Origin of the sequence: Maribacter halichondriae (genome assembly GCF_027474825.1) — a bacterium.
GTDB classification, from domain to species: domain Bacteria; phylum Bacteroidota; class Bacteroidia; order Flavobacteriales; family Flavobacteriaceae; genus Meishania; species Meishania halichondriae.
The window spans coordinates 4,061,371-4,119,041 of record NZ_CP107030.1; the positions used below are offsets into that span (position 1 = coordinate 4,061,371).

60 protein-coding genes and 1 pseudogene (2 of these 61 only partly in view) are annotated in these 57,671 nt (G+C 41.4%); 45 read left to right on the plus strand and 16 right to left on the minus strand.

Annotated elements, in window-relative coordinates:
* The 5 genes from N8A86_RS19000 to N8A86_RS19020 all read left to right on the plus strand — a co-directional run.
* A protein-coding gene (locus N8A86_RS19000) for a M4 family metallopeptidase (protein WP_273566808.1) crosses the window boundary here: on the plus strand, positions 1-785 show its 3' portion. The gene continues 232 nt to the left of window position 1, outside the view; 785 of the gene's 1,017 nt are visible here — the last part of the coding sequence; the start codon falls outside the window, past its left edge; its stop codon occupies positions 783-785.
* Positions 782-1,030, plus strand: coding sequence for a hypothetical protein (locus N8A86_RS19005; RefSeq protein WP_273566809.1), 249 nt, complete (start codon positions 782-784; stop codon positions 1,028-1,030). The genes N8A86_RS19000 and N8A86_RS19005 overlap by 4 nt, the downstream gene beginning before the upstream one ends.
* 95 nt (positions 1,031-1,125) lie before the next feature.
* Positions 1,126-1,533 carry an RNA polymerase sigma factor gene (locus N8A86_RS19010; protein WP_273566810.1) on the plus strand — a complete coding sequence of 136 codons (408 nt, stop codon included), beginning with the start codon at positions 1,126-1,128 and terminating at the stop codon, positions 1,531-1,533.
* On the plus strand, positions 1,533-1,610 hold the full coding sequence (locus N8A86_RS19015; RefSeq protein WP_273569100.1) for a hypothetical protein: 78 nt from the start codon (positions 1,533-1,535) through the stop codon (positions 1,608-1,610). The genes N8A86_RS19010 and N8A86_RS19015 overlap by 1 nt, the downstream gene beginning before the upstream one ends.
* 4 nt (positions 1,611-1,614) lie before the next feature.
* Entirely contained in the window at positions 1,615-2,217 is a 603-nt protein-coding gene (locus N8A86_RS19020) for a hypothetical protein (RefSeq protein WP_273566811.1), read from the plus strand.
* Between the two features lie 3 nt (positions 2,218-2,220).
* Here N8A86_RS19020 and N8A86_RS19025 read toward each other — a convergent pair whose 3' ends face one another.
* Positions 2,221-2,856, minus strand: a complete 636-nt coding sequence (locus N8A86_RS19025; RefSeq protein ID WP_273566812.1) for a GntR family transcriptional regulator — start codon at positions 2,854-2,856, stop codon at positions 2,221-2,223.
* Between the two features lie 101 nt (positions 2,857-2,957).
* Here N8A86_RS19025 and N8A86_RS19030 point away from each other — a divergent pair, with 101 nt between their 5' ends.
* The 9 genes from N8A86_RS19030 to N8A86_RS19070 all read left to right on the plus strand — a co-directional run bounded on the left by N8A86_RS19030 (position 2,958) and on the right by N8A86_RS19070 (position 10,829).
* A complete protein-coding gene (locus N8A86_RS19030) occupies positions 2,958-3,377 on the plus strand; it encodes a DUF3052 domain-containing protein (protein WP_273566813.1) in 420 nt (139 codons plus the stop codon).
* A 237-nt stretch (positions 3,378-3,614) separates the two neighbouring features.
* Positions 3,615-4,064, plus strand: coding sequence for a cold-shock protein (locus N8A86_RS19035; RefSeq protein WP_273566814.1), 450 nt, complete (start codon positions 3,615-3,617; stop codon positions 4,062-4,064).
* Between the two features lie 359 nt (positions 4,065-4,423).
* The gene (locus N8A86_RS19040) at positions 4,424-5,650 is read left to right on the plus strand and encodes a T9SS type B sorting domain-containing protein (RefSeq protein WP_273566815.1); all 1,227 of its coding nucleotides are present in this window, start codon (positions 4,424-4,426) and stop codon (positions 5,648-5,650) included.
* A gap of 195 nt (positions 5,651-5,845) precedes the next feature.
* Positions 5,846-6,598: a VTC domain-containing protein gene (locus tag N8A86_RS19045; protein WP_273566816.1), complete on the plus strand. Its 753-nt coding sequence runs from the start codon at positions 5,846-5,848 to the stop codon at positions 6,596-6,598.
* Position 6,599: 1 nt separating this feature from the next.
* Positions 6,600-7,226, plus strand: a complete 627-nt coding sequence (locus N8A86_RS19050) for a DUF4956 domain-containing protein (protein WP_273566817.1) — start codon at positions 6,600-6,602, stop codon at positions 7,224-7,226.
* Entirely contained in the window at positions 7,223-7,909 is a 687-nt protein-coding gene (locus N8A86_RS19055; RefSeq protein WP_273566818.1) for a DUF2490 domain-containing protein, read from the plus strand. The genes N8A86_RS19050 and N8A86_RS19055 overlap by 4 nt, the downstream gene beginning before the upstream one ends.
* A gap of 154 nt (positions 7,910-8,063) precedes the next feature.
* Positions 8,064-8,843, plus strand: coding sequence for a hypothetical protein (locus N8A86_RS19060; protein ID WP_273566819.1), 780 nt, complete (start codon positions 8,064-8,066; stop codon positions 8,841-8,843).
* Between the two features lie 290 nt (positions 8,844-9,133).
* Positions 9,134-10,255 (plus strand): CocE/NonD family hydrolase, encoded by a 1,122-nt coding sequence (locus N8A86_RS19065; protein WP_273566820.1) that lies wholly within the window; start codon positions 9,134-9,136, stop codon positions 10,253-10,255.
* A complete protein-coding gene (locus N8A86_RS19070; RefSeq protein ID WP_273566821.1) occupies positions 10,233-10,829 on the plus strand; it encodes a CocE/NonD family hydrolase in 597 nt (198 codons plus the stop codon). The genes N8A86_RS19065 and N8A86_RS19070 overlap by 23 nt, the downstream gene beginning before the upstream one ends.
* Positions 10,830-10,899: 70 nt before the next feature.
* On the opposite strand, the gene N8A86_RS19075 is transcribed toward N8A86_RS19070, so the two are convergent.
* Entirely contained in the window at positions 10,900-11,502 is a 603-nt protein-coding gene (locus tag N8A86_RS19075; protein WP_273566822.1) for a hypothetical protein, read from the minus strand.
* A gap of 174 nt (positions 11,503-11,676) precedes the next feature.
* Here N8A86_RS19075 and N8A86_RS19080 point away from each other — a divergent pair.
* A pseudogene (locus N8A86_RS19080) lies at positions 11,677-12,611 on the plus strand (EamA family transporter).
* Between the two features lie 33 nt (positions 12,612-12,644).
* A complete protein-coding gene (locus N8A86_RS19085) occupies positions 12,645-13,343 on the plus strand; it encodes a 3-keto-disaccharide hydrolase (RefSeq protein WP_273566823.1) in 699 nt (232 codons plus the stop codon).
* An 11-nt stretch (positions 13,344-13,354) separates the two neighbouring features.
* Here the strand turns inward: N8A86_RS19085 and N8A86_RS19090 are convergent, their stop codons facing one another.
* Positions 13,355-14,359, minus strand: a complete 1,005-nt coding sequence (locus N8A86_RS19090) for an alpha/beta hydrolase (RefSeq protein WP_273566824.1) — start codon at positions 14,357-14,359, stop codon at positions 13,355-13,357.
* 210 nt (positions 14,360-14,569) lie between these two features.
* Here N8A86_RS19090 and N8A86_RS19095 point away from each other — a divergent pair, with 210 nt between their 5' ends.
* The 4 genes from N8A86_RS19095 (at position 14,570) to N8A86_RS19110 (ending at position 17,697) form a co-directional block, all read left to right on the plus strand.
* The gene (locus N8A86_RS19095; protein ID WP_273566825.1) at positions 14,570-15,193 is read left to right on the plus strand and encodes a sensor histidine kinase; all 624 of its coding nucleotides are present in this window, start codon (positions 14,570-14,572) and stop codon (positions 15,191-15,193) included.
* 65 nt (positions 15,194-15,258) lie between these two features.
* A complete protein-coding gene (locus N8A86_RS19100; RefSeq protein ID WP_430682171.1) occupies positions 15,259-15,459 on the plus strand; it encodes a hypothetical protein in 201 nt (66 codons plus the stop codon).
* Positions 15,460-15,511: 52 nt separating this feature from the next.
* Entirely contained in the window at positions 15,512-16,204 is a 693-nt protein-coding gene (locus N8A86_RS19105) for a LytR/AlgR family response regulator transcription factor (protein ID WP_273566827.1), read from the plus strand.
* 833 nt (positions 16,205-17,037) lie between these two features.
* Entirely contained in the window at positions 17,038-17,697 is a 660-nt protein-coding gene (locus tag N8A86_RS19110) for a class I SAM-dependent methyltransferase (RefSeq protein WP_273566828.1), read from the plus strand.
* Here the strand turns inward: N8A86_RS19110 and N8A86_RS19115 are convergent.
* From N8A86_RS19115 to N8A86_RS19125, 3 genes are read right to left on the minus strand one after another with little or no spacing between them, the layout of a single operon-like run.
* Positions 17,694-18,689 (minus strand): NADP-dependent oxidoreductase, encoded by a 996-nt coding sequence (locus N8A86_RS19115; protein ID WP_273566829.1) that lies wholly within the window; start codon positions 18,687-18,689, stop codon positions 17,694-17,696. The genes N8A86_RS19110 and N8A86_RS19115 overlap by 4 nt on opposite strands.
* A gap of 3 nt (positions 18,690-18,692) precedes the next feature.
* On the minus strand, positions 18,693-19,079 hold the full coding sequence (locus N8A86_RS19120; RefSeq protein WP_273566830.1) for a DoxX family protein: 387 nt from the start codon (positions 19,077-19,079) through the stop codon (positions 18,693-18,695).
* A 58-nt stretch (positions 19,080-19,137) separates the two neighbouring features.
* Positions 19,138-19,737 (minus strand): pseudouridine synthase, encoded by a 600-nt coding sequence (locus N8A86_RS19125; protein WP_273566831.1) that lies wholly within the window; start codon positions 19,735-19,737, stop codon positions 19,138-19,140.
* 134 nt (positions 19,738-19,871) lie between these two features.
* Here N8A86_RS19125 and N8A86_RS19130 point away from each other — a divergent pair, with 134 nt between their 5' ends.
* On the plus strand, positions 19,872-20,762 hold the full coding sequence (locus N8A86_RS19130) for a DMT family transporter (protein WP_273566832.1): 891 nt from the start codon (positions 19,872-19,874) through the stop codon (positions 20,760-20,762).
* Positions 20,763-20,779: 17 nt separating this feature from the next.
* On the opposite strand, the gene N8A86_RS19135 is transcribed toward N8A86_RS19130, so the two are convergent.
* From N8A86_RS19135 to N8A86_RS19155, 5 genes are read right to left on the minus strand one after another with little or no spacing between them, the layout of a single operon-like run.
* Positions 20,780-21,673, minus strand: coding sequence for a sugar phosphate isomerase/epimerase family protein (locus N8A86_RS19135; RefSeq protein WP_273566833.1), 894 nt, complete (start codon positions 21,671-21,673; stop codon positions 20,780-20,782).
* An 11-nt stretch (positions 21,674-21,684) separates the two neighbouring features.
* Positions 21,685-22,479, minus strand: coding sequence for an SDR family NAD(P)-dependent oxidoreductase (locus N8A86_RS19140; RefSeq protein WP_273566834.1), 795 nt, complete (start codon positions 22,477-22,479; stop codon positions 21,685-21,687).
* Between the two features lie 6 nt (positions 22,480-22,485).
* A complete protein-coding gene (locus N8A86_RS19145; protein ID WP_273566835.1) occupies positions 22,486-23,514 on the minus strand; it encodes a zinc-binding dehydrogenase in 1,029 nt (342 codons plus the stop codon).
* 12 nt (positions 23,515-23,526) lie between these two features.
* The gene (locus tag N8A86_RS19150; protein ID WP_273566836.1) at positions 23,527-24,237 is read right to left on the minus strand and encodes an orotidine 5'-phosphate decarboxylase / HUMPS family protein; all 711 of its coding nucleotides are present in this window, start codon (positions 24,235-24,237) and stop codon (positions 23,527-23,529) included.
* A gap of 11 nt (positions 24,238-24,248) precedes the next feature.
* Positions 24,249-25,121, minus strand: a complete 873-nt coding sequence (locus N8A86_RS19155) for a sugar phosphate isomerase/epimerase family protein (RefSeq protein ID WP_430682172.1) — start codon at positions 25,119-25,121, stop codon at positions 24,249-24,251.
* A 226-nt stretch (positions 25,122-25,347) separates the two neighbouring features.
* On the opposite strand from N8A86_RS19155, the gene N8A86_RS19160 reads away from it, so the two are divergent.
* From N8A86_RS19160 to N8A86_RS19215, 12 genes are all read left to right on the plus strand, one after another.
* On the plus strand, positions 25,348-26,661 hold the full coding sequence (locus N8A86_RS19160; RefSeq protein ID WP_273566837.1) for a Gfo/Idh/MocA family protein: 1,314 nt from the start codon (positions 25,348-25,350) through the stop codon (positions 26,659-26,661).
* 16 nt (positions 26,662-26,677) lie between these two features.
* Complete coding sequence (locus tag N8A86_RS19165; protein ID WP_273566838.1) at positions 26,678-27,427, plus strand: 3-keto-disaccharide hydrolase; 750 nt, start codon at positions 26,678-26,680, stop codon at positions 27,425-27,427.
* 45 nt (positions 27,428-27,472) lie between these two features.
* Positions 27,473-29,806: a WD40/YVTN/BNR-like repeat-containing protein gene (locus tag N8A86_RS19170; RefSeq protein ID WP_273566839.1), complete on the plus strand. Its 2,334-nt coding sequence runs from the start codon at positions 27,473-27,475 to the stop codon at positions 29,804-29,806.
* A 162-nt stretch (positions 29,807-29,968) separates the two neighbouring features.
* Positions 29,969-30,598: a hypothetical protein gene (locus N8A86_RS19175; RefSeq protein WP_273566840.1), complete on the plus strand. Its 630-nt coding sequence runs from the start codon at positions 29,969-29,971 to the stop codon at positions 30,596-30,598.
* A gap of 56 nt (positions 30,599-30,654) precedes the next feature.
* Positions 30,655-31,548, plus strand: coding sequence for a sugar phosphate isomerase/epimerase family protein (locus tag N8A86_RS19180; protein ID WP_273566841.1), 894 nt, complete (start codon positions 30,655-30,657; stop codon positions 31,546-31,548).
* The gene (locus tag N8A86_RS19185; RefSeq protein WP_273566842.1) at positions 31,549-32,418 is read left to right on the plus strand and encodes an aminotransferase class IV; all 870 of its coding nucleotides are present in this window, start codon (positions 31,549-31,551) and stop codon (positions 32,416-32,418) included. It begins immediately after the preceding gene.
* 74 nt (positions 32,419-32,492) lie between these two features.
* Complete coding sequence (locus N8A86_RS19190) at positions 32,493-32,858, plus strand: cupin domain-containing protein (RefSeq protein WP_273566843.1); 366 nt, start codon at positions 32,493-32,495, stop codon at positions 32,856-32,858.
* Positions 32,859-32,923: 65 nt separating this feature from the next.
* On the plus strand, positions 32,924-33,688 hold the full coding sequence (locus tag N8A86_RS19195) for an SDR family NAD(P)-dependent oxidoreductase (RefSeq protein ID WP_273566844.1): 765 nt from the start codon (positions 32,924-32,926) through the stop codon (positions 33,686-33,688).
* 178 nt (positions 33,689-33,866) lie between these two features.
* A complete protein-coding gene (locus N8A86_RS19200; protein WP_273566845.1) occupies positions 33,867-36,074 on the plus strand; it encodes a WD40/YVTN/BNR-like repeat-containing protein in 2,208 nt (735 codons plus the stop codon).
* Positions 35,993-36,811 (plus strand): polysaccharide deacetylase family protein, encoded by an 819-nt coding sequence (locus tag N8A86_RS19205; protein WP_273566846.1) that lies wholly within the window; start codon positions 35,993-35,995, stop codon positions 36,809-36,811. Before N8A86_RS19200 ends, N8A86_RS19205 begins: the two co-directional genes overlap by 82 nt.
* A gap of 99 nt (positions 36,812-36,910) precedes the next feature.
* Positions 36,911-38,500, plus strand: coding sequence for an L-serine ammonia-lyase, iron-sulfur-dependent, subunit alpha (locus N8A86_RS19210; protein ID WP_273566847.1), 1,590 nt, complete (start codon positions 36,911-36,913; stop codon positions 38,498-38,500).
* Between the two features lie 58 nt (positions 38,501-38,558).
* Positions 38,559-39,416: a sulfite exporter TauE/SafE family protein gene (locus N8A86_RS19215; protein WP_273566848.1), complete on the plus strand. Its 858-nt coding sequence runs from the start codon at positions 38,559-38,561 to the stop codon at positions 39,414-39,416.
* Between the two features lie 46 nt (positions 39,417-39,462).
* Here the strand turns inward: N8A86_RS19215 and N8A86_RS19220 are convergent, their stop codons facing one another.
* On the minus strand, positions 39,463-40,050 hold the full coding sequence (locus tag N8A86_RS19220; protein ID WP_273566849.1) for a Pycsar system effector family protein: 588 nt from the start codon (positions 40,048-40,050) through the stop codon (positions 39,463-39,465).
* 294 nt (positions 40,051-40,344) lie between these two features.
* On the opposite strand from N8A86_RS19220, the gene N8A86_RS19225 reads away from it, so the two are divergent.
* The 3 genes from N8A86_RS19225 (at position 40,345) to N8A86_RS19235 (ending at position 44,032) form a co-directional block, all read left to right on the plus strand.
* A complete protein-coding gene (locus N8A86_RS19225; protein ID WP_273566850.1) occupies positions 40,345-40,788 on the plus strand; it encodes a hypothetical protein in 444 nt (147 codons plus the stop codon).
* Positions 40,789-40,812: 24 nt separating this feature from the next.
* The gene (locus tag N8A86_RS19230; RefSeq protein WP_273566851.1) at positions 40,813-42,663 is read left to right on the plus strand and encodes an adenylate/guanylate cyclase domain-containing protein; all 1,851 of its coding nucleotides are present in this window, start codon (positions 40,813-40,815) and stop codon (positions 42,661-42,663) included.
* A 91-nt stretch (positions 42,664-42,754) separates the two neighbouring features.
* The gene (locus N8A86_RS19235; RefSeq protein ID WP_273566852.1) at positions 42,755-44,032 is read left to right on the plus strand and encodes an aminotransferase class V-fold PLP-dependent enzyme; all 1,278 of its coding nucleotides are present in this window, start codon (positions 42,755-42,757) and stop codon (positions 44,030-44,032) included.
* Between the two features lie 15 nt (positions 44,033-44,047).
* Here N8A86_RS19235 and N8A86_RS19240 read toward each other — a convergent pair whose 3' ends face one another.
* Together N8A86_RS19240 and N8A86_RS19245 are read right to left on the minus strand one after the other, a co-directional pair.
* A complete protein-coding gene (locus tag N8A86_RS19240; RefSeq protein WP_273566853.1) occupies positions 44,048-45,694 on the minus strand; it encodes a M1 family metallopeptidase in 1,647 nt (548 codons plus the stop codon).
* A 35-nt stretch (positions 45,695-45,729) separates the two neighbouring features.
* Positions 45,730-47,181, minus strand: coding sequence for an aminopeptidase P family protein (locus N8A86_RS19245; protein ID WP_273566854.1), 1,452 nt, complete (start codon positions 47,179-47,181; stop codon positions 45,730-45,732).
* A 187-nt stretch (positions 47,182-47,368) separates the two neighbouring features.
* On the opposite strand from N8A86_RS19245, the gene N8A86_RS19250 reads away from it, so the two are divergent.
* The 5 genes from N8A86_RS19250 (at position 47,369) to ggt (ending at position 53,610) form a co-directional block, all read left to right on the plus strand.
* Positions 47,369-48,721 (plus strand): M20 family metallopeptidase, encoded by a 1,353-nt coding sequence (locus N8A86_RS19250; RefSeq protein WP_273566855.1) that lies wholly within the window; start codon positions 47,369-47,371, stop codon positions 48,719-48,721.
* Between the two features lie 72 nt (positions 48,722-48,793).
* Positions 48,794-49,996, plus strand: coding sequence for a PQQ-dependent sugar dehydrogenase (locus tag N8A86_RS19255; protein ID WP_273566856.1), 1,203 nt, complete (start codon positions 48,794-48,796; stop codon positions 49,994-49,996).
* A gap of 263 nt (positions 49,997-50,259) precedes the next feature.
* Positions 50,260-50,505 (plus strand): hypothetical protein, encoded by a 246-nt coding sequence (locus N8A86_RS21800; protein WP_337251670.1) that lies wholly within the window; start codon positions 50,260-50,262, stop codon positions 50,503-50,505.
* 243 nt (positions 50,506-50,748) lie between these two features.
* On the plus strand, positions 50,749-51,375 hold the full coding sequence (locus N8A86_RS21805) for a DUF2914 domain-containing protein (RefSeq protein WP_337251671.1): 627 nt from the start codon (positions 50,749-50,751) through the stop codon (positions 51,373-51,375).
* A 537-nt stretch (positions 51,376-51,912) separates the two neighbouring features.
* Positions 51,913-53,610 (plus strand): gamma-glutamyltransferase, encoded by a 1,698-nt coding sequence (gene ggt, locus N8A86_RS19265; protein ID WP_273566857.1) that lies wholly within the window; start codon positions 51,913-51,915, stop codon positions 53,608-53,610.
* Positions 53,611-53,638: 28 nt separating this feature from the next.
* Here the strand turns inward: ggt and N8A86_RS19270 are convergent, their stop codons facing one another.
* Positions 53,639-53,809: a Lacal_2735 family protein gene (locus N8A86_RS19270; RefSeq protein WP_273566858.1), complete on the minus strand. Its 171-nt coding sequence runs from the start codon at positions 53,807-53,809 to the stop codon at positions 53,639-53,641.
* 288 nt (positions 53,810-54,097) lie between these two features.
* Between N8A86_RS19270 and N8A86_RS19275 the strand changes: the two genes are divergently transcribed.
* From N8A86_RS19275 to N8A86_RS19290, 4 genes are all read left to right on the plus strand, one after another.
* On the plus strand, positions 54,098-55,588 hold the full coding sequence (locus tag N8A86_RS19275) for a T9SS type A sorting domain-containing protein (RefSeq protein WP_273566859.1): 1,491 nt from the start codon (positions 54,098-54,100) through the stop codon (positions 55,586-55,588).
* A gap of 163 nt (positions 55,589-55,751) precedes the next feature.
* Positions 55,752-56,483: a class I SAM-dependent methyltransferase gene (locus N8A86_RS19280; protein WP_273566860.1), complete on the plus strand. Its 732-nt coding sequence runs from the start codon at positions 55,752-55,754 to the stop codon at positions 56,481-56,483.
* Positions 56,484-56,650: 167 nt separating this feature from the next.
* The gene (locus N8A86_RS19285) at positions 56,651-57,139 is read left to right on the plus strand and encodes a CIA30 family protein (RefSeq protein ID WP_273566861.1); all 489 of its coding nucleotides are present in this window, start codon (positions 56,651-56,653) and stop codon (positions 57,137-57,139) included.
* A 78-nt stretch (positions 57,140-57,217) separates the two neighbouring features.
* Positions 57,218-57,586, plus strand: coding sequence for a DoxX family protein (locus tag N8A86_RS19290; protein ID WP_273566862.1), 369 nt, complete (start codon positions 57,218-57,220; stop codon positions 57,584-57,586).
* Positions 57,587-57,594: 8 nt separating this feature from the next.
* Here the strand turns inward: N8A86_RS19290 and N8A86_RS19295 are convergent, their stop codons facing one another.
* Positions 57,595-57,671, minus strand: the end of a protein-coding gene (locus N8A86_RS19295; protein ID WP_273566863.1) for a DoxX family protein. The gene runs 283 nt beyond the window's last position; only the last 77 of its 360 coding nucleotides appear in the window; its start codon lies off the right edge, out of view; its stop codon occupies positions 57,595-57,597.

Sequence of the window (57,671 nt, forward strand, 5' to 3'; positions counted from 1 at the left end):
AAGAGGAAGAGGCTACTAATGATCAAGTTGTAAACAAAGCATACGATACCTCAGGTTTCGTACGGGAGTATTTCAAGAGCGCCTTCGACTTAAATTCTGTCGATAACAACGGGTTGGAACTTATTTCGAACGTTCATTACGGTAAGGACTATAACAACGCGTATTGGGACGGAGATGAAATGACCTACGGTGATGGCGATAATAAAGAGTTCAAAGATTTTGCTAGTGCCATCGATGTTGTCGCCCATGAATTGATGCACGGTGTCACCCAATTCTTGGCGAATCTAGAATATCGTAGTCAATCAGGCGCATTAAATGAACATTTTTCGGATGTTTTCGGCACCATTGTCAAGCAAAAATATTTAAATCAAAACATTAAAAATGCTGATTGGCTCATCGGCGATACCGTTGTCACCGAAGCTTTTCCGGGCGTGGCGATACGTTCGATGAAAGCTCCCGGTACGGCGAATGATTTTGATACCCAACCTGACCATATGGACAACTACTATTCCGGCACTGCAGATAATCAAGGGGTACATATTAATTCAGGAATACCGAATAAAGCCTTTTATTTGAGTGCAATTGAAATCGGTATCGACGATTGTGCCCTAATTTGGTTCGAAACCCTAAAAGTACTTTGGCGTACCGCTGATTTTAACGATATGTTGGAAAAGATTTTGGAGACCAGCGAGCGTTTGATGAACGAGGACAAGGTTTGCAATACGGCTTCCAAAGCGGTATCAGAAAGCTTTGCAACAGTCGGATTAGTTCAGGTATCAGTATGAAATACGAGATTCATGTCGAAGGAGGTTTTACAGGAATTCCCAAAAAATATGAGGGAAACATCGATATATCAGAGAAAGACACATCCCGATTGCTAGATTTGATGAATAATCCAAATCCTTTGGATAATGATATTAGGGATGGATTTCTTTATCACGTTACCCTCTTCGATACTGAAAAAACCATCGAAGCACAATTCGATGAGAAAACACTTCCGCCTATCATACGACAATTAATGACAGGGTAAGAGATACTTATTTGTCCTGCTTTCTAAAAAAAATAACCCTCAATTGTGATTTTTTTACATTAGGGTTACTAATACCCTGAAACCAATCCAAATTTATGGACAAGGAATCGGAATTCATCCGAATCATTAAAAAGCATCAAGGGGTTATTTTCAAAATAACCACCTTCTATACCGATAATAAGGTAGATCAGCAAGACCTTTACCAAGACATCGTGTATCAGCTCTGGAAATCTTTCGAATCTTTTCGAGGGGAGGCCAAAATAACTACATGGATGTATCGTATTGCCTTGAATACGGCATTGACCAGAATAAGGAAGCGCAAAAGGAAGGGATATTCGGTACCTATAGATAAAGTGGTCTTTGAACAAACCGAAAACTACGACCCAGAATTTGAAGAACGCCTAAGGAAACTATATCACCAAATCGGGCAACTCAATGTGCTTGAAAAAGGTATTATGCTGTTGTTGTTGGAGGGGAAAAGTATGAAGAAATCGCCGAAATAATGGGATTAACATCCAGCAATGTGGGCACGCGTATATCACGGATCAAGGAGAAGTTGAAATCACAGCTAAAAGAGTGAGGCTATGGAAATAGAAGAATTACAAGCTACTTGGTCAAAACTGAGCAGCGAACTGGAACAACAAAAGAAATTAACCAATAAAATCATTGTACAAATGACACAAGAACGGTATTCCAATAAATTTAGGACAATAAGTACAATTGAAACTATCGGGGCATTCATCTGTTTTGCCGCCGCCATTTATATTTTAGTCAATTTTTGGAAGTTGCACACCTGGTATCTAATGACCTGTGGGATATTTACTTTAGCGTTTCTTTTGGTTATGCCAATTTTGGTTTTGAGGTCTATTAAAAAAATACGCAGCCTCAATATTTCCAATAAAACCATTAAAGAAACACTTTTGAGCTACTCAAAGGAGAAGAGAAACCTATTAAGATTACAGCAATTTGGTGTATATGCAAGCTTAATCCTAATGTTCACCACAGCGGCGATATTCTCAAAAATATTCAATAACATAGACTTTTTTCTGATTAAAAGAGGCCCCATAGTCTATGGTGCCATGGTATTGGCGGTCACCTTTATATTCTTTTTTTCACGATGGGGATTACGTAGTTATCGAAATATTACAAACTCGGCGGAACGAATACTAAAGGAGCTTGATAATTAATAGCTAACGCTGCAAAACAAGTTGCTTGTCCACATAGTCTAAAATAAGCATCCAGTTCATCTTAAGAATCAACGCAGCAGTGGGAACGTTATCGTCCTCAATAGCCGATATGATACCATCGTGCTGATTATCGGATTTATCGTAAATCGATTCGTCAGACATCAGTGCCATCTCATAAAAGAAAATACGGGTTTTCAGATCGGCCAAAATCTGTTGTGCAAGGGCGTTCTCGTAGTGTCTTGTGAGCAAACGATGGAACTCAAGTTTTGCTGTAATACGCCCAAGTGTATCTGTAGCTGATTTAAAGGCATTTTGCTGCGCTCGTAAATCTTCGACACAGGTTGGGAAAAATACCGAGTTCTCTATAGCCATTACCTCCAAATCCGCTACAAGTTCATATAAATCCTTTGCTTCCGAACGGTTGGGCTCCGCGATGATAAATCCCCTATTGGGTATGGCTTCGATGATTCGTGCTTGTTGTAGTTGGGTGAGTGCCTCGCGTATAGGGGTGACACTGACATCAAGTTTTCTTGAAAGCGCGGCCAAATTGATGGTACGACCACCATGAAGCCTGCCAAGCATCATTTCTTTAAGCAAGTGTTCACGTACTCTGTCCCGTAAGATGGTTTTGGTCGGCATAGCCTCAAATATAATAAATCGTATACGATTCATCCAAATTAATAGGTGAAGTTGTGAACTTTTTCCGATGTTTTGATAACAGGGTTACTTTATATATTTTTATGAGTATGACTTTGAGCGGATATTCAGGAACACCTTTGGTGAAGAAATTAGGCATTAAAGAGGGCTTTCAGGTGCTTTTTGTCAACGAACCGGGCCGTTACCAAGAATTGCTGATCGATTGCCCTTCAATAAATTTTTCCGAATCGGAAAAGTCAGAAACAATCGACTTCATTCATCTGTTTTGTACGGAGATTGTTAGATTTGAGGAAGTTTCTCTCAGGGTCAAACCTTTGCTTAAAAAAAATGGTATACTCTGGGTAAGCTGGCCTAAAGGTAGTTCGAAAATCGAAACCGATCTATCAAGGGATTACATAAGAATATACCTGTTGAACAATGGACTGGTAGATGTAAAAGTCTGTGCGATCGACTCAGAATGGAGCGGACTAAAGTTCGTTTACAGGGTAAAAGACCGTAAATAATAGCATCTTCCTCAATTTTATGGCAAAGTATTTGCATTCAAGACGGCTCGAACCTATCTTTGAAAAGTTACGCTATTTGCCCAATCTTTAAAATATGGGCGTCGTATCCGCTTATTGTTCCACTGAATAGATTGCTTCGGTTACCGATTATTAAAATTATCAATTCCCGCATATTCGTTTAGTATACCAATTAGCCGCCTTGAATGGCAAAATAGTATTAATTAAATCTTATAATGAATGGCGAGAGCACAAGAAACGTATGGTAAAAAAGAACGTGAAAAAAAACGTTTAAAAAAGCGCGAAGAAAAACAAAAAAAGAAAGAGGCCCGAAAAGCGAATGCTATTGGAGGTGGATTGGAAAATATGTTGGTCTATGTTGATGAGAATGGACATTTCACCGACATTCCGCCGGATCCGACCAAAAAAGTAAAAGTAGATGCGGAGAGTATCGTGTTGGGTATTCCTAAAAAAGAAGAGCAAGAACCCGAAGATCCTATTCGAAAAGGTAAGGTATCGTTCTTTGATGATTCAAAAGGCTTTGGTTTTATTATTGATGCAGAAAACTCTGAGAAATACTTTGTACATGTCAGTGGTCTGATTGATGAGATTGCCGAAAACGACAAAGTTTCCTTCGAGTTGGAGAAAGGTATGAAAGGCCTAAATGCAGTTCGTGTAAAGAAGACCTAATACGTTATTCAAAAGAAATAAAATTGGAGTATTTAAGCTCTTGAACCTTTGTTTCGACTTTACGGGTTTTTTATTTAGACTTAGCCTAGGTGTTATCCACTTGTATGGATATATTCTTCCTAAATTCAGTTATATACTTCAGAACTAAGCAACTCCTCAAGATTACTATACCGGTTTATCTTGTTCAAATGATATCTTTAATTTTATTTATCTTTAAGATTATTTTGATAGCATAGTGGATAACTAGAAATCAACCTTGATTCCCTAAATCAGAGGTGCTGATGGTCACTGACCAGAAGTTTGCCATGAACGTTAGAGCCAAAACGGGCTCAGACCTATTTTGACGTAAAAGAAAGTTTATGTTGGGCAAATCCCCATTCCCGCAGTTTGTTCTTATGGCATTGACGGCACTTTCATGTTTGGCGCAAGCCCCATCTTGTCCTTCTCTTACGCTGCCAACTGATGGGGCTACCGGTGTGTCAATTTCCACGAATCTTGAATGGGAACAAGTAGACAATGCGACTAGTTATATACTTTCCGTAGGCACATCACCAAACGGTAACGAGATTTTGAATGCTGTTGACGTTGGCGATTTTACGTCCTATGATTTAATGGATAACCTTCCGGCCGTACAACTAATTTATGTGCGGATCGTGCCCTATAATCAGCCCAGTAATATTTACGGAACGTGTTCCGTAGTATCGTTTACCACAGGAGATTCTTCAGCACCCCAATGTACTGAAATAATTAATCCAACTGATGGAGACGAACTGGTATTGGTTACTGCAAACATCACCTGGATACGTAATTTTAGCGCCACGGGATATTTTATGAGTGTCTACGAGGGTGATCCGAACGGTATTGTGATTTGGGACAACGAAGATGTCGGTAACGGCACAAATTTCAAACCGCCCGATTTTAAGCCAAGAACACTATATTTTGTAACTATCACGCCCCGCAACGAATCGGGTCCCGCTGTAGGCTGCAATCCAATTTCATTTACTACCGGCGATGGTCCCATGTTACCATTTTGCACCGAATTGATTTTACCTGAAGATGGCTCTGTCGATGTACCTGTTGATACAGCCTTGGAATGGGCCCCCGTAACTGGTGTAGACGGGTATCTGATATCGGTCGGTACAACACCAAGAGGTACTGATATCGTTGATAATGAAGATGTAGGCAATGGTACTTCCTATCAATTGCTAAACAATTTACCCATAGGTCAGCGTATTTATGTGCTGATTACACCTTATGAGGGACAACTTCAAGCTGAAAATTGCTTGATTACCTCCTTTACGGTCGAAGGCCCACCTACGGATGAAATAGAGAATATCGTACCTAGTTTTTTTACCCCCAACAGCGATAATTTTAATGACGAGTTCATCGTGCGATCATCACAAAATATTACCGTTCAAAATATTTTTATTTTTGACCGCTTCGGAAAATTACTGAAACAACTTCCTCCAGACCAGCCTTGGGACGGTACGTTTAACGGACAAAGACTTCCTTCTGGTACATATTGGTATTCGTTAGACATATTGAACTCCCCGAATATTAGAGGTTATTTTTTGTTGAAACGTTAGTTCTATTGTCTTTTAGGTTCAACATACCCATATATTACGAGTATTATGCTAAGCTAAATAACAAGAAATCATAAAAAATTCCTTGATACGTTGTAATAGAAGTGTAAAGATTCTGTTATATTAAAGTTTGCCAATTGTTTTTAACGGAAAAGTAACATCTAGGAAGTTTCCGTTTTTGGCTGGTATTTCAATGGTATGCAGAAAGAAATAGTGCGCTCACTTCATAATTTTAGTCCGATATCCTTGGAAGATATGGATAATGTATCGCTTCTGAAACGAACGGATACTAAATTCATGCTCCATCGAAACCAACTTCTACAAATATTTGAAGCAATACAAGATTCTTACAATGTACTTGAAATAGAAGGTTCAAGAATAAGTTCTTACCAATCATTGTATTATGATACCAAGGAAAACCTATTTTACAAAAGCCATCATAACGGTAAGATACGAAGGGCTAAAATTAGAAAACGTAGGTACAAAGAATCGGGCCTGACCTTTTTAGAGGTTAAAAAGAAAGATGGAAAAGGGAATACTAATAAGTTTCGTTCCCAAATCCCTGATTTTGATGCTGAACTATGTGTTGATTCCCAACAATTTTTGAGCGAAACAATTCCGATGGAACAGTGTATCTCACCGACACTGAAAAACACTTTTAAGCGCATTACGCTCGTAAGCAAATCGGCAAAAGAGCGTGTGACAATAGACTTTAACCTGAAATTCAAAAATGAAAAACGAAAAAAATCCTTTAAGCGTTTGGTCATTATTGAGGTCAAACAAGAGCGACTTGATCGCAGTTCGCCGATCATTGTTCTATTAAAATCTATTGGAAATACCCCTGAGCGAATAAGCAAATATTGTCTAGGTATGGTTTCGCTTTATAAGGACCTGAAATACAATATTTTCAAGAAAAAAATACTTCGAATCAATAAACTTACCTCTGCATAATATGGAATTTCTGGACATACCACTTTTTGATAATGATTTTAATAAAATGTTGGTTCGATTTTTAATCAACCTTGTTTTTCTGACATTGATTATCAGATGGCTATACTACAAGAATTCAAAACGTAAAGACTATGTTTTTACGTATTATATGATCAGTTTTATCGTCTTCTTTTTGTGCTTCACGCTAAAGAAGTATGAATTGGATATTGGTATGGCTCTCGGGCTTTTTGCAATTTTTGGAATAATAAGATATCGAACAGATCCGATAGCTATAAAAGAAATGACCTATTTGTTTGTAGTCATCGGTGTTTCGGTCGTGAATTCTTTGGCCAATAAGAAAATGAGTTATGCTGAAATTATTGGCGCCAATGTAATAATTGTAGCGGCGATTGCCGTAATTGAAAGGGTGTGGCTTCTAAAGCATGAGGTTTCAAAAGAAATAGTTTATGAAAAAATTGAAAATATACATCCGCGTAATCGAACCATTTTAAAAGAGGACCTTGAAGCGAGAACAGGGCTCCATATCAATAAAATAACCATAGGCAACATTGACTTCTTAAGGGATACCGCCATTGTAACTATTTACTATTACATGGGTCAAAACGATTCAGTTAATTCGAAAAAATGAATAAACACTACATATCAATAACTATAATCAGCATGCTTTTCAGTAGTTTGGCTGCATTCGGTCAAAACGGTACGGATGTATTATCCTGGTCAAGTGTCGCCGTTGAGTACGAACCCGATAAGGTTTGGAATTTTGCGGCTGAAGGTAACCTTAGACTGAAAACCAATATTTCTGAGTTGGATGAATATTTCGGGGAACTGACTGTAAGTCGAAAGTTTTTTAAAGATTTTAAATTAGGTCTTGGCCTTCGATATATTTGGGAGAACGATAACACCGGTAACATACAAGGTACCAGACAAAATTTCAGGTATCACATAGATGCATCATTTCGTATAGAACCCGGTGATTTCACCACCAAATTTAGAATACGCTATCAAGATAAAAATGAACTGGGTGACGATGATGAACACGTAAAACGACTACGGTTCAAGACAGCTCTTGGATATAATTTCAGCAATTGGAAATTGGATCCAGAGATTTCAGGTGAAATATTTGGACGCATATCAGGAGATGATACCGATTATTCCGATCGTTACAGAATTACTATAGGTACGGACTATAAAATCAAGAAAGCTGGCAAAATCGATATTTATTATGGCATTCAAAGTGATTTTGATGCGGCGGATAGGGAGACCTATCACATTTTAGGCCTAAAATATGCCTATACTTTCGAAGGAAAATAATCCCAAAATTGCGCAATATTTCAAAAACCCACAATTTTCGGTGAGAAACCGTAAATGTTAAATTTTGCCCGTAGATGCAATTACTATCCTTTCCATACACTAAAGTAAGGGGCATCTTCGTTTAAAAGTCTATAACCCACAAATTTTTATGAATATGAAACAATTCAATAGAATTGCTAAACAAGGCATCTTGCTCATCGCGATTGCACTTTTTGTTGTAAGTTGTAGTAAAGATGAAAAGTACAATCCCGATCAAGAACTTTCCAAAACAGAATTGAAAACGATTCTTGAAACCGATGATATCGCTGGAGCGGTTGATAGTGCATTATCGGAAATATACCTTGGAAAAGACAATAGTACAAACAAAGCGGAAGAATGTTATACTGCCGAATATTCCGAAACAGGCTTTACCGCCACATTCGAGAATTGCAACCTTAACGGTACCGAAAATATCAACGGCACCTTGAGTGTAGTGTATGCCACCGAAGATGGTCAAGCCAATTTTACGGCGACCTATACGGACTTCTACGTTGGCACAATCAAAATCAATGGTACGCGTGCTTATGTGTTGAATAACAATGAAAGCGAAGAAAGTGTTTCATTCTCGGTATCCAGTAATATGACAGTTACTATGGAAGACGGTTCTATCATTGCCGAGAGCGGTACCAAAACGTTTACCATTGACTATAGCGAAGGTCTAGCCTATTCATTTTCAGGTACTTGGACACTTGAGGTCGATGGCGACACGTACAAAGTTGCCGTCGGCAATGCATTATCGGGTGACCTCAGCTGTGGATATGTAACCAGCGGAGATATGACCGTTGAGAAAAACGGATTGATCGTATCGGTCGATTTCGGTGATGGCACTTGTGATGATATAGCCACGTTGACATATCCTAATGGAGCTACTGAAGATATTTCGTTAAAGGATTAAAAGAACTTATATATTGTTTGAAAGCCCTGTCCTAAACGGACGGGGCTTTTTTTGTTATTACTATTTAGAAGTAACATTCGGTTCAATTGCAATAGTACGTCAATATTTGATTGGTTTTAGTATTTTTAAGGAACATTGATAACCTAAATACCGACCCTAACCATGAAAATAGTTGCTAAATATTTTTTATCCGCATTTTTTGCTGCGTGTTTTTTTCTACCACACTTGCACAAGACATTTTAAAGAAGCTTGATGAGATAGCCATAATCGATCAAAAGATAATGATGCCCATGCGTGATGGAATTCACCTCGCCACGGATATTTATCGACCGAAGGAATCTGGACAGTTTCCTATTATATTCTCAAGAACTCCTTATAATTTCAATTCATGGGGCGACGGGGAACAAAGAACGCGAATGGCGGAAAGAGCTTATGAAGCCGTTTCAAGAGGATATGCCTATGTGGTGCAGAACGAAAGGGGCCGTTATTATTCAGAAGGGCAGTGGGATATTTTAGGAACACCACTGACCGATGGCTATGACGCCTTTACTTGGATGAAAGACCAACCATGGTCAAATGGTAAAATCGGAACGTTGGGTTGTTCTTCTACGGCCGAATGGCAAATGGCGGTAGCCGCTTTAGATCATCCTTCGCATGCGGCCATGGTACCACAGGGGTACGGTGCAGGTGTGGGCCGGGTGGGCGACTATTATGAACAGGGCAATTGGTATCGTGGGGGCGCTGAACAAATGCTATTCTTTTCATGGTTATACGGAGTCGAGCACGACAAGTTTAAACCTCGCATTCCCGATGGGGCAACGCAGGAAGATTTAATACGCATATCACGGTTTTATGATTTGGCTCCTGAAAATCCTCCAGTCGATATGAAAGAGGCGCTTTCGCACCTTCCCATTCAAGATATTTTACAAAACATAAACGGAAAACGTGAAATTTTTGATAAAATGGTACGTCGCACCCCGAACCACGAAGATTGGTACGCAGGTGGACTCTATCACGATGATATGGATTTTGGTGTGCCCAGTTTTTGGTTCGCTTCGTGGTATGACGTTTCCATTAGTCCCAATATTGCCTTGTTCAACCATGTTAGAAAGAATGCCAAAGACCCCGAGGTACGAGAAAATCAGTATCTGGTCATAGCCCCGACCTTACATTGTTCGTATACCCGTGCTACCGAAAACACTATTGTCGGAGAGCGAAGTGTTGGTGATGCCCGTCTAAACTATGATGAGCAAATTTATGGCTGGTTCGACCTTTGGCTGAAAGGCGAACAAAATGATTTTAAGTCCAAAACCCCGAGGGTTCAGTACTATACAATGGGCAGCAATAAATGGCAATCTGCGGATACATGGCCTCCTGCAAGATCAAAAAATGACTACCTATTATCTAAATAGTGATGGAAAAGCCAATAGTCTTTATGGAGATGGAAAATTGACTACATCCAAACCAAAAAAATCGGAATCATCGGATGCTTTTACCTATGACCCTATGAATCCTGTTTATTCGTATGGGGGTAACGTTTGTTGCACGGGCAATGCAGTAAAAGGCGGTGCTTTCGACCAACGCCAAATGGAAACTCGACAAGATATTCTGGTCTATACCTCGGAGCCATTACAGAACGGTGTTGAGATTTCGGGTTTTATAGAATCCACCCTTTACGTCAGCTCAGACGCAAAGGATACCGATTTCACCATTAAGTTAATCGATGTTTACCCCGATGGTACGGCCTATAACCTTGATGAAACTATACAAAGAGTTCGTTATCGAGAGGGATACGACAAAGAAGTATTTATGGAAAATGGAAAAGTCTACAAGGTCGACCTTACGCCAATGTCAACGAGTAATTACTTTGAAAAAGGGCATCGGATCCGCATTGAGGTTTCGAGCAGTAATTTTCCCCGTTTCGCCAGAAATTTAAATACGGGAGGAAAAAATTATGATGAAAAAGAGGGGGGTAGCCCACAATAAAGTCCATCACTCGACGGCACATCCATCGCAGATACGATTGCCTATAATACAGCGATAAGAACATAAGTTTTTATTCCTTTTTCAAGGCTTCCAAAAGGGCATCATATGTCTCGATTTGAGTAAAGAGTCGTCCCCCAAGATTTAAAATGGGTGTTTCTAACGAATCTATAATGGTATTTCCCAGGAGTCTTTGCAATTGTTCTTTCATGTCGGGCAGGGAATCCAACGTATGGGATGTAAAAATGTATTTTCCGTTCTGTAACGGCGTTATCAAACTATCACAAGAAGAACAATTTTTTGGAAGATAAACGATAATAGGTTTCTTCGGACGGATTTTAATCTTTTCAAATTCCTTTTTCAAAGCACGGTTTGATAAGCTATCGTTGACCACCAAATCATAGGTATATGATGGCTTTTTCCCTCTAGTCAAGACCAAGGTTTTCAGATGCACCTTTGAAGTGGCCGGAAGCCGTATCATCCTAGGCCTAGCCTTACTTTGTCGAAAGTTGGTTCCCGAAACGGTGATCATAACATCGAATTCCTGGTCATTCTCATTAATAGCATAAAGTGCCAAACGATTGGGAATTTCTTCGGCGACCACTTGAATTGGTCTTTCTTGTGCATAGGTAAAACCTAAAAACAATAGAAATAATGGAGAAAGTACTTTTTTCATAGCGTGTTTTCTGATCTCAATATAAAAAATAATTCGTGGTTTGATAGAATCGATAGGTAACAAACGATAATCATCAAGTTTTATCTTTGAAATCCATGTTTACACGTACCGTGCTATTTTTTGACCAAGGTTATTCTTAATATTGATCTTTGATTTATGTAGTATTACCATATTATGGACAAACCGACCAATCCAACATTGATTATCCTGGCTTTTTTTGCCATTTATGTAATTTGGGGCTCCACCTATCTACTCAATAAAATTGCAGTTACAGAGTTACCAGCATTTATGTTGGCAGGAATTCGTTTCGTGATTGCAGGTATACTGATTTTTATACTAGCCAGGGTGATGGGGCTTGACATCGTCATCAGTTGGAGGGAATTTTTCAACACAGCTATAGCGGGCTTTCTGTTTCTCGCGTTTGGCAATGGGGTAGTGGTATGGGCCCTTAAATTTGTAGATAGCGGATTCGCTGCCCTTGAAATATCGGCACAGCCTTTAGTGGTGCTGTTTCTTATGCGTATCCTTCAAGGAAAAAAATTCAATTGATGTCGGTAGTTGGCGTAGCATTGGGCTTTATCGGTATCTACTTATTGGTCAGCCAAAAGGAAATTATACAACAGGAAGGTTCTTTGCTGGGCATGTTTTTGATTTTTTTGGCCATGTTGAGTTGGGGCTATGGCAGTCTTTTTGTCGCAAAGGCCCGATTACCAAAAAATTATTTTGTCAATACGGGATACCAAATGGTTACAGGAGGAGGAATGATGCTACTATTTAGTCTAATCATAGGAGAAGAATGGACGTCTCCCTTGGCATGGAGTGGAAAGGTGCAATTATCAATGCTTTTGTTGGTCATTTTTGGAAGTATAGTGGCCTTCACGGCGTTCAATTATTTATTGCAGACCGTATCTCCCGAGAAGGTGGCCACGTCGACCTATGTCAATCCGATCATAGCACTTATTCTGGGGTGGTATTTTCTTGACGAGCAGATTACCTTGCAGTCTGTCATCGCGGCGATAATTTTATTGACAGGGGTTTATTTTATCAATACAAAGAAAAAATTAGTACTTTTTTCAAGATTTTCTGGTAAAATGCCAGGACGGAAATAGTCTCGTCATTTTAAAATATCTAAATTCAACATTATGAAAACTCCCCTTACACTAGTACTAGTTTCGTTTGTCATGGTTAGTTGTACATCACAAACTACCACCTCGTTGTTCAATGGTAAAGATTTGGAAGGATGGCATATCGATGTTCCTGATATGGATAGCATACCCGATATTCGAAATCCTTTCATTGTACGAAACGGGATGTTGGTGAGCTTAGGTACCCCTGAGGGGCACGTAATAACTGATAAAATTTATGAAGATTTTCGATTACAGATAGAATACCGTTTTGCCGGAGAACCCGGAAATTGTGGTGTTCTCGTCTTTGCTTCGACCCCAAGGTCATTGTACAAAATGTTCCCTAAGTCCATTGAGGTACAAATGATGCATGAAAATGCGGGGGATTTTTGGTGTATTGTCGAGGATATCGAGGTCGATAATATGGTGGAAAGAAGAGGCCCAAAAGAAGAATGGGGCATCACGGAAGGTGAAAAGCGCCGCATCTTGAACCTTACCGATGGTTCTGAAAACCCGTTGGGAGAATGGAACTATATGACAATTGAATGTTTGCAAAACGAAATTAAAGTATGGGTGAACAGTGATTTGGTCAACCACGGTTACAACGCCACGGCAAGTAGTGGTCAAATTGCCCTGCAGGCCGAAGGGGCTGAAGTAGAGTTCCGTAAAATAATGCTTACCCCAATAAAGAATCTAAGTGAAAATGAGCCTAAATAACATATGGCCATTCAATATTCCAACTCTCTCGAAAGTTGGATAATTTCTTTGCAAATAATATCAGCATTTTCCTTAAGGCTAAAAATGGTAATATGACCTCCGTCAAGAAAAAACACTTTACCATTTGTAGAAAGACTTGCCATTTCCTTCTGCATTTTTACTCTTTCAGTTCTTAATCTTTCTGGATCCAAACCCATTTTGAGAAGTGCTTTATTATTCAAATGCGTCCCTGAAAACACTCGAATGGGCAAAGAATCAAATTCCATTGCTTTTCTTGACATCTCCACCAAATCCTCATGCCATTTTTCTTCTTCCAAATAACCCCAAAGATACTTTCCGTTTAAAGTGTAATCCTGATAGCGGTCAGTAACTTCTTCGGGTAGCCCGGGAGCCCAAAGTATGGATCGTTTGACTATTCTGGTATATAAATCCAAGACACCCAAATCTCCCAAGACGGCTCCTGCTTTGTACATTAAGTTTAACCAACTAGGAGATGGCGGCATGTTCAGTCGTTCATGTTCATCCGGGTGACCAGAGTCTAAAAAAACCAAAGCGGTCACCTCGTTCGGATAAAGTTGTTTGAATACACGTATGTAATGTCCGCCATAGGAATGACCAGCCATAATATAGGGTGGTGATTCTCCAGCCTCTTGCAATAAGGTATGCAGCTCACGCGCAACAGTTTCAGGGTCTTGGAGAGTGTTGCTAAGTTCACTATATCCAATTCCTGCCCGGTCGTAACGGACAACACGTATGCTGTCTTTAAGACCTTCACCCAGCCAATAATAGTACTCACTTGGAGCTCCTGCTCCTGACTCAATGACCAGCGTTGGCTTGTTGTTTTTCTCTCCCATACTATTAATATGTAGTTTAAAGCCACCAACATCAACAAGTTCCCCTGGGGGTTGGGGTTTGGAACTAAACAGACGTAGGCACAGGCCAGCCAAAATGATCAGTAGCAACAACGATCCAATCGAAATACCGATCCACTTTACGACCTTCCAGATAATTCTCATAATTATGTATAGTTTGATGATTTGATTCAAACATAAATTCATTGAAAGACTGCTTGAAATTATTTTGATGAATAAGCTAAAAAACGGCACACATAGATGTGAATCTCGGACGAATACGATTCGACCAAATTAACAGTATGTTCGACCCAAAATCTATAGTGTTCATCAAAGAGATTGTAAGACGAGTATCAATAATGCTAAGTTTGTATTATGAATAGTTTTGTTCAAAAAAATCAAAAGGCCTTATATAAGGTATTGGCAGTACTTGGGTTGCTCGTTGTTATGCTTGTTATACCACATTATACGGGTATTTGGGATAACCCTTTTACTATTCCGCTTTTGATTCTATTCTGGCTGGGGGTTACTTACCTTGTTTTACCCGAATTTTTCAAAAAGTATAGGATAGCCATTTTTGCCATATACGGATTAGTTATCGCCTATAATTTTTTCTTTTTTACTTCGACACTTGATCACGCACAAAATGATCGCCTGAGTTTGGTGCTTTTCATGACGCTTCCGATTCCGGTATTCGCTTCCTTGTGGGCTTATGAGCAATGGCGTTGGTTGAAAACGCTAAAGGCGGACAAGGCAAAGGCAGAGTTGGCTTTACTCAAAAATCAGATCAATCCTCATTTCTTCTTTAATACCTTGAATAATCTTTATGGACTAGTAGTAGAGAAATCCGAGAAAGCTCCGGAAGTGGTCTTAAAACTTTCGGATATGATGCGATACACTATCTACGAAGGGAAAGAAGATTTAGTGCTAGTAAAGGAGGAGATTACTTATCTCGAAAACTACATCGAACTACACAAAATACGCTATCAAAAAAAGTAGAGATTCTATTCACGCACGAGGTTCAGGAAGGTTTAAAAGTTGCCCCTTTGTTATTCATTAATTTATTGGAAAATGCTTTTAAGCACGGTGTAGAGAAAATGCGCGCGAATGCCTTCATTCATCTTAGAATGCGTTCTCAAGGAAGGCAACTCATTTTTACAATTGAAAATAGTTTTGATGGTATGGCATCAAATCACGATAAGGGTATCGGTTTAGAAAATTTAAAAAAAGATTGGATTATTTATATCCTAATCAGCATGAATTAATTGTAGAAGAAAAAGGACCTATTTTTAAAGTCCAGTTAAATCTTGGAGTACTATGAACTATTGCATCATCGACGATGAACCAATTGCGCATCGAATTATAGAAGGGTATTGCGAAAACCTACCGTATCTCCAAAAAATTGGGAATTGCTATGATGGATTTGAAGCAATTCAGTTCATGAACAATAATGTGGTTGATTTAGTTTTTCTGGATATTAATATGCCCAAACTCTCAGGATTCGATTTATTAAAAACGATGCAACAACCTCCCAAGGTAATCGTGACTTCCGCCTATAAAGAATTTGCGTTGGAAGGATATGAATTGAATGTTTCCGATTACTTGTTAAAACCTTTTTCATTTGAACGCTTTTTAAAAGCGATGAACAAGGTCATGGATAATCAAACCCCAATTTTAAGTTCTTCTGATGAAAAGAAGAAGGTTAGTTTTTTCCTTAAAGGAGATAAAAAAATACACCAGATTCATACTGACGATATTCTATTCATTGAAGCATATGGAAATTATGCTAAGGTGTTTTTAGTTGAAGAAATGATAATTAGTCATGAAAAAATATCCTCTTTGGAAGCCTTATTGCCTGTTCCGGATTTTTTAAGGGTACATAAATCATTTATTATTGCTACCAATAGAATAAAGATGATCGAAGGAAATCGAATAGCAATAGGAGAGCATTTTGTACCAGTTGGTCAAACTTATAGGCATAACTTAAAACAACTCTTTCGCAGTGAGTAACTTTTTTCTTGATTTTTAAGCTCTCAGTGTAGTTAAGAGTAATTCCAACATTTTTACCAAAAGTACTTAATCTATTATAGACCAATGAAATAGTTGCTGGTAAAACTCCTCGTTTTGTTACGGCCCTTATACCAAAAAATGGAATAGGGTAGTGGAATAAGAAAGGCCAGCATTAATAATGCCGACCTTTCTTAACTCTGTAGAGTCTTTGAACTTTCTTCGTGATTAGCGACTAAAGTTTCGATACTGTGCCCATTGCACTCTTTTACTCGTTTTTAATGACGAAAAGTAACTAAAGGTTCTTGATTCTGTTGGTGTTTTTGTGATTGATGCTTTCATGATGTTCGTTTTTAGATTGTTGTTCTTTTTAGTGAAGTCGTGATTAGCGACTGAAATTTCTATACTGTGCCCATTGCACTCTTTTACTTGATCTCAAGGAAGAAAAGTAACTGAATGTTCTTGACTCCGTTGGCGTTTTTGTGCTTGATGCTTTCATAATTTTTAGTTTTTAAGATTATTATTAATTGCTATGTTTTTATTTTTTGGTCGTACCAGTGATTCGTGGTCCAACCCATGTCCATTGTAAAATATACTTTAGGACGCATTTGATGTTGATATAAAGTTTCCATGATATTGATGTTTTTTAATTGACTTACAACTAGAAGACGAGAGAGGGTTCATTTTGTTACAGTACTATGCATAAAAAGGTACTATATTATATAATATTTAACATTTCAAATACATTAATAGTATTTATATAGCTGATATACAGTAATTTATGATTTATCGAAAATTTAACTTTAGAATTTTTATTTTGGTAGTATCTTAGAAAAATGAGAATTCACCCACATACTTTAAGTATTATTTTATTCCTTTTTGGAGCATTTATTTCTTTTGCGCAATACGCTAAAGAAGATTGGGAAGATCGCGACACTTGGATGAAAGTAGATCAACTCTTTAAATTGGCCGAAGTAGGAGAGGGGGACAAAGTTGCCGATATTGGATGTCATGAAGGATATCTAAGTTTTCATATCTCAAAACAAGTCGGAAGTAATGGAAAGGTGTTCTCTGTCGACGTCCAAGAATATCGATTGGAAGATTTGAACGAGTATATTAAGGAAAGAAAGGTATCCAACATAGAGGTTATCTTGGGGGACTATGACGACCCCAAACTTCCAGAAGGACTTTTAGATGTGGTTTTTATTGTCGATACGTATCATGAAATGGATGACTACATGAAGATATTGGCTCATGTTAGAAAAGCATTAAAATCTGATGGTATAGTATTGATCCTTGAAAAACTAAAGGATCCACATAAAGGAAAAAGTAGGGATGCACAAGCAAGTTCACATACCTTGGCGTCGAAGTACGTTAGGCAAGAATTAGAAGAAGCGGGATTTAAAATCACCAAAGAAATCAATGATTTTGGTATTTGGAACCACGAGCCAGAAAAAAACATGTGGATTCTCGTTGCCGAAAAAAATAAGAACTAAACCTTTACCACCATTTTTCCAGTGTTCTTTCCGTGGAACAAATCGATAAAGGCCAGCGGAAGGTTTTCAAATCCTTCTTCTATCGTTTCGGTATATTTTAGTTTTCCTTCGCTCAACCATTCAGATAATTGCCGAATCGCTTGTGGATATTTTTCTTCAAAATCGAATACGATAAAACCTTGCATCAATGCTCTCCTACGAATCAAAAAAGTATGTACTGGTACACTCTTGGGCATTTCGGTTTCGTTATAAATCGATATGGCACCACATTGTACAATTCTTGCAAAATTATTGATGGTAAAAAGCACCGCATCTGAAATAGTACCGCCGACATTATCGAAATAGATGTCTACACCACTGGGGCAGGCGGATTTTATCGCCTCGACCATATTCTCTGATGAATTATAGTTGATTCCGCCATCGAATCCGAATTCCGTTTTTAGCATGTCAACTTTTTCATCGGTTCCAGCGATGCCTATGACATATAATCCCAATAGTTTTCCTATTTGTCCGACGATGCTACCCACGGCACCCGCGGCACCGGATACCAATAGTGTTTCTCCACTTTTGGGTTTGCCGATTTCCGTTAAACCAAGATAGGCAGTCATTCCGGTCATCCCCAAAATTCCTAAATAGGCGGATAGAGATGCTTTATCAGGGTCGACTTTCATCAATCCTTCGCCCGTCGATATTTGCATTTCTTTCCATGCCAACATTCCGGAAACAAAATCCCCTTTTTTAAAATTTTCGTTTTTTGAATCCGCCACCTCTGCAATCGTACCGGATACTAGGGGTTTATCAAGCTCAAAAGGGGGTATGTACGACTTAACATCGTTCATTCGCCCTCTTAAATAAGGATCGACGGACACATATTTGCTTTTTAGAAGCAACTCCCCTGATTTTAATTCGGGAACGGATTCGTCCATAAACTCGAAATCGGAAAGTTTCGGCAACCCTTCTGGTCTTTTTTTCAATACAATCGTTTTGCTCATTTTTTAATTCTTTTTTCTGTGTTTTATTGCAAATCGTCTTATAGTATAGGCCCACCCAATAAATAAAAATTGAAACGGCAGTCGAATCAACGCCACTTGATGGCTTCCGATAGCCGGCGTGTCTGAAAATACATCCCAAATATGAATCGGTAAAAACATCAACATGAGTATAATAATCCCCGTAGCCGCCATTTTTGTGTATTTCGGTACCATTAGAAAAGTCCCTAAAATAATTTCTACGGCTCCTGAGATATATACAATACCTGTTTTGAAAGGAAGAAAACTGGGTACAAAAGGCTCATAGAATGTTGGCTTTAAAAAATGTTGAATACCTGCATAAATCAGAAACAAGGCCAACAGCACTTGGAGTATTTTGAACAAAATCTTCATGAGGTAAATATTTGAAGTTAAAATACGACAAAGAAGAAGAGTTGGGAAAAAAATCCCATCATAATTCTAGACTAGACCTGAGATTAAGCATTGGTTTTACCATTCCTGGTGTCAAATCGCCCAGTGTAATGTGACCAATCCGGATCCGGATCAGTCTTAGAGTAGGAAACCCCACGGCGGCGGTCATTTTTCTGACCTGCCTATTTTTTCCTTCCGTTAAGGTTATACTCACCCATGAACTGGGCCGATGTCTGTCAATTCGTATTTTGGAATTTGCCTCCGGTAGGAAATCGGGCCTACACAATTTGTGGATGCTACACGGTTTGGTTCGATACTTTTCACCTTCAAAACCGATTTCAACACCTTGCCGCAATTGTTGAACTGCTCCTTCGGTGATTTTCCCATCCAATTGAGCGTAATATTCTTTTTCGATTTCGGAACGGTTGATCGTATCGCTTAGTTTTCCGTCCGTGGTCATCAATAAAAGGCCTTCCGAAGTTTCATCCAACCGGCCGATAGGCATACTGCCTTTTGGAAAATCATACAATTCGCTTAGGAACCTTTTGCTACGAACTTCCTTAGGGTCATTGGAGATCAATTGACTGAGCATCCCATAGGGTTTATAAATCTTAAAATGGATGTGTCCGCTTTTTGTCATTTACCTGATAAAGGTAGTGAACCTGCTTTTCTGATTGAAGACCAGATTGCCGATTGATTTTTAAAAATAACGGCTTACGTCCGCCAAAACAGGTTATTTTTGAGGGGTTTAAAAAGAGGCCTATTATATTGAAAATGAAAAAGTCCATTGCTGTTGCCTTATTGATAAGCACAATGTTGTTTTGGGCGGTTAATTTCCATGTCGTGAAAATTGCGATGGAGTATTATAGTCCGGTTGGGGTAGCTGCGTATCGCTTTTTCTTTGGGGTCGTATCCCTAATACTGATCATGTACTTTCAATTTGGCAAAAAAATGCTTGCTTTCCGGTTTACTATCAAAGAACTATGGTTTATGTTTCTTACCTCTTTTTTCGGTATTTTTTTAACCATCTATTTCTTCAACCTGGGTCTAAAATCCACTAGTGCGGTAAATGGATCTCTCATCATTGCTACCAGTCCGGCAATTACCGCAATGTTTACCTATTTTTTACAAAAGAACATCTTAAGCGCAATACAAAAGCTAGCCATCGTCATCAGTTTTGTGGGCGTGGCGATAATCTTGAGCAAGGGCGATTTAAGAACACTCGTTGAATTACGATTTTCTATTGGCGATATCTACATTTTGGGGATGGCACTAGTCTTCTCTTTAAGTCAAGTTATCGTCAGCAAATATCTGCCTCATGTAGATGCTATAGAAATGACAACGATTACCTCATTGATAGCCTTGATTTTATTTGGTCTATTCGCACTACCCGAATTCGTAAGCTCACCGATACCTACGGGTCTTGCCTTCTGGGGAAGTATTCTGTTCATGGGCATTTTAGGAACAGGCATTGCCTATTCGGCCTTTTATTACTGTGTGGTGCGTTTGGGCGCAACGACTTCAACGTTGTACATGAACCTAATCCCTTTGTTTACGGTGCTTCTGGCCTTTCCGTTCGGTGAGCGGATTTATGGGATTCAATTGGTGGGCGGACTTTTAATCGTTATCGGATTACTGGTGTTCGGGGTGTCAAAAAAAAGATAAATATCTCGCTTAGACTTCTATTTGAAATCAGGCCAATAGATTTTCAATTTTTTTCTGAGGAAGGCCACGCTCCGTTCCAATTGATCCATACCATCGACACCATCTTCGATACTGACCCAACCATCGAATCCGACCCGTTTTAATTCTTTAAAAATAGCGTCATAATCATTGAGTCCCTTTCCGATTTCGCCGTGACTTAGTCGCTTCGCATAACCAACAGAACCACTTTCTTCATTTCTTAGGTCCTCGATTGTGCCTTCAATTAAATATCGGTCACTGGCGTGCATGGTGACCACACGGTCCGATATGCGGTACAGAAGCTCTAGTGGGTCCTCCCCAGCTAAAAAGGTATTGCTCGGATCATAATTCACGCCAAAATTCGGATGGTCGATGCGATTCACCAATTGGCAGAATACCTCCATCTTTTGGGCAAATTCGGGATATTCCCAAAAATCATCTTTATAATGGTTTTCCAAAATCAGGGTTATGCCCAGCTCTTCCGCTTTGGGCAAACATGCTTTTATACAATCCGTAGCCAATTGCACTCCTTCATCCATTGAAAGCTCTGGTCTACGTTGCCCTGACAATACCCGGCAATACGAACCGCCCAGAACGTAGGTCATCTCGATCCATCGCAGTTGTTTATCGATTTCATTCTTTCTAAAGGAAGGATCCGGATGGGTAAAATCAGGGGAACAGCATAGCATGGGGATTTCTTTACCGTGTTGTTCGACATCCTTTCGAAATCCGGACCAATTTTTTTCATCCTCCATTTCGAGGAATCCGGCATACCACTCCAATCCTTGAACATCCAATGCACAGGCAAGTTCAATCCATTCGGAAAGTTTCATGGTTCCATCCTTGCACAGGGCTTGCATGAATGCTTTGGGAAATACGGCTAATTTTGGCATTTACTATGGGGTTATAGGTGGGATCCTTCCCATTCTTTGGGCGGATTTCTCCCTATCATCGGAAACTGTTCCAACTCCAAAACCTGTCCGCTTACGGGTCCACAGGCATCTGAAAGCAAGTAAACCGCTCCTTCGGCAATCTCTTCGGGATAAAAGATTCGTTTGGCCGGAGCAAAAACATTGGGAAGCTTTTCGTACCAATCTTCGACTTTGCCCTGCTTTCTCTGATTTATTTTTTCATTCTCCGTCAATACCCAACCAGGATTTATCTGATTGACCCTTACCCCATGGTCGCGCATAAGACTATCTCCCAAATTACGGCTCATGGTCATCAAGGCGCCTTTTGATATACTATAGGCCAATAGGTTCGGTTCACCGCTCCATGAATTAATGGAACCGATATTAACAACGCAGCCTTTTGTTTTCTTTAATTCTGGTAATGCCGTTTGTATGATGGCAAAGGGGGCAACTGTATTCACTGCCAGCATTCGCTCAAGGTAGGGTACTGTAGTTGTATCGATATTCGAGGAGGCCACTATGGCCGCATTGTTGACTACGGCATCCAACTTCCCGAAAGAATCGATTGCTTTCTCTATTAATTTTTCAGGAGCATGTTCTTCAGTGATATCTATGGTCAGGTGTACAGCATTATCGGTACCTAATTCTTGCAGGAGTTCTTGGCCGAGCTCTTCCCGTAAACCATTTAGTACGACCTTCGCACCTTCATTCACACATCTTCGGGCGATGGCCCTACCGATTCCGGTATAGCTTCCGGTTACTAAAATCACCTTATCTTTTAAACGCATATTGTTCTAACTAGGTTTTAAAACACTTTTTACGACTTGGCCTGAATGCATTTGCTCAAAAGCTTCATGCCAATCGTTGAGACCCCATACACCTCCAATAATCGGTTTTACATCCAAGCGTCCGGAAGCCAAAAGAGATAGTACTTTTTCCCAAATGGGCCAATTATGACTGAAACTACCTTGTAACCGAACATTTTTTTGGACCAAGGGATCCAGACTAAAATCCAGTGGACGTGGTCCCCAACCTACTTTGGTAATCTGCCCGTTCGGGCGAACCCATTTCAGCGCATTTTTTAAAGTGGCACTTACTCCTGCGGCATCGATGATACAATCAGCTCCGAGTCCGTCTTGGGCATTGGCCCATTCGATGGCATCGCCGATTATTGAGTGGCAGCCATATTGTTCTGCAATTTTCAATCGCCCTTTATCCGCTTCCAGCCCCACAACGGCTACTTCTGCTCCGCATAGAGTTGCCATTGCCGCACAAAGAATTCCAATAGTACCGGGACCTATTACTATGACGCGATCACCAGGATTGATATTTGAGTTCACGACCACGGCATTATAGGCTACGGAGCATGGCTCCGTTAAACACGCCTGCTCAAAGGCCAGATTTTCGGGGACAGAGTGAAGACAACGAGCAGGCACTTTCACAAAACGTGTCATTGCACCATTGACCCCGTATCCAAATCCTTTTCGAGTCGGATCTAGATTATAAAGTCCTTTACGTGACATCGGATTGTTCAAATCTATGATGGCAGCGGTTTCACTGACCACGCGGTCGCCTTCCATCCATCCATCTACATCTTTTCCCAATTCAACGATATGCCCCCCGAATTCATGACCAAGTACGACCGGATAGTTTACCGGCCAGCTATGGTCAGAAGTCCATTGGTGCAAATCACTTCCACAGACCCCGACATTGGCCACTTCAAGTAAAACATCTTCATCACCGATTTTAGGTTTGGGTATCTCACGTATTTCTACGCTTCCTTTTTCAGGCGCAAAATTGACAACGGCAATGGAATTTGACATTTTTTATCCAGATTAGATATTCTTAACTATTTTGAAATCCCCATAGTTATGTATGGTATCGCAGATAAGGCGTAATGAACTTTCAAGGTCTCCGTCCGCAGTTTTGAAAGATTCCGCATCAATGGTCAAGGGAGCTCCCAAAACAACTAGTGGAGCACCGTATTCAGGACATTTTATCGCTTGCTCTAAAGACAATCCGCCTACGGCCTGAACGGGTACATTCACTGCTTCGACAACCTCTTTCAACTGGTCCATCGGACTGGGCATAGTTTTCCCGGCCGCCGCAATGCCGCGCCGCTCATCGTAACCGATATGATGTATGACATAATCGCAGCCTAAATCTTCAAGAAATTTGGCACCTTCAACCATATCGGGACATCCCAAATTGTCTCCCATCACTTTTACTCCGTAATCCTTGCCTGCCTGTACGACTACTTTAATCGTTTCTGCATGGGCGCGTGCCATAACAACGACATGGGTAGCACCCGCTTTGGCCATCATTTCGGCCTCTAAATATCCGCCATCCATAGTCTTTAAATCGGCCACTATGGGTATTTTTGGAAAAGCTTCTCTTAGTTTTCTAACTCCATGCAATCCTTCCGCCAAAATTAGTGGTGTACCGGCTTCCAACCAATCCACTCCGGCAAGCAACGCCATTGCAGCGGTTTCCAAGGCTTCATCGATGTTGGTGAGGTCAAGAGATATTTGGACTATGGGTTTCATCTTGCAACGAATTAATTAAAACCAATTTTTTTGATGCCCTTATGGCTAATTTCTATGGCTTCGAGAGGTTTCATCCCATCAAAGGTGCGGTCTTGTTCTACCATATAATATTTCATCCCCGATAATTTTTTCTTTGCGAGGATTTTTGCAAAATCGATTTTTCCCTTTCCCACCGGTGCAAATCGGCCTTGCTCGTCCATATCTTTAACATGCCACATCTTAAAACGCCCCGGATATTTTTCGAAATAGGCTATCGGGTCGGCTCCGGCCTTGGTAACCCAAAAAAGGTCCATTTGAAAATTCACGTACTTGGGATTACAATTTTCGAGCAGATAATCAATAGTCACGACACTATCAGCATCTTTCTTGAATTCAAAATCATGGTTGTGGTACAATAATTGGAGTCCCGCTTTGGCACATTTTTCACCTAGCGTATCCAAAATATTTGCTAAATTTTCAGCACCACCGGTCATGCTCATGCCATTTTCACCACTTTTGAAAAGCCCCATAGGCGGTACGGGTATGACGAAATATTTGAATCCCGCTGCCTTTACGTCTGCAATCATGGCATCCGCATTATCTAGCGTCACGGAGCCCTGATGTGTGCTTACGGGTTTCAGGCCCAAAGATTTCAGAACTTTTTTGAACTGCTCTGGAGGCATGTTGTAAAACTTTCCATCATTGTATCCCGCTGCCTCAACATTTTTATATCCCGCCTCGGAAACGGCCAATAAGGTAGCTTTTGCATTTGTACCCATATCATTACGAACCGTATAGAGTGCTAGGCCCCCAACTTTTTTCTGCGCATTGCTAGGCAAGAAGCTCAGCAATAGCAACATGGCAAGTCCAAACTTTAGTAATGATTTAGTTCTTTTGATGAGCATTTTTGATTGTTTTATAAGTTTATGCATTAAAAGTAAGGAAAGCTGATCAAATGATACAAGGCGTTCAACGTTTTTACAAAGGATAAACGCTTTGAATTACTTGGCCCGTCCTTTTTGTAAAATTAAGTTCCTATTTTACACCATGTGATGAATAATCTTTATATTTAAAACGAAAGGCTCATAGGCCTTGTTACTATTCCACTAAAACACTTTAAAAATTGAAGAAATGACTCATTTAAAAGAAAACGGCACTTCGAATTCGGGCCGTCGTGAATTCATAAAAAAATCTGGAATCGTATTGGTAGGAGGCTCCGTGGTGTATCCCTCAGGAATGCTGGCCAGTTCGGGAACCTCGGTCGAAAACACGATAAAGGTAGGCCTTATCGGATGTGGAGGCCGAGGCACAGGTGCTGCTTCTCAAGCCTTGATGGCCGACCCCAATGTGGTGCTGACGGCTATGGGCGATGTATTCGAAGACCGATTGGAAAGTTCACTTATGGAACTTATGAAAATAAGTCCTTTGCAAATAAAAGTCGATACTTCCAGTAAGTTTGTGGGCTTCGATGCCTATCAAAAAGTTATCGATTCAGGAGTCGATGTGGTATTGTTGGCCACGCCACCGGGATTTCGACCAGACCATTTGACGGCCGCAGTCGATGCCGGAAAGCATATTTTCTGCGAAAAACCAGTAGCTGTTGATGCGCCAGGTGTACGAAAAGTATTGGCGGCCGCAGAAAAGGCCAAAGAAAAACAGTTGAATATTGTTTCTGGATTCTGTTTTCGGTACGATTCCGCTAAAAGGGCCACTTTCGAAAAGGTCTTGAATGGTGGTGTAGGCGATATAAAATCGGTATCTACTTTTAGATATGGATGGGAAGCATGGTATAAAGACCGTCAACCGGATTGGACCGATATGACCTATAAGATGCGAAACTGGTACTATTACAATTGGCTCTCAGGCGATTTTATCGTCGAACAAGCGGTACATAGTCTAGATATGATGTCTTGGGCGATGGGTGATGTAATGCCGATCAAAGCTATTGGTTCAGGAGGAAGACAACGGCGTACCGATGAGAAGTATGGTAATATTTACGATCATTTCGCTGTGGAATTTGAATATGAAAATGGCGCCAAAGGATATCACTTTACGCGTCAACAGTCCGATACTGCTACAAAAAATAGCGTCGATGTCTTCGGCAGTGAAGGCAATGCCTTGGTAAAAGTCGGGAAGCAATATGAGCTAAAGGGCAAGGAAAACTGGAACTACGAAGGAGAAAAGAACAATATGTACCAAACACAACATGATGACCTCTTTGCTGCGATAAAGAACGGCACCCCCATTAACGATGGAAACTTTATGGCCCAGAGTACGTTGTTGGCCATTTGGGGTCGTGAAGCGGGCTATACGGGTCAAGAAATCACTTATGATGAAATCTTTAATTCCCAAAGCTCAATAGGACCTAGTATTGACCAATATGCTTGGGATTTTGAGTGGCCGACCCCTCCGATTGCCATTCCGGGACAAACTAAACTGGTTTAACTTCTACTATAAAATCATGAAAAACATTTTATTCTCTGCTGCGACTGTGTTCCTTTTATCATGCTCGGAGGCACAAGTACCCGAAATTTCCTTTGGAACAGAAACTACTTTAGAAGCATTGACTTCAGAAGCTGAAAGTCAGGCAGATACCCTACAATGGATCAATGTAAACACAGATGACGATACATGGCGTACCGAAGGTGAGCTATTAATTTGCAAAGGGCTGCCGATAGGAGTTATGCGGTCCGCCAAACAATATGAAAATTTTATTCTTGAAGTGGAATGGCGTCATATGGAGGCCGGTGGAAATTCCGGCGTATTCGTATGGAGCGATGCTAAACCAGACCCTGAATCCCGGTTGCCCGGCGGGGTAGAAGTGCAGATGTTAGAACTTGATTGGGTCAACTTGAATATGCAGGATGAAAAAAAACCGCCGATTGCTTATGTACACGGTGAGCTTTTCGGTGTTGGCGGTGTCGAGACTGTTCCTGACAATCCTAGGGGCACGCGCAGTAAATCCATTGAAAATAGGGCCATAGGAAAAGGTGAATGGAATTCCTATACAGTAGTTTGCGTGGACGGTACCATAAAACTTTCCGTTAACGGGAAATTCGTGAACGGTATCAGCAAGTCCACCATAAAAAAAGGGTATTTGTGCTTGGAGTCCGAAGGAGCGGAAATACATTTTCGAAATTTTAGACTTATCGAATTGGCGCCAGGTGTAACTTCCGAAGCACAAATCGCTGAAGAATTCTCCAACGAGTAGTAACCGGTAAAAACCAAATTTACATTTACAAAATAACCAACCATTATGCGTAAAATTTTATTTCTGCTTGTTGCCCTTTGTTCTTTAAACGTAATAATCGGTCAAAAAAAGTCCTCTGAACCAGCCATTAGTGAAAAGCTTTATGAATCGATGTTGTACCGCAATATTGGCCCCTTCCGAGGCGGACGTTCCACTACGGTGACGGGTATTCCAGATGATATTTTTACGTATTATATGGGTGCGACAGGTGGCGGAGTTTGGAAAACGACCGATGGTGGAAACACTTGGAATAATATTTCCGATGGCTATTTTAATACTACCGGGATAGGGGACATTACCCCGGCACCTTCCGACCCGAACATCATTTATGTGGGTACAGGGGAATCTCCCGTTCGAGGCGTGAAAACCTCCCATGGCGACGGACTCTATAAATCGACAGATGCCGGCAAGACCTGGAAACATATGGGCCTTGAGAAGACGAGGCATATTAGCGATGTGTATGTACATCCTAAAAATCCCGATAAAGTATATGTAGCGGCTCAGGGAAATCCGTGGGGGCCCAATGAGGAACGTGGAGTTTATCTCTCCGAGGACGGAGGCATTACCTGGGAAAAAATACTGTATGTCAATGAAAATTCGGGTATTGTAGACATGACCGTTGACCCGAATAATCCCAATTTTATGATGGTCGCCACATGGGAATTTTGGCGAAAACCGTGGATCGTACATAGTGGTGGCCCTGGCAGCCGGATTTACAAGACTACGGACGGCGGAAAAAACTGGAAAGAAATTACCAAAGGATTACCTGAATTAAAAGGTAAAATGGGAGTTTCCATCTCACCTGCCAATCCCGATATCGTTTATATCGCCATTGATGCTTTGGGCGATAAAGCGGGGGTCTATCGTTCCGATGATGCTGGAGAAAGTTTTAAACAAACCACGAACGATGCCACTACCTATGCTCGTTCTTGGTACTACATGCATATTATCGCCGACCCCAATGATGAAGATGAACTTTGGGTCATGAACAGTTGGGCAATGAAATCTATTGATGGTGGTAAGACCTTCGAAGGTATTCGCGGTAGCCATGTCGATCATCATGACCTCTGGATTAATCCGAAAAACAGTGACGTTATGGTGAATGCCAACGACGGTGGTGGTTCGGTTACCTTCAATGGGGGTGAAACATGGTCTACGATGTACAATCAGCCCACAGGGCAGTTCTACCGTTTGATTACGGACAATGAACATCCGTACAGGGTATATTCAGGCCAGCAAGATAACAGCACCATAGCCATAGACAGTCGCGTAGTAGATGATGGTATCGGTGAAATGCATTGGGACGTGATGCGTGCCGGGGAATCCTCAACCGTAGCCGTTGATCCTGACAATCCTAGATTTGTTTATTCTACGTATTTCGCCAGTAATTTTGTGGAGTGGGACCGTGATATCGATAATACCCGAATGGTTATGCCGTATCCGACACGGGTAACGGGTGAACAGCCAAAGAACTTAAAATATAGAGCCAATTGGAACGGTCCGGTCATTGTTTCACCACACAATCCCAATGTCATCTATTACGGTTCGCAGTACGTGATGAAATCAACGGATAGGGGCGTTACCTGGGAAGTGATGAGCGAAGACCTTACCCAAAATGACAAAGACCATCAAGGAAAAGGTGGTGAACCCATTAGCAATGAACAGATTACGGCTGAAAGCTATAACAATCTGTTTAATATTGAAGAGTCTCCAATTAAAGAGGGAGTTATTTGGGTGGGGTCGGATGATGGTTTGGTACATCTGACCCAAGATGGTGGAAAAACATGGACAAACGTTACCCCTAAAGGCCTGAAAGAGAGCATTATTAACGTTGTAGAGCCTTCACCCCATAATCCTGCAACTGCCTATATCGCGGTAACTGGCTACAAATTAAATGATTTTACACCCTATATTTTTAAAACGAACGATTACGGAGTTACTTGGGAGAAAATCGTCAATGGAATTCCGGGAGATACTTTCGCACGAAGCGTACGGGAGGATCCCGATCGTAAAGGTTTATTGTACGCAGGCACGGAAACCGGAGTTTTTGTATCCTTCAACGAGGGAAAATTATGGCATCCACTACAGAACAATTTGCCGGAAGTACCAATAACGGACCTTCGTATCAAACGCAAGGATTTGGTGGTCGCTACTCAGGGAAGAGCAATTTGGATTTTAGATGACCTGACTCCCTTGCACCAGATTTCCGAAGAAATAGCGAAAGCCGACTATTATCTGTACAAACCGAATGATGTATCCACTGAACTTTCCGTTGCCTATAGTATCGATGGCGGGTATGGGGAGAATCCCCGCAGGGCACACAAATACACTATGTACTGAATAAGGAGCTTTCCGACGATGTACCGATGTCCATGGAAATATTGAATGCCAACGGCGAAGTCATTCATTCGGAATTCACCGATCGCCCAAGTGTCGGCTGCGATTCGTTGGTAAAACCGCAACTAAAGCGGACAAAAAGGCGCCCATCGCTATGCATGGGATATGAAAATAGGCCGGTTTGATTGCTTGACGGAACTATATACCACGAATCGTGATCTTACCGCCTATAATGCGCCTCCGGGAATGTATAAAGTCCGGTTTAAAGTGGGCGACTTTTCCCAGGACCGGAATTTTGAAATCAAAATCGACCCACGTATCGTAAATAGTATTGAAAACGCCGCCGCTGCCTATGTGGAACGCAATGAAATATCTAAGTCTATTTATGAGGGAGCGACTGAAATGGCCAAGGGCGTGCGAAATCTTCGAATGATCAAACAACAACTGGAAACGGTTATGGATCTCGCCTCAAATGACAAGGTAAAACAAGAAGGGAAAGTCCTGGACGAGACCCTTGACAAATGGATTTCAGAAATTCTGCAAAAAGAAATGCGCACGTATCAAAGTAATTATATGTTCGAAGCGCGCCTATTGATAAAATTCAAAGATTTCTTGGATAATATCGGAAAAGGGAATTTACCGATTACCCAAGGCGTACGTGACGTTACCCAAGATTATTTACAACAATGGGATGTTTTAAAACGTAGTTTGGAACAAATCAAGAACACTGATATTGCTACCTATAACACGCTATTGAAAAGTAATGGATTGCCCGAGTTGTATTGGCCAAAGTGATTCACCATTTATCCTTTAATCCTCTCTTAAATAGCCGAACCAAAACAGAAAATGTAATGCAACGAAGAAATTTTATTAAGCAATCGGGGTTGTTGACGGCCGCTTCAATGATGCCCCTATCCAGTTTTTCCATGAAAAAAAAGCCAAAATACAAAATGGGTCTACAGCTCTTTACCATCCGAGATGCGATGGCCGAAGACCCTGTAGAAACCTTAAAAAAGGTAAGGGCGCTTGGGTATGAGGATTCTGAGATTTTTGGTTATGATGGGGAGAAAGGCACATATTATGGAATGAAAGCCACCGAATATAAAAATTTAATGGATGATCTAGATTTCACGGCAACCAGTGGGCATTACGATTTCTCAAGCTATTTTGAAAAACCTTTTGACGAGCTCAAAGGCTATCTAGACCAATGCATCGAGGGGTCTCATACCATTGGAGCCAAATACATCACCTGGCCGTGGTTGGCTCCTGAATATCGAACGCTTGAAAATTTTAAGGTGCTTTCTGAAAAACTTAACTTGATGGGAGAACAAGTCAACGCAGCAGGACTTGGCTTTGCCTACCACAACCATGATTTTGAATTTGCGGATTATGAGGGTCAGACCGGCTACGATATTATTCTTTCGGAAACCGAACCTAGATTGGTCAAACTGCAAATGGATATGTATTGGGTTAAACATTCGGCAAAGTTGAGTCCTGCCGAATTGATTGCCCAAAATCCTGGGAGGTACGTCATGTGGCATATCAAGGATATGGATAAGGTGACGCGAGACTATAGTGAAATGGGCAACGGGTCCATTGATTATGTCGAAATGCTTTCGAAAATCGATACGGATGCTTTGGAGCACTATTATATAGAACAAGGTGGAAATTTTGCCCACAACTCCATGCAAAGCATTACCGATAGTGCGGCCTATTTTAAGAAACATTTGCAACAGTATTTATAAATGACTTTATATCCCAGCAAGGTCTATTTGAACGGAAGGATTTATGATGCCGAAATGGCAAAGATTTCCGTTTTCGACCGGGGATTTTTATTTGGGGACGGTATCTACGAAGTCATGGTCCAGATCGGTGGACGATTTTTTTGTGAGGAAGCCCATTTGAAAAGACTCGACGAATGTCTAATAAAAATAAATATTGATTTTGACATAAGCATCTTGTCCTCAGCAATTCCTGATTTATTAGAAGCGGCAGATCTTCTTCAAGAAGACTGTCTCCTATACATTCAAGTGACGAGGGGAGTGGCGCCACGTACACATGCCTATCCCAAAAATACCTCTCCGACGTTAATGATGTATGCCGTGCCAAAGGTGTTGCCCGATGTCAATACAATACATGCGAGCGTTGTCACTATGGACGATTTTCGGTGGTCGCGATGTGATATCAAAATGACCTCATTATTGGGGAATGTGATGGCAAACGAACGCGCTATGGAGCAAGATTGTTTTGAAACCCTTTTTGTGCGGGATGGAATTGTTACAGAAGCGTCACACTGCAATGTTTTTTTCGTGAAGCAGAGGATTGTTTATACCCATCCCGCCAATCGGTATATCTTGGACGGGGTCACCCGACAGATTGTTTTGGAATTGTGTCAAGAATTGAATTTGGAAGTACGCGAAGCGGGCATTTCAAAAGAAAGAATTAATCAGGTGGATGAAGCATTTCTCACCGGAACGTCCACCCAAATTGCATCGATCCGGCAAATTGACAACCATGTTCTATACGAACATGACGAAGTGGGGGAAGTGACCAAACGTTTGCAATGGGCCTTTCTTGAACAAAAAAAGAAACATGGAAAACGAATACACGAATGAAGTTTTGTATTCACATCCTCAAAGGTTTAACTATTTTTTCCTAAACTAGATATTTCATTCTAAATAACAGTCGTATGGTCAAAAAAATAAATTGGGACGACGTCCCTGCTGAACAGGTCACCCCAAAAATGGAACGTAAATTGGTCTATGGCGATAAGGTCATGGTCGCCAAGATGAAATTCAAGGACGGATTTTTAGTGCCGCTTCATCACCATATCAACGAACAGGTAACGCAGGTTTTGACGGGAACCATCCGATTTTGGTTCGGGGCCGATAAAGAGGAAACCTTTGATATGCACGCTGGTGATGTGGTAGTCATTCCCGCGAACGTTCCCCATGAAGCTTTGATGATAGGCGATGTGGAAGAAATCGATACGTGGTCCCCCATTCGTGAAGATTGGCTCGATGGTAGCGATCATTATCTTCGTTCCGAAGAATAGAGAGGAGTGAATATTTCCTAATGACCCAAAGAAAAGTAGGTTTATGTGTTAAAGCGAAAGACAAAATGATACAACTAGATTTAAGTGGTAAAACCATTTTGCTAACGGGCGCATCCGATGGAATCGGAAAAGGTATTGCCGAATTTTTATTGAAAAACGGGGCGCAATTGGCCGTTCATTATAACACAAACAAAGCTTCGGCCGAAGCATTGTTAGCAACCTACCCGAATGGCTCTAAAATTTTTCAAGCCGACCTTTCGGAAGAAACATCGGTGCTCGGTCTATTTAATGAAGTTAAAAACCATTTTCAAAAAATCGATATTATCATTTTGAATGCAGGGGTCTTCTTACCACATTCTTCAAAAAAACTTGATACGCAAGAATGGTTATCGGTTTGGAAGAAGACCATGGACATCAACCTGAATTCTGCAGGCCTCTTGACCAAATTGGGCATCGACCATTTTAGGGAGCATGGGCAGGGGAGTTTTATTTATATCGGAAGTCGGGCCGCTTTTAGGGGCGAAACGGAAGAGTATTTGGCCTATGCCGCCTCGAAAGGAGGCTTGACCTCCTTGGCAAGAAGCGTCGCCCGCTCGTTCGGAAAGGAGAATATAAAGTCCTTTGTGGTCGCTCCCGGATTTACCCGCACCCAAATGGCCGAAGATTTTATTGCGGTACATGGAGAAGAGCGTGTACTTGATGAAATTGCCTTGAACGTATTGACCACTCCAAAGGATATCGCCCCGCTCATCGGTTTGCTGTGTAGTGGACTAATGGACCATGCCACAGGGGCGACCATCGATGTAAACGCAGGAAGTCATATTCGTTGACCGATAAGCTCTTTAAGGTTTCTGGATTTTCCGCTCAATGCTTTTGAAAAATGGCTATTTTTAATCGCAACAATTAAATCTTTCTCATGCGCATCTTACCTTCACTTTTACTTTTTTTATTACTAGCGTATCGCTATCCCAAGTCCCGGAATCTTCATATCAAGATTTAGAGTATCGAATGATTGGTCCGTTCCGCGCGGGCCGTACCGTTGGGGCCGTTGGTATTCCTTCGCAGCCCAACGTTTTTTTTATCGGGGTAAACAATGGCGGAGTATGGAAAACGGATGATTACGGCAGTACGTGGCATCCCATTTTTGATGATGCACCAACGGGATCTGTTGGAGATTTGGCCGTTTCGCCCTCAAACCCCGATGTGATATATGTAGGTACCGGTGAAGGGTTACATCGACCCGATTTGGCGGTCGGCGACGGAATGTTTAAATCAACTGATGGCGGACAACATTGGGAACATGTAGGTTTGGGTGATATTCAGCAAGTCAGTCGGGTTATCGTACATCCCGAAAATCCGGATATCGTTCTGGTGGCAGGGCTCGGGCATCCGTACGGGGCAAACGAGATGCGTGGCATTTTTAAATCAGTGGATGGAGGAAAAACATGGAATAAAACCTTGTACCTCAATCACAATACAGGCGCTGTACAAGTTGAATTCGACCCCAACAATCCTAAGGTGGTATTTGCTGACATGTGGGAACATCAAGAAGGCCCTTGGGAAAATGCGAAGTTTTCGGGACCCAATAGTGGACTTTATAAATCGACCGACGGTGGCGATACTTGGAAAAAAATTCAGAAGGGGCTTCCTTCGGCGGACCAAGGACTGGGAAGAATAGGGGTCGCCTTTGCTCCAAATAATTCAATTCGGATGTATGCCACTGTGGATGCCCGCGAGAATGGAGGAATCTACCGAAGCGATGATGGGGGTGAAAGCTGGGCCATGGTGAGCGCAGATAACCGGCTTTGGGGTAGGGGTAGTGATTTTGCGGAAATCAAAGTGCATCCCGAAGATGAAAACAAGGTCTATGTCGCCAACGTAGCCGCGTATAGTTCATCGGATGGCGGATTGACATGGATGTCCATAAAAGGAGCCCCTGGCGGGGATGATTACCACCGCATCTGGATCAATCCTCTGCAGCCCGACATCATGCTTTTTGCGGCCGATCAAGGCGCGGTGGTGACGGTAAACGGGGGCAAAACATGGAGTTCTTGGTATAATCAGCCCACGGCTCAGCTCTATCATGTAAGTACGGATAATCAATTTCCGTATTGGGTCTATGGCGGACAGCAGGAGAGCGGTGCCGTAGCGGTAGCTAGCCGAGGTAATGGCGGACAGATTTCGTTCCGTGATTTTATGGGCGTCGGTGCCGATGAATACGCCTTTGTCGCCCCGGACCCAAAAGACCCTAATATTGTATATGGAGGCCGAGTGATACGGTTCAATAAGAAAACGGGGCAATCACAGAATGTCGCTCCCGAGATTTTGCGATCCGAAAATATTCGATATTTACGTACCATGCCCTTGATGTTCCATCCTGCGGATGATAGTATGTTGTTGTTCGGCACCAATGTCGTATGGAAAACCAATAATGGTGGCCAGAATTGGGAAATTATCAGTCCTGATTTGACTAGGGAGCATCCGGAAGTCCCCGATAGTGTAGGGGATTTTAAGAACGAAGACATGAAGACCATGCCACAACGCGCCATCGTTTACGCGTTGGCACCCTCACCTTTGGACAAAGATTTAATCTGGACGGGTACCGATGATGGCCTTGTACATTTTACGAATGACGGTGGTAAGACCTGGCAAGATGTAACGCCTCCCTCTTTGACTTCATGGGATAAGATTTCCCAAATCGATGCTGGACATTTTAACAAGGGAACCGCATATATCGCAGTCAACGCCATCCGAAAGGATGATATGAAACCGCATATCTACAAAACCCATGATTTTGGAAAGACGTGGGAAGAAATTATTTCAGGAATGAACTCCTTCGGACCGGTAAACGTGATCCGTGAGGACCATAAAAAAAGGGTCTTTTATTTGCCGGTACTGAACGGGAAGTATATTTCTCCCATGATGATGGCGTGTCCTGGCAGTCACTGCGTCTTAACATGCCAGCCAGTTCGATTCGAGATTTGGTCGTTCATGAAAACGATTTGGTCATCGGCACACACGGCCGTTCAATATGGATATTGGATGATTTCAGTCCCCTTCGGGAACTCAACTCGGCATCCTCATCAAATTTTCATCTATTCGAACCATCGCGGGCCACACGGGTTCGGCACAATATGTTTGCCGATACGCCCTTACCGCCGGAGGAGCCTACCGGTAAAAATCCACCTGATGGTGCGATTTTGGATTATCAATTAAATACCGAAGCACAAAAAGTCACGTTGGAAATATGGGACGAAGGCGGAACTAAAATTACCTCTTTTTCAAGCGATGATACTAAAGAAGCACTTGACTCGACCTTGATGCGCCATCCGACCTATTGGATCCGTCCGCAAAAATCGTTGGCAACCGAACCAGGCCATCACCGCTTCATTTGGAATCAACGTCATCCAGCGCCAAGAGGAGCGCAACGCGGATTTGCAATCGCAGCCGTTCAATATGATACCCCCAGTGGTCCGAACGGACCTTTTGTTCCCCCAGGTACCTACACCGTAAAACTTATTGTAGATGGAGAAATTGCAGAACAGCCATTGAATATTCGTCTAGATCCGCGCGTTTCCCTTTCCACTGAAAATCTCAAGCTGCAAACAGACCTTTCCCTTCAAACGTATAAAGCCTATGAGGCGCTACAGAATATTCGGGATAATATAGATCGTCTGTTAATTGAAAATCCAAAAATGAATAAGCGAGAAAAAGAAGTTATCCAACAATTTAGGGGTAACGGAGCCCCAGAGGCAGGAGATATGCTCTATGGAAGTATTCGAGAAACTCCGCTAGAAAAGGAAATCTTGGTCGGTCTCCAGGAAAAATTACTTTTCATACTGGAAGTGCTGCAAAGTGCCGATGCCAAACCAACTTCCCAGACTGAGGAAGCTGTAGAAATTCTGGTAAAGCGGTCGAACGAAATGAAGGCAAAGTGGAACGAAATCAAATAAAAAGAGCAATCTCTCAAGACTACTTACCATTCGATTTTATTAATTTCCTATTATCTTTATAAAGTATTGATTTTCAAACAGTAAAATTTAAGCCACAAGATGAAAACCTATCCCAGCATATTTAATGATGTCATCGGACCGGTCATGCGGGGACCTTCGAGTTCCCATTGCGCCGCATCTTTGCGAATAGGTAGAATGTGCCGAGACCTTATGGAAGGAGAGATCAAAGAGGTCTATATCGAATTTGATCCGAACGGCTCATTGGCCACCACGCATAAAGGCCAAGGTTCCGACATGGGTTTATTCGGAGGATTTTTAGGATGGGAAGCCGATGAGGAACACCTACCTAATTATTTGCAGGCGGTCGAGGAAGCCGGAATCCAGATAAAAATAGATATCCATCCGATTGGGGCAATCCACCCGAATACGTATAAGATTACCCTTTCGAACAGTCATGAAACGCGAACGGTGACCGCAATTTCCACGGGCGGGGGTATGATCGAGATTATTGAAATCGACGGGGCGGTAGTTTCCATGGCGGGGGACTTTTATCAGACTTTAGTTTATTTTGAATCCTCGGGAAAACTTATCGATTATATTAAGAAATCCTTTAAATGTGATGAGATTGCGCCGCGTCAAGGTATGGTCTCGTTCATTGAAATAAAAGCGAATCAATTCATTCCCGATGGTTTGGAAAAGGAACTCATGGAAATGGAGGAGGTCTTATTCATTAGAAAACTACATCCCGTACTTCCCATAATGGCCCGTAAAAATCTCGCCGTTCCTTTTATCACCTGTGATGAAATGCTCGAATACAATAGCGACAAAAACCTTGAATTGTGGGAGCTGGCCGTTGCTTATGAAAGCATACGTGGAAGTATTTCCGAGGAGGAGGTATTTGAAAAGATGCGTGATATTTTAAAGATTATGCAAAACGCGATAGACCTAGGATTAAGGGGGACGAAATACGCGGATCGCATTCTAGGCCCGCAATCCTCAACCTTCCAAGAAAGGATGGATGGTAAAAAACTGGTAGAGGGCGATATTCTGAACCAAGTGATTTTGTATACATCGGCCATGATGGAAGTTAAAAGTTCCATGGGGGTGGTGGTAGCAGCACCTACGGCAGGCTCATGTGGCGCATTGCCAGGAGCAATTATCGGTATTGGGAGAACTTTGGAACTCTCAGAAGATGAAATGGTGAAAGCCTTGTTAGCTGCCGGAATTATTGGCGTGTTCATTGCCGCCCATGCGACTTTTGCCGCAGAGGTTGGTGGCTGTATGGCGGAGTGTGGTTCTGGGTCGGGCATGGCCGCTGCAGGCATTGTTGGATTAAAGAAAGGTACTTTAAATCAGGCATTAGGCGCAGCTTCCATGGCACTACAATCCAGTTTGGGGATGATTTGCGATATGATTGCCGACCGCGTAGAGGCACCCTGTCTGAATAGAAATGTCATGGCGGCCACGAATGCCATTTCCTGTGCGAATATGGCCTTGTCCGATTATAATCATTTAATCCCTTTGGATGAAGTGGTCGAAACGATGAAACGGGTGGGCGATGCCCTACCCAATACACATCGTTGCACCGGATTGGGAGGTCTTGCTATCACGAAAACCGCAAAAGAAATCGAGGCCAAGTTGGCAAAAGGGGAAATAGATAAAAACAAAACCTTTTTTAAAGTTTGCTAGATTGGATTCTTTTGGGAATTGATTATTTCCTAGCGCCATCATCCTACGGATAACAGATATGATAACAGCCATTTGGATTTCATTAGCCGGTCTAGCAATCTGGTTCGCTATCGTTTTAACGAAGGACTTTCTAGCCCACAGAAATTCCCTAGAAAACAGTAGTTGGTTAAAAACTTCGATCATCGGATTTGTGGTCAATTTTTTTGATGTCCTCGGAATTGGCGCATTCGCACCACAAACGGCCCTTTTAAAATTCACAAAACAAACCAAGGACAAGCATATTCCCGGAACAATGAATGTAGCGAACACCCTTCCGGTGTTATTTCAGGCACTCATTTTCATTACTATTATTGAAGTGGAACCTGTAACGTTGGTATTGATGTTCATTTCGGCCGCTCTGGGTGCGGTATTGGGTGCCGGTGTAGTCGCAAAAATGTCCGAAAAAAAGATTCGGTTGGTTATGGGTTTTGCCCTGTTAGTTACGGCCTTTTTTATGTTGGCCACCAATATGGAATGGATACAAGGCGGCGGGGAGGCTATCGGACTCGAAAATGGAAAATTGGCCATTGCCGTAATCGCCAACTTTGGTTTGGGCGCTTTGATGACCGCCGGTATCGGATTGTATGCTCCCTGTATGGCACTGGTCTTTGCCCTTGGCATGTCGCCCAAAGTGGCATTCCCGATTATGATGGGTTCTTGTGCCTTTTTAATGCCTCCGGCATCGGTGCGCTTTATTCGAGAAAAGGCCTATAACCGGAAGGCCGCAATCGCCATGGCAATTCCAGGTATCGTGGCGGTGGGCATTGCCGCCTTTATTGTAAAGTCTTTACCATTAGATGTGCTCAGATGGGTAGTAATTGTTGTCATTCTGTATACGGCGGGGGTAATGTTGCATGCAGGATTTTCAAGGAAGTAGCGTCGATGACGAATTGATTATATGGGGTACGATTATTTTGACGCAATTACATGAGAGATATGATGGCACTGGAAACCACCAAGATGAAAAGTAGAAATAGTCCCACCGCTAGTAAACGTATCGATCGATTGACATATTTAAATTTCTCGGATGCGATTTTAGAGTTGACGTATATTTGCTGACCCAATTGATCGAACAATTCAACTTCATTTAAGCTGATACGATAGAAGGTTTTAGAAAACTCCTTTATTGTTCCAAATTTCGTAATCACATCGCCAAAGAAAAATACATTCTTTTCAAATTTTCCCTCTACCCGCGGCATAAAACATCTGATACTGAAATATATAGAAGTCGTTGTCGCACCAATCCATATTGCAAGCAAGACATATAGAAAATAGTGTTCGGGACCCATTGATATGACTAGAGCGATATTTTGATAGATAAAATTGAATAGAATACCATAAAAGGATAAGATCAGTCCAGCCTTGATTTCAGAAGCTTTGATTAGACTAAAAACATAATTAATGCTCCCCCAATAATGATCTACCAATTCTTCAGCGTGACCCCCAACTTCAGATGGTGTTTTGGTTATTTCCTGATTTTCAAATTGGTCTTCGTCTCTTGTCTGGTCCATTTTCTTATTAATTTTAAAGGGTACGATAATGGGCAAATATTTTATAGAACAGGGCTTTATAATATTAATTGATGAAAGATAGCGAATACACGCTAATTACGATGGATATTTTAAAGCGAAAAACTTTGGTGTCACGGCCGTTGTAATACATTTCCCTCTCTTTTATAGAAACAAAAATACTTTGATAAAAAAACAGGTGTTTTCGGACACTCAAAGGTACATTTCGTCCTTTGGCAGTGCCAATACTCATTTTAACGCCCTATTTTTTACAACACAAACTAATTTTAACACATTATGAAAAAAACAAAACAGTATCTTATTTTATTGACCTTGTCGGTATTTTTCTATAGTGGTCTATGCTTTGGCCAAGCGACGCACGTGATTACATTGAATGTAGCCGAAGATGGTTCCTATTCCTTTAGTGCGGATCCCAACACTGAGGTAGTGGACGATAGTTCCCCTGAAGCTTTTACCATTTTGGTGTATGAAGATGATGAAATCGAATGGGAGGGTATTGCTGCTTCCGGAGCGGTCGTGGATATCGAAAAAATCAGATTTCCAGAAGATCATAAGGTCTTTAAGAATAAAGACTTAGAAGGAAAGAACAACAACGGCAAGAAAAAAGCCAAGGGTAAAGTGGCGAAGGGCAAGAAAAATAAAACGTATAAGTATATTATAGACTTTATTGTGGAGGGTGAATCTTTCAGTATCGATCCAGGTCTTAAAGTGGGACAATAATTTGGATTATTTAATCGGATTTTAATGCGGAAACAGCGGTCCTATTCTTTTAAACCATTTTGCACGAAGGAAGTCTGGATTATGCTAGGCTTTCTTTTTATTACGACTTTCAGACTTTATGGGCAGGACCAAAATCTTGCCGATAGTCTTGAATTGGTCTATACCAGTGGCCAATTTGAAGAAAAAGAGCGTTTACAGATACTAAGTGATCTAGCCTTTATACATCCAAATCCTGAAAAATCATTACAATTCAGTGAGGAACTCTTACATAGGGCCAAAGATCTGGATTCAACCGGATATATTGTGGGAGGCTATCTCCAAAAAGGAAACAGCCTTAAGCTTAAGGGCGACTTAAGTCAGGCTTTGGAAAATTATTTGCAAGGTGTTACTATCGCAACATCCACTAATAAAAAGCGAGAGTTAGGGCTTTTGTATTTGTCCATTGCAAGTGTCTATCAGGTAATGGGCAACCATAAGAATACCATCAGATATTATAAAAATGCTATCCCCATTTTTGAAGAAGTGAGGGACACCTTGAAATATGCCAGTGCGTTGGAAAATTTGGGTGATTATTATAATCTGGCCCTTGCCAAACCTGATTCCGCTTTGCTATTTTTTGAACAATCGGGCGCTATTTTCGAAGCTAGAAATTCGAAAATAGGGATTGCCTACAACTTGGGCAATAAGGGCTTGGCCTATGCCCAATTAGGTCAAAATATTATTGCGGAAAATAATATTAAAAAGGCCATAGGCTTACTCGAAGAATTGGGCGATTTTTATCCAATAAGTGTGTATCTCACCTATATGGCCGACATCTTTGCAGAGCGGGGCGATTTGACCGCAGCATTCCTATATGCCGAAAGAAGTCTTGTACTTGCCCAACAATATGGGCTGAAAGATCAGATCAGTGATGCCAACCTTACGCTTTCAGAATTGTACGAGAAAAAGGGAGATGCCGATACATCACTCAAGTTCTATAAAGTGCATATTGCGTACAAGGATAGCGTCAAAAATGTTTCGACAGTACAGCAGATGGCCAATCTTCAAATGGAAAGGAAGGAGATAGAATTAAACTTACTCAACCAGGAAAGGAAAACGCAAAAGGTGATCAATATTGCCATCGGCATTGCGCTTTTCTTAATAGGTCTTCTTGCTTTTGGTCTATACAGACGCAATCGGTTTATACGAAAAACCAAACAGATCATTGAGAGAGAACGGGATCGTTCCGAAAGTTTATTGCATAACATTCTTCCCCAGGAAACCGCAGAGGAATTAAAGAAAAATGGTAAGGTAGCGGCTAAAAAATTCGAATCAGTTACGGTATTGTTTACTGATTTTAAAGGGTTCACACATTATGCGGAAAATCTATCCCCTGAAAAATTAGTGGAAAGTGTGGGTTTTTATTTCTCTAAATTCGATGACATCATGGAAAAATATGGATTGGAGAAAATTAAGACGGTCGGCGATGCCTACATGTGTGCCGGAGGTTTGCCATTCGAAACGAAGGATCATGCCTTAAAAATGGTGCAGGCCGCTTTTGAAATAAAGGATTTTGTGGCAGCTTCCAAAGAGGACAAGGATTTAATTCACACTACGTTTGATATTCGCATTGGGATTAATACGGGCCCGGTTGTAGCAGGTGTGGTAGGAACTAAAAAATTCTCCTATGACATTTGGGGCGATACCGTCAACGTCGCTTCCCGCATGGAAACCATGTCGGAACCAGGAAAGATTAATATCTCCAATAGCACATATGAGCTAATTAAATCAGATTTTGATTGTGAATATAGGGGTGCAATTGAAGCAAAGAATAGAGGCAAAGTAAAGATGTACTTTGTGAATGGAATTAAAAACGCTAACTTAACTCTAGCTTGAATTATGTCTGAAAGCATGTTTTTTATTTTGAATATTTAATTCGTTCCATAACGACAATGGTTATATTTAAGGAGACATCAAATTGAATCCTATGAACCAGCGCAGAACCTTTCTAAAAACCAGTTCCTTAGCGGCGATTTCCGCTCCATTTCTATCTTTTGACTCCAAAAAAGATTGGTCTCTAAATAATCTTCATGGTACCTATAACGACACTGAGGAGTATTGGAAGATGATCCGGAAGCAATTTCCGCTTAAGGAGGGGCAGACCTATTTTAATAATGGTACCATGGGCCCAACATCAGGTTATGCACTTGACCAGATGATCCATCATATGATTCATTATAACAAAGAGGCGGCCACAATCGACTATAAAAACGGTTCAGGACCTGAGCTATTGACCGGGTATTTCCCCTATGAAGAACTACGGACCAAATTGGGTAAGATCATCAATTGTGATTTTAAGGAAATTTCGTTAATCCAAAATGCGACTTTCGGCATGAACTATGTCGGTATGGGGTTAGATTTCAAGAAAGGGGATGAACTACTCAATACCGATCAAGAACATGGGGGTGGTTTTGGAGCTTGGCAACTGCTTGCCAAACGAAAAGGCTGTGTGTACAAACAAGCGAAACTACCTGTACCTGTGAACGACCCGCAAGAAATAGTCGATGCTATTTTTAAGGAAGTCACCCCAAAGACCAAGGTCATCGCCATTCCGCATATGGTTTCTGGATACGGAACGGTAATGCCTGTCAAGCAAGTCTGTGCCGAAGCCAGAAAGCGAGGTATTTTCACCGTATTGGATGGTGCACAATGTGTTGGGCATATCGATGTGGACATAAAGGACATTGGTTGTGACGCCTATTATTCCAGCTTACATAAATGGCTGTTGGCTCCAGCCGGTAGTGGTCTTTTGTATATTAATAAGAACGTTTCACCAAATATCTGGTCCACTATCGCCAGCTATCAATGGGACAATCAAGAAGATCATGGATTTCGCCTGATGCAGAATGGTACGGGCAATGCTGCCCTGATGGCCGGGTACGATGCCGCTGTGGATTTCTTTAACACCATAGGCAAGGAAAAATGGTTAGGGAGAATCAAGGAACTTGGCAACTACCTGAGGGCGGGCTTAAAAGAGCTTCCCCATGTGACCATTGAATCATCCATAAATGAGAATATGGCCGCAGGAATTACCACCTATGGTGTTGCTGGAATTTCAGGCCCAGATTTACAAAAAACAATGTGGGAAAAAGAAAGGTTACAACCCCGTTCCGTTGGTGAGAAAAACATTCGGCATTCCGTTCATATATATAATTCAAAGGAGGAAATCGATAAAGCGTTGCAAGTTGTAAAGGAGTTGGCTTAGCTTTCGTCAGTACGATTACATTTTATTGAAATCCGCTTCCTTCAACACCCAAAAATTGGGATCAAGAACAACCTTTATGGGTTCGAAATCCACTGGAAGGGTAAATGAATTAAATTTACTATCGACCTGTAAGGTTTTGATAAGCACTTCTTTGTCTCCTGTCCCATATAAGCCTACTTCTATGGGCATCTTAAACAGACTCCCATCCTCCTGAACCTGATTAATCCCTATCATGATCTGCTTTTTCTTCGAATCATATTGCCACGCTCCCTTATATTTCAAAGTACCGGGTTTATAGAGCCATTGCTCAAAAAAGTCCTTAAGATCTAACCCGGTAGCTTCTTCCATTTCCCGTCGAAAATCATCAGTGGTTGCGTTTGAATCCTTATATTTTTTATAATACGATTGTATGACCTTCCAGAAAACATCCGTGCCAACAACACCGCGTAGCATATGTAGGATCCAACTTCCTTTTTGATAGGTCTGTACGCTGGTTACCTTTGACATATCGGTAAGATTGTCATGGACAATACGGTACTCCGGATGCTTCACATAAAAATCATCTACTGTTTTTTTGCTTTTTGCGAGTCCCTCCATAAAAGCATCATGGCCGTATTCATGTTCGATAAAGAGTAAGGTAAAATACGTGGCAAAACCTTCACTCAGCCAGACATCGTCCCAATCATATTCGGTTACGGCATTCCCGAACCACTGATGCGCAATTTCGTGTATGACTACATTCCGCCAACGCTCATTTCTATCGCCTACGACCGAGTTGTCGCCGTATAGAATGGCCGAAGCGGCTTCCATGCCACCGCCGACACTATTCGATTGTATGTTGGCCAGTTTTTCATACGAAAAGGGCCCAATTCGAACGCTGTAAAACTCCAATGCACTTTTTGTTGGGACTGCAAAATCATAAAACCCGGCATCCCTATCTTGTGGATACACCCATGTTTCAATGGATTTTCCCTCAAATTCATCCACATACTGGACTGCAAATTTCGCAACGCCCAAGACATATAGCCAAGTGGCAATCGGAACGGATTGTTTCCAATAGGTAAGACGATTTCCATTTGCCAAATCGGTTTCTTCGATTTTCAATCCGTTGGATATGACTTGGTAGTGGGCCGGAGCAGTAACGATAAACTCACAAGTTGCCTTGTCATACGGGTGGTCAATGGTAGCCAGCCAATTTCTGCCCTTGTCGGGCCAATTGTCACTAAAAAATGTTCGATCACCATATTTATTATCCGCGATCTTAAGGCCCGTAACGGGAACACCTTTATAGGTAACCGTATAGCTAGTGCGCTGATTCAAAGTTGATGGCACAGGAAGTTTAATTATCAGGGCATCATTTTCATGGGTGTACTCCAACGTTCTGCCTTCGGAAACCACTTTACTGACTACCATGCCTTTATTTCCCAGCTTTTCGGAAGCCTTGATCAAATCAAGCCGCAACATGGTTACATCTTCGGCCAAGTATCGGATGTCAATAGTTTCTTCGCAACGGATTTCATCAGTAGTATCCGATAAACTGATTCTGAACGTGTAGTTTATCGCATCGATATTCGGGTTTTTCGGATAATTGTCCGAAAGGGGAGATGCCATACCAGTACATAGCGGTGCGAAAAGGATTGTCAATAAAAACCAATTTTTCATAGGCTGGGTTTCATAGGGTATTTTCGATTCAACAACTAGTTTTTGAAAGGTAGTTGGGTTGGAGGATGAAATTCAATCAATCCTTTCTCTTTGATTGTCTTTTCGACATCTTCTATTGACGAAGGCACAAACGCACTTAAGTTTTCCACACCATCTTCAGTGACCAAGGCCATATCCTCAATGCGGATGTACAAACGTTCTTCAGGAATCCAAATCATCGGGTCAATGGTAAAAACCATGCCTGGCCGAAGGGGAGTGCGATGAACGATTCCCACGTCATGTACCGCCATACCCACAGGATGTTGAAAATGACCTCTAAACTTTATTCCTTGTTCCACCGCTTTTAAATGATTGGGGTTGGCAAATGTTTTGCCTTTTAGATACTCTTTCATGTCAGCCGCAGCCTGATCCAATACGTCATTCGAAGTTACGCCTGGTTTGATGTATTTAAAAAGGGCATCTCTATAGGCTACGATATAATCATACAAAGCTTTTTGAGCCTTGTCAAATTTTCCGTTCACAGGCCAGATTCGAGTGACATCGCTGGTGTAGTAGCGGTAATCGGGAGCATAGTCCATTAATACCAAATCTCCATCATTGAGAACATCCGTTTTATGAAAATAATGTCCAAAATAAGCATTGGTTCCCCCTCCAATAATAGAGGCGTAGCCATCGCCACGAGATCCGTTCAAATGGAAAACATATTTAGCCGCAGCATCGAGTTGATATTCATAAACACCTAGTTTGGTGGAACGCATAGCTTCCATAATTCCTAATCCGGCAATTTGGGTGGCTTTTCGAATCAGTTCGATTTCTTCTTTACTTTTAATAAGTCGCATTTCATCCAATAGCGGAGAAAGATCACGAATTTCAAATTGTGGAAATTGAGAATTTATTTGCTGTACGAACAAGGATTCTTTGGTAACACTAGCATCCCAAGGGTCCGCAGCGGCCCTGGCCTGACCGTACAACAACTCGTCTCGACTGTCATTACCCGTTTCAGCAGGACTTAAAGGGGTATACAATAGAGGAGGGGCCGATTTAATTAATCCGGTTCGGAGGAGGTCAGAAGATAGAAATTCATATCCTTTTACCTCATCTACTCCGGTAAGTTCTTTTACCAAATCTTTGTCTTCCGCAGATAGTATTTTTCCTTGTCCATTTTCCCTGCCCTCGTCTCTATGTGGCAGATATACTATGGTTTTTTTGTTTTTTCCGTTTAATAAGAGATAGGCATGATCCGTTTCTAACCCCGTTAGGTAATAAAAAGTATTCGTTTGCCTAAAAATACTGAATCCCGCGTGCCCACTTGCACCCTGAATTAGCGCTATGGCATTGTTGCCAATGGCATCTAGTATGGTCGATCTTCGCTCGGCAAAATTTTCAACCGAGAAATCGGTTTGGTAGTGGTGATTATCTTGAGCTGTGCCGGTACCTATGTAAAGTAGTAACAAGAGGACTAAGAATGGCTTGATTATATTTCTCATAAAGTCAGTTTAGTTTTGAATGTATTATGGGAGTACTTCGAAACCCCATAATTTTCCTGATGAAATCGATACTTGCTAATGTAATAAAAATAGGGGGAAAGGAATGTGTGAGACTGGGTACAGTTTCATGGTTATCAATGAAAATCTGAAAAAATCTGCTACCTTCCCCTTGTTAAAAATGACAATAATGAATTTGAAAGACAATAATACGAACTCTAGAAGAACTTTTGTCAAGACTACGGCTACCGTAATGACCACCATACCCTTTTTGCCAGTGTTAGGCAATATTGCACCTTCCACAAAGGCCCTCAAACTTGCCGAAAAATATCGAGGAGAACTGCTTGATCTATTGCAAAAATTAATTAAGGTGCAAAGTATTGAGGGAGAATCTGCGGCCAATGCACAGCAGATAGTAAAGGACTATTTATCGAGACTTCCCTATCGTATCGAAGAAAGTGGGGATCGACCAAGTTTATACAAAGACCATGCAGAATATATGGAGCCTAATCCAGCTGGTGATGGCCCTTTCGTCAATGTAGTAGGATGGCCTAAAAAGCCTAAAGAAAAACAGTATGCCATGTTTTCGCATATTGATACCCATTCCATTGAGAAAGGATGGTCAACTGACCCATTTGAACCCAAACTGATTGGTAATAGACTTTACGGATTAGGGACCTCTGATGATAAGGGAGGTGTCGCTGCTATGCTCGTAGCAGCCAAAATTCTGGCCGATACTAAAAAACCATTGCCCGTAGTAATGAGTTTGCACGGAAAAGGTGGTGGGAGTCGAGGAAGCCTGCCCATATTTGAAAGGATACGAAACACCGACCACAATATTGGTGCAGTGCTTTATGTGCATCCTGCTGAAACAGGTAGGGGATTGGAGGATATAAAAAATTCCGTACAGGGCATTGCCGATTTACAGTTGAACATGACAGGATGGAGGGGAACGCCTTTAGAAATTGGTAGTATCGATTCCGCCGAATGGAAGGATGGCGGATGTGCCTTAGACCGTAGTTTGGAGTTGTTGGAACTCCTGAAGGAAACCGTTTTTAAGGACGTACTGGTCAATATCGGAATTATCGAGGGTGGCGACCGGATTGGATCAATAGCAGATGAAGTCACAATAACCTTTAGACTCAAGTTCACTGGAAAGCATACCTGGAAGGCTTTGGTCGATGAAGCGAAGCAAGCCATTGATGCATTCGTAAAATCGAAGTCCAATGGCGAAAATAGTTACAAGGCCAATCTTAAAAGTGTCGGTTACATGACCAATCCCGGTGCAGCCGATTGGGAAGCACCTGAAAGCAAGGTATTACGTGAATCAATCACCAAAGTTACTGGGCAAGCGCCAAAAGCTTACCCGAATCACTATGCCGGGGATATTCGCTATCCGATACGTTTGTTGGGCGTACCCGCTTATGGTATAGGCTCTTTGGGCGGTAATTTTTATTTACCCGATGAATGGGTAGACATTGATGATCTCGTGAAGTTGGTCGCCGTCCTGATCGATACGATAGGTGGTTGGAACACGCTTTAATTCTTCGCACAGCTGGCAATTGATCGGAAGTCCGTATTTTTAGATAAATATTCCAAATAATTTATCATTCCCATGCGAAATAGATATTCTACAATAAAACTGATGCTTTTAGTGATGGTGTTCGGCATCTTCACATCTTGTAAGGAAAAAAAGGAAGTAAAACCACAGGAAACACCGGTAGTTCAATATGATGAACCTGAATCGAAATTGCCGATTGACCGATTGCGATTACCTGAAGGATTCAAGATCGAAGTCTATGCCGATAGTATCGATGGGGCCCGATCCATGGCCATGGGGGCAAATGGAACCCTTTTTGTTGGTACGCGCAATGAAAATACCGTCTATGCCATTCAAGATCGCGACCATGATTTTCGGGCCGATAATGTCATTATTCTGGATACTGCCTTTTCCATGCCCAACGGAATCGCTTACAAAGATGGCTCCCTCTATGTTGCCGAGGTGAATAGGCTGTTGCGCTACGATAGTATAGAAACGAAACTGAACAATCCGCCGAAACCGGTGGTGGTCTATGATGATTATCCCACCGAGTTTCATCATGGCTGGAAATACATTGCATTTGGCCCTGATGATAAACTGTACGTTCCGGTGGGAGCGCCCTGTAATATTTGTGATTCTACGGTAACCGATAAAAGATTTGCGACCATTACCCGAATGGATCCTGATGGAAGCAATCGTGAGATTTATGCAAATGGCGTGCGAAATTCAGTAGGTTTTACATGGCATCCCAAGACGGGTGAAATGTATTTTACCGACAATGGGCGTGATATGCTTGGCGATGATATTCCGCCTTGCGAACTGAATCGTGTGACCAAGGCCGGACAACATTTCGGTTATCCATTTTGTCATGGAGGGGTGGTCAAAGACCCTGAATTCGGCGACCAACGCCCTTGTTCCGAATTCGTTGCTCCCGTTCAAGCCTTGGGCGCCCACGTTGCCCCGTTGGCCGTAAAATTCGATACGGGTGACATGTTTCCCGAAAAATATAAACAATACGCTTTTATCGCCGAACATGGTTCTTGGAACCGTTCCAAAAAGGTGGGATATAAAGTCGCTTTGGTACAATTGGAAAACGGAGAGGCCATAGCTTACGAAACATTCTTAGAGGGATGGCTGGACGAAGAATCTCAAGAACGTTTTGGTCGGCCTGTCGATTTGTTGTTTTTAGAAGATGGGTCCTTATTGATTTCCGATGATTTCGGGGATGCGATTTACCGGGTTACCTATGAAGGAGCACAATTGGCGAGTCGTTCTTAAAGCAAGATTTTTATGACATACTGAATTTCAAGCAGGGCTAAAAAACATTTTTTATATGTGAATTGTGTTTCATTTTTCTAGCCTCTTCAACACTACTATGGCTCTGTGGTTACTCAGATTTGGCTCCAGTAAGCTTTTAGGGTCTCCTCATTTTTCTCGTGATAATCATCGGTTCGCTTATGCTTATATCGAGTAGCGATGTGTAATCAAGTTTATATTAAATCCGATTAAATTCCTCTATATTTAAGCTTGCCGTATTTCAAATGAAGAGAACCTTAGTAAAGTTCAGGAATAGCAGGTTTCGTAAAATTATCAGGAGATACGAAAAATATGCCCCGATTACGTTTTTTATAGGAGGATTCATATTTGACACCTTGACCTTGGGCCGTGTCGATAGATTCTATGACCTTGTTGTTCTTTGCCTCCATATGTCTTTCCTGACCTTGGCCCTTTATCTCTATAATCTTGTGGATGATGGAGAATGGAAGAATACATGGTTGGAACGCTAGGAAGAATTTCTTCCCTTGGCAATACAGTTTTCCTTTGGGGGACTCTCAAGTGCCTATGTTGTATATTTTGCTAGAAGTGTTTCGCTATCAAAGACCATTTCGTTTTTTATTATCCTGATAGCACTACTTTGTGCGAATGAGTTTCTTAAAAAACGGATATCTAACAAATATTTGCAGTTCAGCGTTTATTTTTTCATAAGTTTTACCTTTTTCGCCTTTATGGCTCCGGTTTTCATCAAATCAATGAATACCCAAATTTTTATATTTTCAGGCCTTATTAGTTTGGCCTCTACGCTCGCATTGATTGCTATTATTTTTACCAGAAGTCCGAGTACCCGAAAAGAAGTTAAGCGCGGGAAGCTCTTCGGAATCATCATATTCGTTTATGTATTAATTAATGTGTTTTATTTCTTTCGCCTTATTCCACCGGTACCGCTTGCGTTGGACCAAGGTATTGTTGCACATGATATTCGAATGGAAAATGGCAACTATATTGTCACTTATGAAACAGATGAGTGGTACGTTTTTTGGCGAGACCATCGCTTAGCATTTAACTTTGGGCCCAATGATCGGGTTTATATTTATTCTTCGATTTTTGCACCCACAGATTTAAAAAAATCCATGATCCATCGATGGCAATGGTACAACGAAAGCACTTCTGAATGGGAGATTGTCGAAGATATTGGTTATGATATCACCGGAGGAAGAAATGACGGTTTTCGAGGGTACACCTACAAGAGCAACGTAAAACCCGGAATTTGGAAAGTTGCGATAATAACGGACGAAGAGCTGCTTCTGGGTGTAATTGATTTTGAAATTGTGTCTAGTTCCATAGAAAGTCCAAAACGTTTGACCGTGAAAAAGTTCTAACACTTTTCAATGCCCAATGATGTGAGTAAATAGGGAATACCTTGACAATTTAGGGCCTCGACGGCATTTTGCCTGTGTGGATTTTTCGGATGTAAGTGGTGATGTCTACGATATGGACTTTCATCTTGAGTGCGATCCTGTTACTATGTCGGTTTCGGAAACAACCTTGCATAGGCTCAATGGCAAACCTTTCTAAACCTGGAAAAAGCGCAAAGACATAACTTGGTAGAGACAGCCTCTCGAAAACACATCAAATGATTTTTTGCGCGTCCCGGCTTATGGCATTGGGTACATAGGCGGAAATTTTTATATGCCCCATTAATGTTGAGATATTGACGATCTTGTTAAAATTATGACTGTACTTATACGGACCTTGAATGGATGGGATAGGCGTTAAAAGTACTTTTTGATGATTCGCGTAAGTCTAGTTTGGCACCTTATACCTTAGTTCCTTTTGCTGATCCCAATACTTGATACATGAGCATTCTTGCCCGCCCCATCTTTTTTATTAGCTTTAGGCTACTTAAATCAAAACTAATGAAGACTCTTTTTACACTCTTTTTATGGCTACTACTAACATGTACTAGCTGGGCGCAAGACCGTCTTACTGGAGAAACTTTTACGACGCGCTCAGAGATAATGGCCCGGAATGGCATGGCGGCGACCAGTCAACCTTTGGCGACCCAAGTGGCCATCGATATATTGAAAAAAGGCGGTACGGCTATGGACGCAGCTATTGCGGCAAATGCTATGTTAGGTTTGGTAGAGCCAGCGAGTTGTGGTATTGGAGGTGATATTTTTGCCATCGTTTGGGATGCAAAAGAAGAAAAACTCTATGGTTTCAATGGTAGTGGTAGGGCTCCGAAGTCTTTGACCATCGATTATTTTATGGAAAAGGAAATGAAATACGTTCCTTTTTATGGACCACTTCCGGTTTCCGTTCCGGGTTGTGTCGATGGCTGGTTTGCTTTACATCAGAAGTTTGGAAAATTACCTATGGCAGCATTACTTCAGCCAGCTATATCGTATGGTCGGGAAGGTTTTCCGGTATCGGAGGTCATCGCATATGAAATGGATTCCAGTTATGAAGGGCTAAAAGACCAACCCGGATTTGCTGAAACCTATATGCCTAATGGTAGACCTCCGGAGAAAGGTGAAGTCTTTAAGAACCCAGATTTGGCTAGCACCTATGAAAAAATAGCTAAAGGTGGCCGAGATGCCTTTTACAAAGGTGATATTGCCAGAACCATCGATAAGTACATGAAAAAGCATGGTGGTTTTTTATCGTTTGATGATTTGGCCGGCCATACCTCCAATTGGATCGAGCCCGTATCGGTAAATTATCGCGGTTATGATGTTTGGGAATTACCCCCCAATGGCCAGGGTACCGCAGCACTCCAAATGCTCAATATCCTCGAAGGGTATGATATCGCTTCCATGGGTTTTGGCAGTACGGAATATCTGCATGTATTGACCGAAGCAAAAAAATTGGCCTATGAAGACCGAGCTAAATTCTATGCTGATCCAGAATTTAACAAGATTCCTTTAACGCAACTTTTAACGAAAGAATATGCGGCGAAGCAACGCGCACTTATAGCTGCAGAAAAAGCGGCAAAAACATATCCCGCAGGGGATTTTGAAATAGAGACCGGAAATACTACCTATTTGACTGTGGCCGACAAAGAAGGCAATATGGTTTCTTTGATCCAAAGTATATATTCGGAATTTGCTTCAGGTATGGTACCCGATGGACTGGGTTTTGTGCTCCAAAACCGCGGACAGATGTTCAATGTTCAGGATAAGGACCATGCCAATGCCCTAGAACCGGGCAAACGACCTTTTCATACCATCATTCCAGCTTTTATTACGAAAAATGGAAAACCTTGGGTCAGTTTCGGACTCATGGGCGGTGCGGTACAGCCCCAAGGCCATGCCCAGATTGTTGCTAATATCGTAGACTTTGGTATGAATCTACAAGAGGCAGGTGATGCGCCCCGTATGCGCCATCGGGGCAGTTCACAACCGACAGGTTCGAAAATGACCAATGGCGGTACGCTAAACTTGGAAAGCGGATTTGATTATAAGACCATTCGAGAACTACGCAAAAAAGGACATAACATCGAATTTGCCGTGGGCATCTATGGGGGCTATCAAGCCATTGGTATAGATGTTGAAAATAAAGTCTACTCGGGTGCCTCGGAATCAAGAAAGGATGGACAGGCTGCCGGATATTGACATGTTATTCAAGTCAGGATCGATGAACCTATTCTTTTTTTAATGCCTCCAAACGTTTCATTATCTCGTCCGCTTCCGCGGCCTTAGCATCACTTTTAGAACGATTTATAGTGGATAGTTCAAAAGACTCCTTCATGAGTTTTTCGTAGGTTGCCTGCAACTTTTCTTTCTCTGATTTCTTTTTAAAAATTCCGAACATAGTTTTTGTTTTGAAGATACCGCTTAGCTTTTATATACACCAAGGTTTTAACGCAAAAAAGCACGTCCAGTTTTTTCATCCACTAGATTACCAAGATCGAATATTTATTCTGTAAGGTGACCGTGTAAGGAATCCTTGTCTGCATTGGCACATTGCTTAACTACTAGGCTCTTAACAATTCGTATTCAATTTGGAAGCATCACGGTTAAATATTCCACAACAATTACAAATGCGATTCGTTATTTGTATATACCCTTCGATTTATGAGGGCGCCCCAACGGTTTTATTATGAGGAATTTATACATGGTCTCGATCCTATCGTTTTTGACAACTGTTATGTCAATAGCACAAAACCCCGAAGAATTGTCTTTGTTCAGTATTTCACAATTGACCTATGAAGGTGCTTTTCGTTTGGAGGCCAGTGAGTTTGGTGTATCCGATTTGAATTACTCGGAAGGGCCTATAGCCTATAATTCCAAAAACCATTCGTTGTTCATTGTAGGGCATGCCCATCAACAAGCAATAGCTGAATTCGGCATTCCCGAATTGGTAAAAAGCGAGGTATTGGCCGATTTGAATATGGTGGATAGTCCTTTACAACCTTTCGTTCAAGTTTTGGACGGTACGCCGGATGGCAATCCTGAAGGTATCGACCGAATTGGCGGGTTGTATGTCGTCAACAATGGTGGGCGACAGCAATTATTGGTAAACGGATACGAATATTATGATGCCCCGGGAGATAATTCATTGACTACTTTGGTCATTAACGACGCAAACAACTTGGAGACTTCTTCTTTAAAAGGATACATGAATTTTCAAGGAGGAGCAGGGCATACTTCTGGATGGATTTCTCCAATACCTACTATTTGGCAACAAGTTTTGGAAGGTTCACATATTACCGGGCAGTCCAGCGGAATCCCTATTATTTCCCGTACCAGCGTCGGGCCTTCCGCTTTTTCCTTTCAGATGGAAGAGGCACTAGCCGCAACTAATGAAATTGCTACAAAGATATTGATGGATTTTTCGTTGGCAGAACCCCTAAACGAAGACCTGGCGAACGAAACGGGGACCAATGATATATGGACGCATCTTTCACGTGCAACATATGGATTTATAGTACCCGGAACTAGAACCTATATGACGCTAGGCAATAGTGGCGGTCATATCAGTGGCGTTTGCTACAAGTGTAGCCAAGATGACGGAAACCTTTGTGGGGGATATTGTCCGCCACAAGCTTCCGATGAATATCAGCATTATTGGCTTTGGGACATGCAAGATTTATTGAAAGTCAAAAACGGAACATTGGCATCCCACGAGGTTTTGCCCTATGATTATGGTATCTTTAACACTCCATTTCAAGCCAGTGGTATGCGGGCGGTAGGGGGTGGTAGTTTCGACTCCACAACGGGCAATCTATACCTGACGGTTCAAAAAGGAGATACGGAACAAGGAACGTATGCGAGACCTCCTGTTGTGGTGGTGTATAATGTCAATGGACCGATTTCAAACACGCCTGAAACCGTTAACGTTCCGATTGACGAGACTACAAATATTCGTATTTATCCGAACCCCACTTCCGATAAAATTACGGTCAGCGGTCTGATTTCTGAATCTAAAATTTTGCTGACAGACGTGCGGCACAAAGTACTAAAAAACATAACTACGACGGAATCTACCGCAGAAGTTGATTTGACCCCTTTCTCCGTAGGACTCTATTTTATTTCTATCCAAAACAAGGAAACGGGCACTTTGCACACTGAAAAAATAGTAAAGCGCTAAAGGGGCAATCCTAAGAATATTTCTGGAAAGCTTGCAGGCTCTTCTATTCCTTAGAGGCCGGTTCCCAATAGCCCTGGTTGTTTATAGCTAAAACTGTCTGTCCGTTTCCTTTAATGAAGTGATTTAAATCTTTTATCTTCATTGGCAGATAAAATCGTAAGACATGATAGCTAGCAAAAATTCCATTGTACTTTGTGTGTGCGTGCTATTCATTGTATTGCCCTTCTTTGGATGTAGAGGGCAAAATACTGCAGTTAATAACGACTATATCTTTAAGAACGGCGACCCCAATGGTATTGGAAAGTGGTATATGGGTCGTGAAATTTCGCACGTTATGGGTTTTCAAGGCATAGGTTGGTTAGAACGTCCTGAGCGTGAGAAAGAAGAAAACACTTCCAAACTATTGCTTAATATGAATATTGACATCAATGATACCATTGCCGATATCGGAGCGGGGTCAGGCTATCATGTGTTTAAGATGGCACCTATGGCAGGGAAGGGCCATATTTATGCAGTCGATATTCAAGATGAAATGCTCGAAGCTATCCAAACGAGTAAGAAAAAGGAGAAAGTCCAAAATATTACCACCATCAAGGGAAGTTCAAAAAGCATAAACTTGCCTGAAGCTTCCATTGATAAAATACTTATGGTCGATGTATACCATGAACTTGAGTATCCAATTGAAATGATGACCGCCATAAAAAAGGCATTACGACCCGATGGAAAATTCTTTCTGATTGAATACAGAGGTGAAGATGGCAATGTACCCATCAAAGAATTACACAAAATGACCGAATCGCAAGCCGTAAGAGAAATGCAAGCTGCAGGTATGAGATTAGAAGAGAATATTGATAACCTACCTTGGCAGCACTGTATGGTATTTATTAAGGAATAAATACAATTAATGGTCTTTTTGCTTAATCAAATAGATTGCTAAGGTTTCATATTTAGGGGTAAGCCATTATTTTGGTTGAAGCAGCACTTGATTGGGGCTAAAAACATAAGATTTCGTTAAGAAGAATTATTTTTGTTTACTATTTTCTATATTTAGTTAAACACAATATGAAAGAGTTAATTCTAATAGTGCTTATGGCAATACTTTATCTAGACACTTCTCCTATAATATTCAACGGTACGACCATGAATACGTTAACCAATTGGTATGTCTTGGATGATGGGGTGATGGGAGGCCTTTCTAACGGTTCAATGGTTTTAAATGAAGCAGGAAACATTCGTTATACAGGTACGGTACGGCTGGAAAACAATGGTGGATTTTCCTCTATTCGTCATAGGTTTAAGAAAAAAGCGGTCTCTAAGTATACCTATGTAGTCCTTAAAATTAAAGGAGACGGAAAAACTTATCAATTCCGAATTAAAAGTGATGTTTCCCAGCGTTTTTCTTATATAAATACTTTAGATACTTCTGGTTCTTGGGAGACTGTAAAACTTCGACTTGACTGCTTTTATCCAAGTTTTCGGGGGAAATACCTTGGACAAACCCAACTACCCGGGCCAGACTATGGAAGAGATTGCCATTTTAATTGGAAATAAGCAAAAAGAAAGTTTCTCCTTAGAAATTGAAAAAATTTATTTGGAGTAGTAAAAGAAGTAATCTTATAATTGAAAAATATGAATTATTCACTGATTGTATTACAATGCATTGTTGCCATAAGCATTCTTAACGTGTGGTTGATACAGAATAAAAAAGCGACCCAATGGCGAGGAGGGGACGCCAAGACCATTGTTGAAGAATTTAAAGTGTGCGGACTGCCAGTATGGCTATGTTATGTAGTCGGTACGCTCAAGGTAATTTTGGCTATAGGACTTATTTTGGCTATTTGGTATCCCGGCCTAAGACAAATATCGGCCTTGGGTCTGGCTGTACTTCTGTTAGGTTCCATCGTCATGCATTTGAAAATTAACGATTCTTTGAAAAAATCGTTTCCGGCTTTTTTGTTTTTGTCCATGTGTCTATATATAGCCTTTCCTTTGTATTGAACCTGACCCTAAAGGAACAACATCAACTCATAAAAAAGGAAGGCATTCAATATAGCATAGAATAGGGAAGGAGCGGACTGGAAAA

Bases quoted from the DNA above. Each gene is read 5' to 3' on its own strand.
- N8A86_RS19005 (WP_273566809.1), top strand. From the start codon at position 782: ATGAAATACGAGATTCATGTCGAAGGAGGTTTTACAGGAATTCCCAAA.
- N8A86_RS19010 (WP_273566810.1), top strand. From the start codon at position 1,126: ATGGACAAGGAATCGGAATTCATCCGAATCATTAAAAAGCATCAAGGG.
- N8A86_RS19015 (WP_273569100.1), top strand. From the start codon at position 1,533: ATGGGATTAACATCCAGCAATGTGGGCACGCGTATATCACGGATCAAG.
- N8A86_RS19020 (WP_273566811.1), top strand. From the start codon at position 1,615: ATGGAAATAGAAGAATTACAAGCTACTTGGTCAAAACTGAGCAGCGAA.
- N8A86_RS19025 (WP_273566812.1), bottom strand. From the start codon at position 2,856: ATGCCGACCAAAACCATCTTACGGGACAGAGTACGTGAACACTTGCTT.
- N8A86_RS19030 (WP_273566813.1), top strand. From the start codon at position 2,958: ATGAGTATGACTTTGAGCGGATATTCAGGAACACCTTTGGTGAAGAAA.
- N8A86_RS19035 (WP_273566814.1), top strand. From the start codon at position 3,615: ATGGCGAGAGCACAAGAAACGTATGGTAAAAAAGAACGTGAAAAAAAA.
- N8A86_RS19040 (WP_273566815.1), top strand. From the start codon at position 4,424: ATGTTGGGCAAATCCCCATTCCCGCAGTTTGTTCTTATGGCATTGACG.
- N8A86_RS19045 (WP_273566816.1), top strand. From the start codon at position 5,846: ATGCAGAAAGAAATAGTGCGCTCACTTCATAATTTTAGTCCGATATCC.
- N8A86_RS19050 (WP_273566817.1), top strand. From the start codon at position 6,600: ATGGAATTTCTGGACATACCACTTTTTGATAATGATTTTAATAAAATG.
- N8A86_RS19055 (WP_273566818.1), top strand. From the start codon at position 7,223: ATGAATAAACACTACATATCAATAACTATAATCAGCATGCTTTTCAGT.
- N8A86_RS19060 (WP_273566819.1), top strand. From the start codon at position 8,064: ATGAAACAATTCAATAGAATTGCTAAACAAGGCATCTTGCTCATCGCG.
- N8A86_RS19065 (WP_273566820.1), top strand. From the start codon at position 9,134: ATGCGTGATGGAATTCACCTCGCCACGGATATTTATCGACCGAAGGAA.
- N8A86_RS19070 (WP_273566821.1), top strand. From the start codon at position 10,233: ATGACTACCTATTATCTAAATAGTGATGGAAAAGCCAATAGTCTTTAT.
- N8A86_RS19075 (WP_273566822.1), bottom strand. From the start codon at position 11,502: ATGAAAAAAGTACTTTCTCCATTATTTCTATTGTTTTTAGGTTTTACC.
- N8A86_RS19085 (WP_273566823.1), top strand. From the start codon at position 12,645: ATGAAAACTCCCCTTACACTAGTACTAGTTTCGTTTGTCATGGTTAGT.
- N8A86_RS19090 (WP_273566824.1), bottom strand. From the start codon at position 14,359: ATGAGAATTATCTGGAAGGTCGTAAAGTGGATCGGTATTTCGATTGGA.
- N8A86_RS19095 (WP_273566825.1), top strand. From the start codon at position 14,570: ATGAATAGTTTTGTTCAAAAAAATCAAAAGGCCTTATATAAGGTATTG.
- N8A86_RS19105 (WP_273566827.1), top strand. From the start codon at position 15,512: ATGAACTATTGCATCATCGACGATGAACCAATTGCGCATCGAATTATA.
- N8A86_RS19110 (WP_273566828.1), top strand. From the start codon at position 17,038: ATGAGAATTCACCCACATACTTTAAGTATTATTTTATTCCTTTTTGGA.
- N8A86_RS19115 (WP_273566829.1), bottom strand. From the start codon at position 18,689: ATGAGCAAAACGATTGTATTGAAAAAAAGACCAGAAGGGTTGCCGAAA.
- N8A86_RS19120 (WP_273566830.1), bottom strand. From the start codon at position 19,079: ATGAAGATTTTGTTCAAAATACTCCAAGTGCTGTTGGCCTTGTTTCTG.
- N8A86_RS19125 (WP_273566831.1), bottom strand. From the start codon at position 19,737: ATGACAAAAAGCGGACACATCCATTTTAAGATTTATAAACCCTATGGG.
- N8A86_RS19130 (WP_273566832.1), top strand. From the start codon at position 19,872: ATGAAAAAGTCCATTGCTGTTGCCTTATTGATAAGCACAATGTTGTTT.
- N8A86_RS19135 (WP_273566833.1), bottom strand. From the start codon at position 21,673: ATGCCAAAATTAGCCGTATTTCCCAAAGCATTCATGCAAGCCCTGTGC.
- N8A86_RS19140 (WP_273566834.1), bottom strand. From the start codon at position 22,479: ATGCGTTTAAAAGATAAGGTGATTTTAGTAACCGGAAGCTATACCGGA.
- N8A86_RS19145 (WP_273566835.1), bottom strand. From the start codon at position 23,514: ATGTCAAATTCCATTGCCGTTGTCAATTTTGCGCCTGAAAAAGGAAGC.
- N8A86_RS19150 (WP_273566836.1), bottom strand. From the start codon at position 24,237: ATGAAACCCATAGTCCAAATATCTCTTGACCTCACCAACATCGATGAA.
- N8A86_RS19155 (WP_430682172.1), bottom strand. From the start codon at position 25,121: ATGCTCATCAAAAGAACTAAATCATTACTAAAGTTTGGACTTGCCATG.
- N8A86_RS19160 (WP_273566837.1), top strand. From the start codon at position 25,348: ATGACTCATTTAAAAGAAAACGGCACTTCGAATTCGGGCCGTCGTGAA.
- N8A86_RS19165 (WP_273566838.1), top strand. From the start codon at position 26,678: ATGAAAAACATTTTATTCTCTGCTGCGACTGTGTTCCTTTTATCATGC.
- N8A86_RS19170 (WP_273566839.1), top strand. From the start codon at position 27,473: ATGCGTAAAATTTTATTTCTGCTTGTTGCCCTTTGTTCTTTAAACGTA.
- N8A86_RS19175 (WP_273566840.1), top strand. From the start codon at position 29,969: ATGAAAATAGGCCGGTTTGATTGCTTGACGGAACTATATACCACGAAT.
- N8A86_RS19180 (WP_273566841.1), top strand. From the start codon at position 30,655: ATGCAACGAAGAAATTTTATTAAGCAATCGGGGTTGTTGACGGCCGCT.
- N8A86_RS19185 (WP_273566842.1), top strand. From the start codon at position 31,549: ATGACTTTATATCCCAGCAAGGTCTATTTGAACGGAAGGATTTATGAT.
- N8A86_RS19190 (WP_273566843.1), top strand. From the start codon at position 32,493: ATGGTCAAAAAAATAAATTGGGACGACGTCCCTGCTGAACAGGTCACC.
- N8A86_RS19195 (WP_273566844.1), top strand. From the start codon at position 32,924: ATGATACAACTAGATTTAAGTGGTAAAACCATTTTGCTAACGGGCGCA.
- N8A86_RS19200 (WP_273566845.1), top strand. From the start codon at position 33,867: ATGATTGGTCCGTTCCGCGCGGGCCGTACCGTTGGGGCCGTTGGTATT.
- N8A86_RS19205 (WP_273566846.1), top strand. From the start codon at position 35,993: ATGTTTGCCGATACGCCCTTACCGCCGGAGGAGCCTACCGGTAAAAAT.
- N8A86_RS19210 (WP_273566847.1), top strand. From the start codon at position 36,911: ATGAAAACCTATCCCAGCATATTTAATGATGTCATCGGACCGGTCATG.
- N8A86_RS19215 (WP_273566848.1), top strand. From the start codon at position 38,559: ATGATAACAGCCATTTGGATTTCATTAGCCGGTCTAGCAATCTGGTTC.
- N8A86_RS19220 (WP_273566849.1), bottom strand. From the start codon at position 40,050: ATGGACCAGACAAGAGACGAAGACCAATTTGAAAATCAGGAAATAACC.
- N8A86_RS19225 (WP_273566850.1), top strand. From the start codon at position 40,345: ATGAAAAAAACAAAACAGTATCTTATTTTATTGACCTTGTCGGTATTT.
- N8A86_RS19230 (WP_273566851.1), top strand. From the start codon at position 40,813: ATGCGGAAACAGCGGTCCTATTCTTTTAAACCATTTTGCACGAAGGAA.
- N8A86_RS19235 (WP_273566852.1), top strand. From the start codon at position 42,755: ATGAACCAGCGCAGAACCTTTCTAAAAACCAGTTCCTTAGCGGCGATT.
- N8A86_RS19240 (WP_273566853.1), bottom strand. From the start codon at position 45,694: ATGAAAAATTGGTTTTTATTGACAATCCTTTTCGCACCGCTATGTACT.
- N8A86_RS19245 (WP_273566854.1), bottom strand. From the start codon at position 47,181: ATGAGAAATATAATCAAGCCATTCTTAGTCCTCTTGTTACTACTTTAC.
- N8A86_RS19250 (WP_273566855.1), top strand. From the start codon at position 47,369: ATGAATTTGAAAGACAATAATACGAACTCTAGAAGAACTTTTGTCAAG.
- N8A86_RS19255 (WP_273566856.1), top strand. From the start codon at position 48,794: ATGCGAAATAGATATTCTACAATAAAACTGATGCTTTTAGTGATGGTG.
- N8A86_RS21800 (WP_337251670.1), top strand. From the start codon at position 50,260: ATGAAGAGAACCTTAGTAAAGTTCAGGAATAGCAGGTTTCGTAAAATT.
- N8A86_RS21805 (WP_337251671.1), top strand. From the start codon at position 50,749: ATGAATACCCAAATTTTTATATTTTCAGGCCTTATTAGTTTGGCCTCT.
- ggt (WP_273566857.1), top strand. From the start codon at position 51,913: ATGAAGACTCTTTTTACACTCTTTTTATGGCTACTACTAACATGTACT.
- N8A86_RS19270 (WP_273566858.1), bottom strand. From the start codon at position 53,809: ATGTTCGGAATTTTTAAAAAGAAATCAGAGAAAGAAAAGTTGCAGGCA.
- N8A86_RS19275 (WP_273566859.1), top strand. From the start codon at position 54,098: ATGAGGAATTTATACATGGTCTCGATCCTATCGTTTTTGACAACTGTT.
- N8A86_RS19280 (WP_273566860.1), top strand. From the start codon at position 55,752: ATGATAGCTAGCAAAAATTCCATTGTACTTTGTGTGTGCGTGCTATTC.
- N8A86_RS19285 (WP_273566861.1), top strand. From the start codon at position 56,651: ATGAAAGAGTTAATTCTAATAGTGCTTATGGCAATACTTTATCTAGAC.
- N8A86_RS19290 (WP_273566862.1), top strand. From the start codon at position 57,218: ATGAATTATTCACTGATTGTATTACAATGCATTGTTGCCATAAGCATT.